Below are 57,671 nucleotides of genomic sequence, written 5' to 3' on the forward strand. Positions count from 1 at the left end.
CAAAACTTTGTGATTCTCGCTCTTTTAGTGCGTTTGACTATGGTAAAATCCGTAAAAATCTTTGGCAAAGACGTCCTATCTTGAATTCTGTTATGTCACTTCGTTTAGACGAGCTATCTCGTGCTGAGCGTCCATTTCACGCACGTGGTAGCAAGGTGATTCGCTGTGATGCGTGTTTGCTTCCAACGCAAAACTGTATTTGTGAATTTAAGCCTGAAGCTGGCACAGACGTGGCGGTTTTGTTCTTAATGTACAAAGGCGAATACTATAAACCTACCAATACAGGCCGTTTGATAGCGGATGTGGTTAAAGACAACCACGCGTTTTTATGGAAACGAACGGAACCTGATGAAGCGTTACTGAAACTTCTAAGCGACGACAAATACTTTCCCATTGTGGTATTTCCACACGAATATGCTGCAGCTGAACGCTGTATTGACGCACCACCATTGAATACTGGTAAAACGTTACTATTTATTTTCTTGGATGGAACCTGGCGTGAAGCAAAGAAGATGTTTGTAAAAAGTCCTTATTTGCATCATTTCCCTGTGCTGGGCGTTAGCATGGAAGTGGCTTCAGACTATCTATTAAGAGAGTCTACCCATGATTTCCAACATTGCACCGCAGAAGTAGGTATTAGCGTTTTGGCACTAGCTGAGCAGCAGCAAGGGGCACAAACGTTAGCGCACTATTTTAGCGTGTTTAGGCGGGAATACTTAAAAGGTAAGCCCCATTTACAGCATAAGCTCGCGTTTGCAGAGTCGCAGGTTAAAGATAACATCTAAAAAGTGTCACTTTTATTTGCGAAAGTATTGTTTTACATCCACTATTTTATATTAATGAAAAACGGAGAAAGCGAATGGCATCAGTTACTTTTCAAGGCAACACAGTTACAACTAAGGGCCAGTTACCAGAAGTAGGTACAGCGGCACCAGACTTTACCTTAGTAAAGGCGGATTTGGGCGAAGTAACGCTGTCAGAACTTGCAGGTAAAAACGTTGTATTGAATATCTTTCCTTCAATCGACACAGGAACTTGCGCAATGTCAGTGCGTAAATTTAACGAAGAAGCTGCAAAATTAGATAATACAACTGTTATTTGTGTGTCAGCCGACCTGCCGTTTGCTGCGGGCCGTTTCTGTGGCGCAGAAGGCATCGAAAATGTACTTACAGGTTCTACTTTCCGTTCAAGCTTTGGCGATGATTACGGTGTAACCTTCGAATCAGCACCGCTGACGGGTTTGTTATCGCGCTCGGTTGTTGTTATCGATACTGAAGGAAAAGTGGTTTATACAGAGCAAGTAGCAGAAACTACTGAAGAACCAAATTATGAGTCTGCTATTGCTTCATTAAGCTAAGAAGCTTACTTAAGTAATAAGTGAAGTAGTACATAGTTAATGTGAATCAATACCAACCGATTCGTTTTTATCGCGGTATTACAAGGCGCTCACTCATGTGAGCGCTTTCCAGGAGGATGTAATGGCATCAGTATTGCTGTCAGTCGGCGAGTTAGCCAATGCAATGCAACAAAAACCGGTTACGCTTGTAAGAGCGTTGATGGATGATCCTGTGTCAAAAACGCCGGATACACGAACGGCAATGGTATTGCCTGCTTCAGTGGATTTTGATCTAGATAGCGAAGGCAGCGATCACACTACAGGTTTACCGCACAGTATGCCCTCAGCTGATGACCTTGCTATTTATCTTGGCAATCAAGGTATCACAGCAAATACTCCCATAGCGGTTTACGACACCCGAGGTATGTATTCTGCGCCTAGAGTGTGGTGGATGCTAAAGGCACTAGGGCATAAAGATGTATATATATTAAATGGTGGCCAACCTGCGTGGGAGGGGGCTGGGCTTCCCATTTCAGAACAACAGCAGTATGGAAAATTAACCTACCAAGCAACGCCTCGACCTGGGTGGTTTGCAAACTCTAGTGCAGTGCTGCAGGCTATAAATACCGAAGCGCAACTGCTTGATGCGCGAAGTAGTCCGCGATTTAACGGCGAAGTTTCAGAGCCCCGTGAAGGCGTGCGCTCAGGGCATATGCCTGGCGCATTCAATGTTCCTTTCGATACACTAATAAAAGACGGCCATTTCTTACCTGTAGATGAACTTAACGCTGTTTTTGCACAAGCAAAAGTCGATTTGCGTAAACCTATTATCTGCACCTGCGGTTCAGGCGTTACCGCTTGTATCATTGGTGTTGCAGCTCTTATGTGTGGTGCTACGCAAGTTTCGGTATATGATGGTTCATGGTCTGAGTGGGGCGCTAATACCCAGTATCCGGTAGTCAAAGGCGTGTAAAAGCATAAAAGCCGTGAAATACTAAAATCATTTATGTGCGATGTATGCCTAAGCACGATATTACCGCGAGCTTCATAGGAAAACCGAATAACTCGCTTTATAGCAACAGAGTAAGTACAACCCAATGTCAGCTAATCAATCCTTACCCAATATTGTTATTCTCACCGGTGCGGGTATTTCCGCTGAATCTGGGCTAAAAACCTTTCGTGATAATGACGGCCTCTGGGAAAATCACAGCGTTGAAGAAGTCGCTACACCCGAAGCGTTCGAGCAAAACCCTAGCTTGGTTTATCGCTTTTATAATGCGCGCCGGGCACAGCTTCAACAGAATGATATTTTGCCCAACGCAGCGCACATGGCGCTCGCTAAACTCGAGAAAGCCTTCGGTCATAAGCTAACGTTGGTGACGCAAAACGTTGATGATTTACATGAGCGTGGTGGCAGCGAATCGGTTTATCATATGCATGGTAAGCTATTGTCTGCGCGCTGTGCTATTAGCCAGCAAACTTTTGATTGGCGTGAGAGTTTTGATCACACCACTAAATGTCCGTGCTGTAAAAGAGTAACCCTTCGACCGGATATTGTGTGGTTTGGCGAAATGCCTATGTATATGGAAGCAATTTACGAGGCGCTTTCACAGGCCGATGTATTTATAGCTATTGGTACATCGGGTAATGTGTATCCCGCTGCTGGCTTTGTTCAGATTGCTAAAGAAAATGGGGCACACACAATAGAAGCGAATTTAGAACCAGGTGTATCCAATGCCTTGTTCGACGAATCACTTACAGGTCCTGCCTCGCGCATAGTTCCGCAGTGGGTTGATGAATTGATTTCAAAATATGCGCTGTAGGAGGCGCAAAACATGCAGTATATGAATGAATTTCTTACCATTGCATTGGTACATCTTGTGGCTGTTGCCAGCCCAGGCCCTGACTTTGCGGTGGTGGTTCGAAACAGCGTGGCTTATGGCAGGCGTATCGCTATATACACTAGTATCGGTATTGGGCTAGCAATCTTATTGCATGTTGCTTACTCGCTAGTAGGGCTAAGTGTGGTAATTGCGACTACGCCCTGGCTATTTACCACTTTTAGCTACGCTGCCGCTGCCTATTTACTTTATCTTGCTTTCGGAGCGCTTAGAAGCGGCCCTGTTAAGCAGGAGCAACACGTAAATGCGGAAAAAAAGATGTCACAAATCTCGGCAAAACGTGCCGTTTGGATGGGTTTTCTGACAAACGGCCTTAACCCAAAAGCGACACTTTTTTTCCTCTCGTTATTTACTGCAATCATCAGCATTGATACGCCATTTAGCATAAAGCTTGGTTACGGTATCTACTTAGCGTTTGCCACGGGGTTATGGTTTTGTTTCCTTTCCTACCTTTTAAGTACCAGTAAAGTTGCTGAACTTATTGGCAAAAAGGGCTATTGGTTGGATAGGGCTATGGGCGTGCTTTTAGTCGGGTTAGCCGCTAAGTTGGTGTTGGGGTAATTTTTGTTTAATACACAAACAGGCAATTATTTTCGTGAATTGATATAATCGCGCCGATTTTTCTAAAAATATAAGAGAGTTGTGTGAAAGACGTAAACCCAGACCGCCTCAACAGTACGTTGTCCAAACAGTATCAATTCGATACTAAGGGTCTCTTGCGCCGTGCTGCCGGTTTAACCAAAGCTAATTTTTCATCATTACTGCAAGCTAGTCTGGTTCTATTTTTGACCTTTGTGGTGTTAGGGGTATTCGCGCAACAGTATATAACCATTAATGAAGACGGTAGCTATGTTTTCGAGCACCAGTCTATTATCGAGATTGTGGCAATCTGTATCGTTGCTCCGTTACTGACTGGTTTATATATGATGGGGGTTTTTGTAGCGCGTGGTGTAAAAACATCGGTATTTACAGTATTTCAGTTTTTCCCCTTAATATTTTTGGTAGCGTTAACCCAGCTAGTCAACAGTATCCTTGTGCAGTTAGGCATGATGCTGCTCATCATTCCAGGTGTGTACTTCTATTTAGCGTCTTCTTTTTCTCTAATGTTAGTGGCCGACAGAAAGTTAACGCCAATAAGCGCAATTATTCTTTCCTGCCGAGTATTTAATGCGTACTGGGCTCAAATAGCCAGTATTTTCGGCGTTCTCTTCTTATTGTTCGTGTCGGTACCGCTGACGTTCGGGGTTTCCCTAATTTGGGTGTTACCCTTTTATTTTAGTATGATGGGGTTGCTCTATCAGGAATTAATTGGCGAGCAAGGAGTAAGCACGGAAGCATCTGAAAACGATGTGAATGAGTCGAGCTTCGATGCATAAACGAGAAACCTTTAAAATTGTCCTTATAACGTTGGGTGTTCTGGCGGTTATCGTCATTAACGCCATTATTTTTACCGAGGACGAGCCTGATATTCTAGATATACCTCAAACGGTAATGGCGAAAAAGCCGGTGCCTGATTTCTCTGGTTATAGTGACGTAAAAGAGAAAAAAGAGGCGTTTTTTAATTATCTACGCCCCGAGGTAGAGAAACAAAACGCTTACCTGCTTACTCTAAGGCACTATATACAAACCCTTTACAGAAAGGCGTTAGCTAATGAGTCACTGTCTGAAGACGACATGACTAGGCTTGAGTGGCTTGAAGAGGAATATCGGGTAAAACCCACACAGCCTTTAAAGACTAAACTATTAGCCTTACTGCAGAAAATTGATGTTTTACCTGAAGAACTGGTACTTGTGCAGGCTGCGAATGAATCTGCATGGGGAACAAGCCGATTTGCAAGGAAGGGCTACAACTTCTTCGGTTTGTGGTGTTTTTCAAAAGGGTGCGGTTTCGTTCCGAGTCGTCGAAACGACGGCGCATCTCATGAAGTGGCCAAGTTTGACAACTTGTCTCGAGCTACGTACACCTATATGCGTAACCTCAACAGACACGATGCCTATGCTGACTTAAGAGAGATCCGCAGCCGACTGAGAGCTAACCAATTACCCATCACAGGTGTTGCACTAGCTGAAGGGCTGATGAACTATTCCGAGCGAGGAGCCGCTTATGTTGAAGAGCTTCAAACAATGATCCTATTTAACGAGGAGTTTTTATCCGAATGATACGCGCTGCATTATTTCTTGCTTCATCTCTGTTTGTCGGTTTTGCTAGTACATCCGTATCTGCTGAAACGATAGATGTAGAGTACAGCCGTTTCTACAGCCATGTTAAAAAGCTAGATAACGAAGATACCCAAGCGCTTCAGTTTGCCTTTGGTTTTGTTCGTGTAGGTGAAGGGCGTTTATGCGAGGTTAACGGTGCATCTATCGTTACCGACAAGAAAACAATGCCACTAGACGTTACTGATGAAGGACGTTTTACCGTACCCACTGAAAAAGCACTAAAACTGGCTAATGCACTGGTACGTATCGACTTAAACGAACGTGCGAACGTTTGTGATATGTCGGTGCAGCTTGAAACCAAGCCCGAGTACCTAAAACAGTATTACAAAAAAGAAGAACTCACTTTCTTATACGAACAGTATGAAGCCTTTTTCAATGAAATGGGGAGCTTTTTGTCTTTTATGATGCCATCGGTGAAGGGCTTGATGATTCAGTTCGAAGACAAAAATTTAGATTTCGTTACGCCGCAGGGCGTACAAATTAACAATGGCGTTCTGCATTTAGAACAAGAGTGGATCAACGAAGCGAAAGGCTTAACGCTACCACACGCGCCGCTGCGTGTTACAGCTATGGCCTCAAGTTAATCTATCTTTTGAACAATTAGGTATCAGGTTAGTAACTGATACCTAATTTGCTCTGCAATTCGCGCGATGGTCTCTTCGCCTTTTGCGCACAGTTCTTCTGCCCTATGAAACTCCATGATACCTACATCAGTAAGCTGAGGTTCTATTAGTATATCTGGCGGGTCGCCGGCTAAACGAGACCGAGTAACACGAGCTTGAAGTATTTCAAGTGAGCTGCTCATTACGCTCATAATTCCTGGCGGGTTGCGCTTATTCACCTTTGCAGGCACTTCTGTAAGTTCTTCTTCTACTTTTTCAATAACATCAGAAGCAATACCTTCTTCAGTTTTAACCTCGTCAGTGTCAGTTAAAACCTTGTCAGCGTCAGACAAAACTTCGTCTTTATCGTCATTTCTATCTAACGCTTTGTCTTCTTTACTATCAGGCGAAAACCATTGACGTAAGACATTTTGGCTTTTAGTAAAAAAGTCTTCGGTTTTACGTTGGTTTTCTTCGTGGTCTTGCCTTAACTTTTCCAACCTAAGCGGACGAAAGTCTGCGTTGAGATTAACCGCAATAACAAAGTCTGCGCCTAACTGTCGACACAAGTTAACCGGTACAGGGTTAACAACCGCACCATCTACCAGCCAGCGATCACCATGTGCCACGGGCGCAAAGAGCGCTGGAATAGCGCACGATGCTTGAATAGTGTCACCGATAGGACCTGAATTAAATACCACTTCACGGCCGGTATAGAGGTCAGTTGCCACCGTCGCAAAGGGCTTCAGCATTTCTTCATAGGAGGAGACACAAAACTCGCTGGCAAGTTTGTCGAAAACCTTTTGACCGCTGGCAATACCGCCACGTCTTAATCCAACACCCATAAGAGCGAGTACCTGCCAGTCGCTAAGTGAACAGGCCCATTCTTTTAAACCTTCTAGCTTGCCACTTGCGTAGGCAGCACCAACATAAGCACCAATGGAGCAACCAGCAACAACGTCGATTTTAACGCCAAGTTTTTCCAAAGCTTCAATTATACCAATGTGTGTCCAGCCCCTTGCGGCACCGGCACCTAATGCAAGTCCAATCTTCATCTACTTTGGTTCCATAATATTTACTACTTCGATAGCGTTGTCTTCATCACTGGGATCTGCGCTATTTTCTGTAGCAAAAGAAGGTTCATCAAATCCTATATCACCATCAGCAACGGGGCCGTCTTGGGTGACGATAGATTTAAAATCATAAAGGTTACTGTCTACAAGATGTGAAGGGGCCACGTTTTGAAGCGCGCGGAACATTGATTCAATACGACCTGGGAAACGGCGGTTCCAGTCTTGAAGCATTGCTTTTATGTTCTGGCGCTGTAGATTTTCCTGTGAACCACAAAGGTTGCAAGGAATAATCGGGAACTCAGCAGCTTGAGAGTATTTTTCAATGTCTTTTTCTGTGCAGTAAGCCAAAGGACGAATTACTATATGTTCGCCGTTATCGCTAACCAGTTTTGGCGGCATAGATTTAAGCTTGCCCCCGTGAAACATATTTAGGAAAAACGTTTCAAGCATATCGTCGCGGTGGTGACCTAATGCAATTTTAGTGGCGCCTAATTCTTTCGCAGTGCGGTATAAAATACCACGACGCAAACGAGAGCAAAGCGAACAAGTCGTTTTTCCTTCAGGAATTTTGTCTTTAACAATAGAGTAGGTGTCTTCTTCTACAATCTTGTAGTCAACGCCAATGCTGTCTAAGTACTCGGGCAAAATATGTTCAGGAAAACCAGGTTGCTTCTGGTCAAGATTTACCGCAATAATATCAAAATGAATAGGCGCAATCTTCTTTAAAAACAATAAAATATCAAGCATGGTATAGCTGTCTTTACCGCCCGATAAACACACCATAACCTTGTCGTTGTTTTCAATCATACCGAAATCGCCAATGGCCTTACCCACGTTGCGACGAAGTCGTTTCTGAAGTTTGTTGAAGTTGTACTTTTGCTTACTTTGCGCGGCGTTTAACGTCGGCGCATCAGCACTGCTTGTGCCTAAACTCATAATTAACTAGCTTGGTTTGTGATAAAGGTGCCATTATACATTAAAGCGCCTTTTCGAGACTATGGCTGTGTTGTTAAATTTATCGAGAAGCGTTAAGTACTGATTTAAGCGTGTATGATTAACTCTCGGAATAAACCGCTAAATGCGCAGGTTTTTTTTAACGCCCATCGCCGATTCGCCATTTGTCGCCACCAAGTGTCTTGGTATTTAAGCGCAATTAAGTCGTTAACTACACGGTTATCGGTGATTCAAACCCATCTGGCTTAATCGCAAGTACGTCACAATTTAGTTCATCAATAACGTGCTCGGCAGTATTGCCAATAAGCGCCGCCGAAATACCAACCCGTCCCACGGTGCCTATTACAACTAACTCGGCATCGAGTGTTTTAGCCACTTGCGGGATAACTTTTTCAGGCAAGCCTTCTTTCACCACACATTTATTTTCTGGAATACCATATTTCAGCGCGTGACTACGCATTTCTTTCATATGATGATTTTTTACCGCATCGTGATACGTATCAGGGTCAAACTCTGGCACTTCAATGGCAATGTTAAGTGGAGTTGTAGGGTAGCTATTCACTAAATTAACGTTACCTTTCAACAAAGAAGCATAATCGTTAGCGATGATCGTAAGCTTGTCGTTTAACGCAGCATGCTCGTCATCTTCGCTGCCTACGTTTACTGCAGCTATAATTTCACCGCCTTCTGGCCAGTCGTGTTCTTTAACGAGCAGTACAGGGCGTGGGCACTTGCGCATTAGATGCCAGTCTGTAGGGGTAAAGATCACTGAGGCAAGGTCGTCATGTTTTTTAGTGGCTTTTACCACTAAGTCAATTTGGTTATTAAGGGCGTAATAAATAATCGACTCATAAGTACGGTTGTTCCACTCAACCACAATATCGGTCTCTGAAAAGCCTTGTTCTTTTAGCTGGGCAGATAACCATTTGGCGTGCTCTTTTGTAACGGCATCGCGCATTGATTCACGTTCGTCGGGGCTAAGCATGGTTGTCATATCGTAAGACAAATCATATACCACCATCATAGCGGTAACCGTGGCGCCGGTTTTTGACGCAAGTTCATAGGCACGGCTTAGGGCAGGCTGGTTGTCACGTTCCGCGTCCACCACGGCAAGAATTCGTTTACACTCAATCATAACGTCTCCTCAACTACAAAGCTTTGTATGGCTGTCGACATCGATATTGTTTCAAAACCGTTTACATTAACTATAAACGACATTTAGAAAAACGTGAGTTGTTTTCGATCAAGGATTAAATAATTCGTTGATAAAAAAAGGGCCAATTCGAATGTTACGGGAGCTTTAACGCACAATGGATGGATATCGTGTAACCCAGTGAGGGAATACAGTGAAACTTTAAAGGTTAAAACTAAAAAGCGCGCATGTAGCGCGCTAAAGATACCAGAAGAATAAATTAACCGTTACAGACTACGCTAGGGCCATTTAACGCCTCTAACTTGGTATTTAACCGATCAAAATCCAAAATAGAGATCAATTTACCGTCAACCTTGATAATGTTTTCCTTCTGAAAACGGCTCAGTAAACGGCTAATGGTTTCTATCGTTAAGCCTAAATAGTTTCCAATTTCGTTGCGCGTCATGGTTAAGTGGAATTCTCTATGGGAAAAGCCGCGTTCCTCAAAGCGCTGAGAAAGATGTGAGATAAAATATAATAAACGCTCTTCTGCAGTACGCTTGTTTAAAAGCATGATCATGTCGTGATCTTGTTTTATTTCAGCGCTCATGAAGCTCATGATCTGGTGGCGCAGCTTTGGAAATTGCACTGACATTTCGTCGAGAGTCTCGTAGGGAAGCTCACACACCATGGCTGTTTCTAGCGCAGAGGTGTAGCTTTGGTGTTTGTTCTCTCTTAATGCATCGAAACCGATAATGTCACCAGGAAAGTGGAAACCGGTAATCTGTTCTTCACCTTCGGTATTAGTCACAAATGATTTGAATGAACCGGTTCTCACTGCAAATAGAGAACGGAATTTATCACCAGTTTGAATCAGCGTGTCACCTTTATGAAGCGGCTTCTTGCGTTCAATAATATCGTCAAGAGATTCGATTTCTGTTTTGTTTAACGCCACCGGTAAACACAGGTGACTGAAACTACAGTTTTGACAGTGAATAGAAAATTGGCTTCCTTTGCTCATAATGCACGCTCTGTAAAAGAATACCCGACAATAATACACCCATTTTTAAACGATTGCGCTATGAATAAGATAAGCGGCATATATGGCCATTATTCCTGCAATAATTTGTCTAACATGGTTATGTTGAAAACATCGAACTATATACTGGCTACCAGCGCTTGCGGCGAGCAAGGTGGGTAATGTACCTAAACCGAAGAAGAACATAATAGCAGCGCCTTCTAGCGCATTCCCCGCCGCGAGAGACCAGGTAAGTGTGGAATACACCAACCCGCAAGGAAGCCAACCCCAAATAAAACCATAGGGAATAGCGCTAAAAGGGGTTTTAAAAGGTAAAAAACGCTTAGATAATGGCTGCAGTTTGGAAAATAAACCTTTTCCTGCGTTTTCCAACACCGTTAAACCCGTCCACCATTTGCCTAAATAACAGGCCAGCAACAACAGCATAAGGCCGCTTAGCAAGGATAGGGCATAGTTGGCAAGGGGCACGTAGTCGGCGGCTATTTTGCCAAGCGCCCCGGTTATTGCTCCGGCGATGGTGTAGCTCACTATACGTCCCATGTTATAGGCAAGGGTATAGGGTAGTGCTGAAGCGCCTTTAGGCGATACCATCCTTAGCGCAGCGACAATTCCACCGCACATTCCCACACAGTGAACTCCGCCGGCTAAGCCGATAAGAAAGGCAGAGAAGTAGTTAATCCCTTCCATTTGGCGCTTGGCTTTTGTCTACTTTATTGTCTTGAAGTTGCTTGCGTTGCTCAGCTAGCTTTTTTTCTTCTGGCGGAAGGTCATCGTCAAATAGAATACTGTACCCCTGACGGTCTAGATCCTCGAATTGATTAGTTTTCACCGCCCAAAAGAATATCACGATAGCGACAGCGACTATGATAATGGCGATTGGAATTAATACGTAAATAATACTCATGCTATTTGCTCAAAAGTCGCGTTGAGTTTGTGACTACAATAATACTGCTTAACGACATACCAACAACAGCCATCCACGGTGAAAGTAGGCCAGACACGGCGAAAGGCAGAATCAAAACGTTGTAACCTACCGACCATCCTATATTTTGTCTAATTTTTTGCTTCACTTGGTGAGCGGTTTTAATCAGTTCAGGTACAGAAAGTAGCTGATCGCCAAGTAATATGACATCAGCAGCAGTTTTAGCCACGTCTGTGGCATTACCCACTGCAATTGCCACATCTGCACTGGCGAGCACAGGTGCATCATTAATACCATCACCCATCATCATTACTTTCGCGCCAGATTGCTGCATAGCCTGTACAGCATCGTATTTCTGCTCTGGTGTGAGCCCACCTTTAGCTGTTGATATTGGCAAGGAAGCGGTAAGAGCGTCCACGTTTTGTTGTGTATCGCCACTTAATACTGCAAGGGTGTGACTTTTTGCCAGAATATTTAAGGTTTCTTGAGTATCCTCTCGCAACGTGTCGCTTACCTCAAACGCCGCCATAATACGGCCCTTCAAGGTGACAAACACATTGGCTGACGGATAATCCTTAAGAAGCTTTTGTTGTGATTCGTGGACACAAAATTGGGCAGAGCCCATTGAAAACAAGGTGTCGTTAATTTCACCGCTGATGCCGCCTCCTGGCGTCACGGTAAAATTAACCACATTGTGGATAGTTTGTCTGCTGGAGGCATTATCCGTACCATGGACGTTACTATCGCCAAGGGCTTTATTGGCGCTAAAGGCTTTAGCAATTGGGTGTTCAGAGCGAGATTCTAGCGCGCGGGCGATTGATAGCGCACTTTGGCTGTCTACGCCGTCAGCATACCAGGCGTTTGATATAGTGAACTTACCTTGTGTCAGCGTACCGGTTTTGTCGAGTGCGATAGTGTCAATGCCAGTGATTTGCTCAAGCGCATCGGCGCGTTTTAGTAAAATACCTTGTCGGTTTAACTTTGCCATAGCGCAGGTTAACGCTGATGGTGTAGCCAACCCTAATGCGCAAGGACAGGTTGCTACCAACACGGAAATGGTGATCCAAAACGCATCATCACTGCCGTTATAGGCCCAAAAGCCATAAGTTAAGGCAGAAACCAGCAAGACAGCTGTCACAAAATATCGAGAAAAGTTATCAGCTATTTGTGCCGCTTTAGGCTTATTCGCCATAGCACTTGCTTGCAGCCTTACAATTTGATTTACCAGTGCATTTTTGAGAGTTTGTGTCACTTTAATGGTAAGGCTGCCGTCTTGACACACAGTACCACCATATACGGTGCTACTGTTTGACTTGCGCACCGGGTTAAACTCACCGGTAAGCATAGATTCGTCAACCGCTGCGTTACCTTCGGTCACCACCCCATCAATGGGGATCGTTTCACCAGGCTTAACCAGCACCACATCGTCAATTTTTAACTGCTTTGCCAGACACTCGGTTAGGCTGCCATCTGGCAGTAATTTGGTGGCTGAAACGGGTACATACTGCATCATATTGGCAGAAATCTGTGCGGCGCGATGACGGCTACGATGTTCTAAAAAGCGGCTAAGTAATAGCAGGAAAATGAACATACAAATAGATTCAAAATACACATCGCCTTGCTCTAATACTGTAGAGCGAATTCCGGCTATGTAGGTACCGAATACGGCGAGCGTAACGGGCACATCCATATTAACCGTTCTGGCGCTTAGCGCTTTGGCGGCGCCCACATAAAAAGTGCTGCCTGAGTACAGTACTACAGGTGTAGTAAGCGTAAGGGCGACCCAGTAAAAATACTGTCGGGTTTCTAATTCAATAGCGCCAAACCAGTCAAAATACAGCCCCGTCATCAGCATCATCACCTGCATGGTCATAATGCCTGCAAGGCCAAGCTTCTTCAGAAAGGTCTTTTGTTCGCGTTTATAACTGGCTTCGTGTTCATCGGGGTGAAATGGCGACCCAATATAACCAATGCGTTTTAGTGTAGAAAGAATTTGGCTAAGCTTAATTTGAAACGGTGACCAAGTAACTAAAGCGCGACGCTCTTGAACATTTACAGCTACTTGCTTGATGCCTTCAACTTTTGATAATTGCTTTTCAATTAGCCATCCACACGCAGCGCACGTGATACCTTCAAGGGTTAATTGAATCTGCTTATCTTGCCCCTCATCAAAAACGAATTCTTCTTGAAGAGCAGGGTCGTCATACACTTTGAGTTTGTCGAGTGTCTCTAGAATGCCATCGTCAGATTTTTGCGCCGGTTCGGTTCTAAACTGGTAATAGTCTTCAAGACCATTGGTTACAATGGCTTCGGCCACGGCTAAACATCCAGGACAACACATGTCGCGTTGCTGCCCTAATATGACGGTAGTAAATTTTCCATCGTCGGAGCCCGCAATAGGCAAGCCGCAATGGTAACAGTCGTGCTCGGCCATTATGGATTGAATTTCATCTTGCCAGAGTGGGGCAGATAGATGGTATTTTGAATTTTCCAGCTATCATCAATAGGGGTTAGCGATACGCGCCATTTACCATCAAGATCTTCTTCGACAAAACCGCGATAAATACCCTTAGCATCGCGGCTTAATAAAACGCTGACATCACGCTCTTCAAGCGTTACGTGATAAAAGCTTAGTTTAACCGCATTACCTTCTTGTGGAATACCTGAATGAAACTCTAGCGCTATGCTGCCATCTTCAATGGTTAAATCGGTAGTGATATTCATGCGACGGGCTACGGCTTCTTTATCCAATCGCGCATTAATTGCTTTTCCTTCCTTGTAGTAGTCGTCCACCACTAGGCTATCTTCAGTACTAATAGCAAGCTTTAATAATACGCCGCCCATAATGAGCGTGATAATAGGAACGGCAATTAAAAACCAGGGCCAGAACTCTTTATACCAGGGTCTATTCATTGAAATCTTTTCTCGTGTTTACTTCGCTAACAACATATTTATTTTTACTGCCCCAACTACATGTTTAGCCGGGAAATAAGAATAAATATAATGTTTGCGAGACATACTAAATGTGAACAAAGATTGTTCGTACAGCACTCCCTATATCGCTGTATTTTCTCATAAAAAAAGCCCCGTAGTAACGAGGCTTTTTAAGATATTTAATGATTTAAATCATTAATCATTTGAAAGGCTGTAAACATACGCTGCAACAACGTGAATTTTGTCATCACCCAAGGTTTTCTTGAATGAAGGCATTACACCGTTACGACCGTAAGTAAGCGTTTCTGTTACCGCTCTGTGGCTGCCGCCGTATAGCCAGATATTGTCAGTAAGGTTTGGTGCACCAAGTGCTTGGTTACCTTTACCGTCCATACCGTGACAAGCCGCACACGCTGCGAAACGTGCTTTACCTGCTTCTGCAAGCTGAGGGTCCACATCGCGACCGCTTAAACTAAGTACGTAGTTAACCGCTTCTTCGATACCGTCTTCACCCATAGCATCTAGCCATGCTGGCATAGCTGCTTTACGACCAAGCGTAAGAGTTTCAACGATTTTCGCACCTGAACCACCGTACAACCAGTCGTTGTCCGTTAGGTTAGGGAAGCCGCCATTTTGACCACGAGCATCAGAACCGTGACACTGAGAGCAATTTTGTAGGAACAAACGCTGACCTACTTTGTTTGCTTCTGGGTCTTTAGCCAGTTCTTCAACAGGAACTTGTGCATACGCTTCGAAGATCGGGTCGAACTTCTCAGCAGCAAAATCAAGTTCACGGTCATATTCTACTAGATAGCCTTGCTCTTTTGCGTCAATACGCGCTTGAGCAGACTCTTCTAGCGACTGGATATTTTGGTTAGAACTCTTCCAACCCCAAATACCTTCATACGCACCTAGGCCAGGATAAAGCGCTAGGTATATAAAGCCCCAAACGATGGTCATGTAGAACATAATTGTCCACCAGCGAGGTAGTTGGTTATTTAACTCCTCAATACCATCAAATTCGTGACCCATTGACTCACCTTCAGCGACGCCAGTCTTGTTAGACAGGCACCAGCGAAGAAGGAAGTAGCAACCAATGATCAACCCTAGGGTTATCACGGAAATCCAAATTGTCCAAAACATACTCATGAGTTCGAGACTCCTGCTAATCTTCTTTTGATTTTTCTTTTTCTTCGTCTGCAAACGGTAAGTTTGCTGCTTCATCGAATTTCTTCTTGTTGCGGCCGCTAAACGCCCACCACACGACGCCGATGAAGCTTACAAAGACGATGACAGTAAAAATGCTGCCTACAATTCCCTGGTCCATATTATTTCAAATGTGTGCCAAGAGACTGTAGATAAGCAATAAGGGCCTGCATTTCCGTTTTACCCTGTACTGCCGCTTTCGCACCCGCAATATCTTCGTCGGTATACGGAACACCAAATCCACGGAATACTTCCATTTTTTCAGCTGTTAACTCGCCATTAAGCGTGTTTTCCGCAAGCCAAGGGAAACCTGGCATGTTCGACTCTGGTACTACGTTACGAGGATTAAGCAGGTGAACTCGGTGCCATTCGTCGCTGTAACGACCACCAACACGTGCTAGGTCAGGACCAGTACGCTTAGAACCCCAAAGGAAAGGGTGCTCCCATACTGACTCACCGGCAACGCTGTAGTGACCATAACGCTCTGTTTCTGCGCGGAATGGACGGATCATCTGGCTGTGACACCCTACACAACCTTCACGGATGTAGATGTCACGACCTTCAAGCTCAAGCGCTGTATATGGACGTAGGCCTGTTACTGGTTCCATTACTTGCTGTTGAAACATCAACGGCGTAATTTGAACCATGGCACCGAAGCTGATAGCGATAAGGATTAATACCGTTAACAGACCGACGTTCTTTTCAATTAACTCATGTGCGTTTTTCATTATTCGTCTCCTTTACTACGCTGGCTGAGTCGCTGGATCTGCAGCGATACTGCCTTTAGGTGCACGAACGGTTTTCCATGTGTTGTATGCCATAACAAGCATACCTGCTACCACGAAACAACCACCAATGAAACGAACCACATAGAAAGGCTTAGATGCTTCTAATGACTCAACAAAGCTATAGGTTAACGTACCGTCAGCATTTACTGCACGCCACATTAGACCCTGTAGTACACCAGACATCCACATTGCTACGATGTATAGAACAACACCGATAGTTGCGAACCAGAAGTGTACGTTAACTAGCTTGGTGCTATACATAGCGCGCTGACCGAATAGCACTGGAATTAAGTGGTAAATTGAACCAATTGAAACCATTGCAACCCAACCTAGAGCACCAGAGTGTACGTGACCAATTGTCCAGTCAGTGTAGTGTGATAGTGCATTAACGGTCTTGATTGCCATCATTGGGCCTTCGAAGGTAGACATACCGTAGAAAGACAATGAAACAATAAGGAAACGCAATACTGGGTCGGTGCGAAGTTTATGCCACGCGCCAGATAGCGTCATAATACCGTTAATCATACCACCCCAAGATGGAACGAATAGGATAATAGACATCACCATACCTAATGACTGAGTCCAGTCTGGTAGGGCAGTGTAGTGAAGGTGGTGAGGACCAGCCCAGATATACAGAGAGATAAGTGCCCAGAAGTGAACAATTGAAAGTCTGTATGAATAAACCGGGCGACCAGCTTGCTTAGGTACGAAGTAGTACATCATACCAAGGAAGCCCGCAGTTAGGAAAAAGCCTACCGCGTTATGGCCGTACCACCACTGCATCATAGCGTCTACTGCGCCTGCATACAGTGAATACGATTTAGTGAAAGATACCGGAATAGCCATGCTGTTACCAATATGGAGAATTGCAACAGTTAACATGAACGCGCCTAAGAACCAGTTTGCAACATAGATGTGCGAAACTTTACGGATTACTAGGGTTCCGAAGAAGTTAATGATATAAGCGACCCAAACCAGTGCCAAAAGGATATCAATTGGCCATTCTAGTTCAGCGTATTCTTTTGAGCTGGTTAAACCCATAGGCAGGGTAATAACAGCTAAAACGATAACGGCTTGCCAACCCCAAAAGGTAAATGCGGCAAGTTTGTCACTGAACAGTCTTACCTGGCAGGTACGCTGAACGATGTAGTACGACGTTGCAAATAGCGCACAGCCGCCGAAGGCAAAAATAACGGCGTTAGTGTGCAACGGACGCAAACGTGAGAATGTTAGCCATGGTGTGTCAAAGTTAAGCATAGGTGCAAATAACTGCGCGGCAATAAATACCCCTAGGCCCATACCAATGATACCCCAGACTATGGTCATGATGGTAAATTGCCTAACTACTTTATAATTGTAGTCAGGTTGTGCTTGGCTTATTTCACTCATTTTAATGAATCTTCCACTTCAAATGAACTATGGTCTCCAACTGCCGGAATAGTACGGTCGAGACGTGTATCAGCTAAGGAATAACGCTTCACACCGAGCTCGGAAAGAGTAATAATTATTGTCTCCAAGCCAGTTGGTACGCGGATGATAAGGTTTTTAATTACAAAAAGATACCATAAACTACCTAAGCTTGATCTCCGTCAATGAAGAAATACACAAAATTTAAGAAATGCTAAATAACGATAACAATAAACGATCAAAATTTTTACATTCCCAGCTTCCGCTAGTGGCCATTATCGTCGTAGCCGTATGCGTGTACCTTGCTCATAAATTCCAATCATCGGCATTAAAAGATACAAATGTAATTAATGGAATAGGAAATAGCTGCAACTTTGTCAATGAAACTTGCGAATTCTTAATTGATGACAAGTTGGCCATTGCCACTTTTTCAACCATGCCTGAAGCCGAAGAGTCAGTAACGGTTAAGCTCTTAGTTCCTGAGGGAGAGGAAATAGAAAGTGCATGGATTGAAGGGGTAAACATGTATATGGGCAAAATTCCCGTGCTGTTAGATAACGACGGGGAAGGTAAATGGTCAGGTTGGTTTATGTTAGGTAGCTGTAGTGAGCCAGTGATGAAATGGCAGTTGCGTCTAAATATTAAAGATATAGAAAGCCCCAGCTATTTGTATTTTGTTACGCAGCAGTAACTGTTTTCAAAGCAATAAGACTCTCCCTACAGAAGGGGGAGTAAACAAGCAAAAAAAGGCCGCTCTTTATTTAAAGAGCGGCCTTTTTATTAATTACCTGTAAATTGTAGCGTGAACGCTATTTTTTACATTTGCGACTGCAAATAGTTTTGAAGCCCTAAACGCTTAATAAGGCCAAGCTGCTGCTCTAGCCAGTGTGCGTGATCCATCTCTGTATCGTCTAGCAGTACAATAAGCATGTCACGGGTCACGTAGTCTTTCTCGGTTTCACATAGCGCTATCACTTCACGTAACTTTGCATCAACTTCATATTCAACACGTAAATCGCTTTCTAGCATCTCAGGTACATCTTTACCCACTTTGAAGCCTGTGCGCTTCGTCATGTCAGGTGTACCTTCTAAAAACAGCATGCGTTCAATTAGCTTAGTTGCATGTCCACGCTCGTCATCAAATTCATGATCGATGCGTTCGTAAAGCTTATTCAAACCCCAGTCAAGATACATCTGAGAGTGAATGAAATACTGATCCATGGCGGCTAACTCATAAGAGAGTAGTTCGTTTAAGCCATTGATGATTGCTTGGTTACCTTTCATTAGTCATCTCCCATTACTTGCGCTTGTAGGTAGTTCTCTATACCCATAGCATCAATTTGGTATTCTTGCGTTTCAATCCAGTCTAGGTGCTCTTCTTCATATTCAAGAAGGTCTTCAAGCAAATCTCGAGACACATAATCCTGCTTTTCTTCACACAGCGCGATAGCTTCACGAAGTAGTGGAAGCTGTTCCTTTTGAAAACGCGCATCACATGACAGCATTTCAACGGTATCTTCACCGATATAAAGCTTGCCTAACGCTTGAAGATTAGGAAGGCCCTCAAGGAATAAAATGCGCTCGATAAGATCGTCCGCTTGCTTCATGTCCTTGATAGACTTTTTATAATTCTTTTCGTTAAGTTCAGAAAAACCCCAGTTTTTGAACATACGAGCGTGCAGAAAGTATTGATTTATCGAAGTAAGTTCACTTGTCAGTACTTCGTTCAATTTTGCAACAACTTGTTTATCACCTTGCATTGTGTAAACCCTATTAACGTATTTGCGTGAAGTTTAGTCTAAATTTGACCGCATGTCAAAAAAGTCTTTGTAAAACAGTTGTTTACAAACGATAACGTTTCTCAATTCATCCATTGTTCGCATTTAGAACAGCATTACTGTTGTGCACGCGCATAAGCAAGACTTTCTTCAGCAAAACCAAGCCCTGCTTCGGTAAAGAAGTTGAAGACTTTATCTACACCGTTTTCTAATAGATGTGATACTTCATCTTCATAGCGTGCAATGGCTGCAACTTTTCCAACATAGCCTGCGTTTTTAAGCTGACGTGTGATGTTTATTGAGTCCTGTATAGAAGGCAGAGCAAGCAAAACAAGCTGAATCTGTTTGATATCTAAATTATCCCACAAATCGACGTCTTCACCGTCGCCGCATATTACGTTTAAACCTTCGTCTGATAACTCTTTTACTTTTACTCGGTCGGCGTCCATTCCCCATACGCTCACATCACTTAATTTAGATAATGCATTGAAGGCACCGCGACCAACTCGTCCCATCCCCAACACTAAAAACTCCGCGTTGTGGAGAGTAGGATAAATATCTTCTTTTAAGCGCTCGTTTTTCTCAAAACGTTTAATGGTGTGTTTATGATTGTGATATTGAGAATGAGAATTGCGATAGAGCACGCTGGTAATAACGAATGAAATAGAGACGGCTAAAGCAATGACCACTAACCAAGAGTTTGCCAATAAACCTAATGAAACGGCTAGTGCGCCAACAATAAGCCCAAATTCACTGTAATTTGAAAGCACCAAGCTGCTCAAGTAAGCCGTGCGACCGCGAAGGCGAAGTGACGTGAATAAGCCGAAAAAGAGTGCTGCTTTTAATGGTATAAATAAGCAGAACACGATAGCAAGGACAATCATACTGAGATCGGGAAGGGCGGTAAGACCGATAGTAAGGAAGAAGCCGATTAAGAAGAGATCCTTAAAACTAAGCAGTGACTTCGCTAGCTCCGAAGCCTTTTCATGTTGCGCTAACATGATTCCAAAGATTAGTGCCCCAAGATCGCCTTTAATGTTTACCAGCTCAAACAAGTGATAGCCACCCAAGGCGAGGATAAAGCCAGTAAGCGGAAGCAGTTCACCGTGACCCGACTTATTAATCATTTTGTTTATGATTGGCATTGCTGGGAATAAGGCCAACAACGCAAGCGCCCACACAGAGGGGAGCTTTCCAGTTGCTGCAACAAGAAAGATAACAGCAAAAACGTCCTGCATAACTAAAATGCCTATAGCAAGGCGGCCGTGGCGGGTTTTACTTTCACCGCTTTCTTCTAACACCTTAACTACACACACGGTACTGCTGAAACTAAGTGCAAATGCGATAAGCGTAGCGCTTTTCCAAGTAAGGCCGTCAACGAAATTGGCGGCAACCGCACTTATTGCATAAACACAACAAGTAATAACGCCCACCCATATTAAGGTGTGTGAAACACTTCCCGCCCAAACTTCTCGACGACTCAAATCGCGAATATTAAGTTTCAAGCCAATGGTAAAGAGCATAATAGTAATACCCAAATTGGCTATCTGGGTTAAGTCTTCAGTAAGTGTGTAACCTGCAAAGTTTAATAAAAAGCCAGCTACCAAATAGCCGACAAGAGGAGGGATGCCAATTAGTTTTACTGATAAGCCGCATATAAATGCGAAAAGAAGAAATGCATACTCCATGAATTACCTTTCAAAAATGTTGAACGTAAAATCCGTTGCCCTTTACAGGTCACATCATTTCTAACCCAATATAATAAACACTGGATGAATCTAATATTCTAATGCTTTTAGATTAGCATGTAATAGCTTGTTTTCGCAGCTAAAAAAGTATCAATAAGTCATGAATTGGTAACGCGTAACCTCTATTTTGTAAAATCAGGCTAAGTGGTTTTAGATGTAAAATCAGTTGTTTATCGCTAAAGTGAACCTAGTTCCCGATTTCAGGTGTATTGAACAGGGTTATAGGCATATTATCTGATTTTGATATGGCCGAAATTAAGAAGGACTTTGAATGCGTTTAACAATTTTAAGCATACTCATCTTGCTGGTCGCCCTTAATGTGGTGATTGGCATGTTGTGGTCGCCAGTGTGGTGGTTTTTACTTTTATCAGTCACGCTACTCATTTTTGGTCTATATGATGCCTTCCAAACCAAGCATGCCATTTTACGGAACTTTCCATTAATTGGCAGAGTGAGGTGGACCGTCGAGGGACTAAGGCCCTACATCCAGCAATACATCATAGAAACCGATACTGGCGGAGCACCTATTTCCCGCATGTTTCGTTCGATTGTTTATCAACGTGCGAAAAACAGTAGAGAAACAGTCCCTTTCGGTACACAACTTGATACTTATAAAGATGGCTATGAGTGGATTGGCCATTCTTTATCTGCTCGCGAAGTGGAAGACATGGATGAAGATCCCCGAGTGACGGTAGGTGGTCCTCACTGCAAAAAGCCGTATCGTGCTAGCATACTTAACATAAGCGCAATGAGTTTTGGAAGCTTGTCAAAAAATGCCATTTTGGCGCTAAATAAAGGTGCTGCAAAAGGCGGGTTTTACCATAACACAGGTGAGGGGGGGTTAACCCCATATCACCTCGAAAACGGTGGCGATATAGTTTGGCAAATTGGTACGGGATACTTTGGTTGTAGAAGTAAAGATGGCGGTTTCGATCCTGTTCTTTTTGAAGAAAAAGCCAAACTCGACAATGTAAAAATGATAGAAATAAAGCTAAGCCAAGGAGCTAAGCCAGGGCACGGCGGTATTCTACCTGCGTATAAAAATACGCCTGAAATAGCTAAAATAAGAGGTGTTGAGCCTGGAACTCAAGTTGATTCTCCCCCTAGACATAAAGCGTTTGCAACGCCTTTAGAAATGGTTGATTTTATTAATCAGTTACGCAAGTTAAGTGGCTATAAACCAGTGGGTATTAAGCTGGCGCTGGGTAGAAAAAGTGAGTTCATTGCCATGTGCAAAGCCATGGTAGAGAAGGACGTAACGCCAGATTTTATAACGGTAGACGGGGGCGAAGGAGGTACCGGCGCCGCACCGCTTGAGTACACAAACTCTATAGGATTTCCTCTGCGTGAAGCCTTGGCGTTTGTTGACGATTGTCTCACTGGTTTTGGTATTCGTGATAAAATTAAAATTATTGCTTCTGGAAAAATCATTACCGCTTTTCAGTTAGCGAAAAATCTAAGTTTAGGCGCTGATTTATGTAACAGTGCCCGAGGAATGATGTTGGCACTTGGATGTGTTCAGTCGCTGTCATGCAATACGAATAAATGTCCTACCGGTGTAGCAACGCAAGACCCTAAGCTTGCCAAGGGCTTAAACGTTGAAGACAAGTACGAGCGCGTGTACCGCTTTCACAAAAAAACTATTCATGCGCTGATGGATATCTTGTCTTCTACAGGACATGTGAGAACTAGCGAACTAAATCGTACCCATATATTTAGGCGGGTAGATCAGTGTCATATAGCGCGTTACGACGAAATTTTCCCGTTAGTTAAAACAGGAAGTTTCTTAACCGACGACGTTCCCGATAGATTTAAATTACACTTAAAAGAAGCAAATGCTGAAAGCTTTATGCCTTGTAGTTTATTGGCAGAAATAGAGAAAGAAACGAAAGCGGTATCTTAAAAAAGCTAAGCCATGACTCCTAATCAAATACCGATTGTGGAGTCACGCTTAACGATTATTAATACCTAAAACTGCGAGTTAATCTTTAGATTGCTCGCTTGGAATACGCAGTTGATAGAGGCGGTAATCACTAGTCCTGTAGGGTGTTACTTTATATTTAGGCTGAAGATACGCCACTAAATCTATTAATTCAGAAACCGTTAGCTCGTCGTTTATAACTCGCATTAATGACACACCGTCTTCGCTGGTGAAACTGGCAGGCTGTCGAGGAGTAAGTTTGTGTGATGGGTTAATAATACTTGTCACCAACTCTGCATAAGTTTTAATTCTTCCACTGCTGCCTCCCAACGGAATAGGCTTCGCGACTAGGTATTGCGCATTGTCGGACTCTTTTTCTTCCGCGATTCTGTGACAGTCTTGGCACTGATACTTCTTAAATACCAAATAGCCTTTTTCCATATTGCCTTCGGGCAAACTAAAGCCGCGAGGTGACTGCGCGCCCTGGTCACAGGCGAAAAGGAGAAGCGTTGCTATAACAACTATTGCCGTTTTCATACTCATTTCCCTCTTTGTTTTACGATAAAGATACGTAACGTTCGCTAGAACTAATGTGTATACACTGATTATGAATGAGGCTGCAGACTAATCATTGACCTAGCTCAAAGAATAATTATTTGTATAGCACTACTATTTAATGGAATTAGTAAACGTTATGGTAGAAAAGCACTGCTACCTAACAAAAATTGAGGCCAGCCACAATGCAAGGTTACGAGACAATTTTAGTACCTATAGATATTTATTCTGACTACGAATTAGTGGTGGAGAAAGCCATTGCAATAGCGGGCAATAGTCACAAAATTCACCTCCTGTATGTTGCTTATCCACAAACCAATGTAGAGCCTTACGGATTATTCCTAGAACGAGATTTTTCAGAAGAAGTAAGAGAGCAGGCATTAAGGCAATTAAAAGACGTTGCCGCAAAACATGATATACCTTACAGCCACATCAATGTTGAAATAGGCTCGCCTGCGGATAAGATTCACCATATGGCCGAAAAGATTAATGCAGATCTCATTGTTGTCGGCACCCATGGCCAGAGCGGTCTTCGTTTGCTACTTGGGTCAACGGCCAATGCAGTACTACATGGTGTTAAAACAGACGTGCTAGCTGTGAAAGTATAAATCAATGCGGCGATTAGCGTCGAAAATGCTTTAAATATTCATGATAAATACCTTCGCCGTCATGTAGATGTAACGAAGGTCAGTTAGGTTTTGTAAGGCTGTAACTAATCTTAAAATTACTTATCATGATAACGAAACGGACAGGTATTTTACGCGTACTCTATGCCACTTACTATTCACTTAAGGGCCTTCGAGCAGCCTTTTTAAGTGAAGCTGCAGTAAGACAAGAAGTTTTCGCAATATTGATAATGACACCTGTAGCGTTTTTCATCGATGTCACGCATGTAGAACGTATATTGCTGGTGATATCTTTACTCATAGTGCTTATCACCGAGCTACTCAACACCGCTATTGAGAAACTCTGTGATCATGTCAGCACAGACATCCATTTATTAATAGGGCGTGCTAAAGATATCGGCTCGGCAGCAGTGTTCATTAGCTTAATGATGGCCGGCTATACGTGGATTAGCATTCTTTGGTAATGCAATTTGCGATTTATAGGCGTAAAGAAAGCCCTAATTTATAGGGCTCTGATTTTCTGGTTACAACATTCTGATACTAAGGTTCTGATTGTGCTATCTAAATTTTTAATGTGCGAATAATGCAATGAAGTTTCACCACCGTTACTGATATCTTTTATCGTAAAAACAACATCATCGCCTCGTGAAGTTACGCAGATTCTCACGTAATCATCAGATTGAGCTAATGGCACGAGGAGATATAACGGCTCATTGTTTGAGTTTAAATAATCTAATGCTGCTTCTTGTGACTTGAAAGGGTCTTGCTTCTCGGGTTGGACATTCCATGACGACGAGGGAACCACCATTTCCGCGAGTAGTTTTCCATGCTTTGTATCAATACCGCTACTCATATATCACTCCTTTTACTTGAATGTTTGCCAACTTAGAAAATCTATTCATTAATATAGGTTTAGGGCAAATTTACCTTTTGATACGCGAGTAATACAGTTTCAGATTGGTAAAAGAATGAAGAGAGTAGGTGAGTTAGACATTGTTATTGATGTCGTTGGTTATGCGTAACCATGAGCTAATTAAGTTGCTGTATTTAATAAGCTTTATCTTTTCCGTTTTGCCGACAATTTTGCCATTCCACCACGCTTTACGTTAGCCTGTTTTGTATAATGCCCAGGCATTTCTGGTGATTGCCAACCTCCAGCCAGTTGAAGCTCGGGTAAAGATGCACCATCTTCGGCTAGAGAAACTGCACCACCAACACGACCGCTATGAGGGGTAATGTTTTCGCTAATACCTGCGCGTTGAGCAATGCGTTGCCAAATCCTGTAGACACTCGAATAGTTAAGTACATTTGCCTTATGGCTGGGAATGTTCTCATCGAATGGCAAAAGTGCTGTTTTATGGTTTGTTAGTCGTCTAAACAAAACCCCTTTGTGCAGGCCGCGTAAATCTGAAGAAAGGCGAGTTGCTTTAGTTTTTGGGTCAAGATTAGCTTCGTTAATATACTCTTGAACCATAGATATAGTGCTGCAAGAAACATAGCGATATTGACCTTGACCAGACTGGTCGCTTTTCGAAGAAACAACCAACAGCGTGTTATTACGCGCAGATATATCCTCGATGCAAACTCGAACTAATTCATCAGCGCGAAGCAATGCATCAAACATCAGGTTAATGATTGCAAGGTCGCGGAGCTCCAATAAAGAATCAGGAATAATTGCATTGTTTATTTGTTCAAGCATATCTATGGTAAGCGGAACCGCTTGTTTGTGAGACAAGCGAAATTTTCTATTCTCTATAAGCGATAAACGGATGAAGTCTCTTAGATACGCAGATCTAATAATTGGGTTTGGCAATTTAGCCACGCCTAAAAATTTACTAAGGGCAGATAACCGACGCTTAATGGTTCTATAGGCTAGGGGAGAACGACACAAGGCTTCAACATATTGTTTAATGCAGACCTCATTATGTTCGAAGTCATTCTTAAAGCCACTTAATCCAGCTTGCTTACAAAAAATTGCGAACTCATTGTAGTCACTAATGTATGCCCGTTGTGTGTTGTATGGAAGCTTGGTAAAAATATCTTGATAATAGCTCTCAACGTTTTTTTCAGAAGATGAAAATTGACTTGTTGTTAGATCGTCAGAACCTGACGTGTGCTGCTTACCACGAGAGTGCAAGATACCAAAAGCTGGAACTTTGGCGCTACTTGAGTTTTGTGGCTGTGAGCTGCCAGCACTGTTGCTGTTAACTAATTGAGTTGTGAGCAAGTATGAGCTATTAGTTTTTGAGGGCATTGAGCAACCTGGTGAAGACATTAATGTAACTATTATGCTAGATTTAACAGAAATTGATAAGCTATTGATATACAACAATATTCACGCATGATAACTGTAATTATCATGCGTGAAGCTACGCACTAATCCATTCATCATTCCACAAACCGCTTTGCTATTATAACCTCAAGTACATTGCTACTCTACCATATTACTGTATATATAAACAGTTTAGGTGTTTCAATGCCGTCCATTGTTGGCCTATCTCGTAATTATTCAAAACCATATCGCTCGATAAGGCTTGTGGCCTGCTGAGATAGTGCTTTTTTTATGTAATTTAAATCGTGCGCTACGTGAAATCTGCAAGGTAACACCCCGAATGCGCGCTCAGATTTCACGTAGAGGCGCCTAAAAAATAAGCTGAAAAGTGGTGAAAAAACACCCTAAGAGCTTATTTATAAAAGAAGTACCTCACATGATTTACTTCCAACATGTTTGCTGGTTAATCGCACATTTTTCAAAACCAAACGAGTTAAAAATAAACGTTACAAAAGCGGAATAGGCGATAACCTAGTAGTTATTACCTTTGCTTTTTATATGCTTTTCATAGAGCGCCTATCTAATGGCGTCTACGGTACCTTGCCGAATAAACGACGTCTACGCAGATATGAATTCAATAAACATCGCGTCGATAATTATTAATTCTACGTGCTATCCACGCCACCCAACTTTAAAACAACGAACGGTCTCCATGCACGATGTTTAATTTAATAAAAAGTATAGATAATTGGTGATATTTAAAATAAAGAACAATCAATATATGAGTTTTACTGGCAGTAATTATTACATGTAACGCTAAATGTAAGAAAAACCTAAACCTTACAGCTAGTCGTCTTATTTTAGAAATTATATTTAATTTATCAGCGTAAAGCCCTTGGCTGACTTTGTTAATAATTAATATTACTGGCTGTGCATTCATTATTTAAAGTAAAGAAGACTAAAGCCTGATGCATATTTATAGGAGCATGATTAAGTTTATTGTTTGTCTGTATTAATTGTCGTTAAACCTTACGAATACCTAATTATTAGGGGAAGGATAGCGCAGTGCTCCTTGCAAAACTCTATCTGGCTCATTCACCATCAACTTTAATACTCTATTTAACATAATATACATTATACGAAATAGTATATATGGATGATTAGGGCGATGATGCCGCTCTTTTTGGTTGGTTTGTTGGCTGTGATTACTTACAGACTTTTATGCGTGGCTGCTGTGTTGGCACTGTGTTTTGTTTTGGGCTTGTGCGTGAACGTCTAACTTACGTCGATGTTTTTAATTTAAAACTGCTCAGATGATTTGATTTAGGCGTGATAAATTGAATCGTGTGCTACGTGAAATCTGCAGCATGACAGCCCTGATTTTTTTATTTCATTCACATAGCGCACGATTCTATATTTAACCGTTTTGAACTGGTTAGCCTTTAAATTGATGTGTATTAAAAGAGGTTTTTACTTGAATCGTTAGGCTTTAAATATCGGGTGTATTTTTCCTAAGTATTAATTAGAGCTAATTTTAGTGACATTATTGCAGGAATATTAAATGAGTTAGTAATTGAATTGGTCAATCATTCAACATGTGTCGTACTCAATAGCCCTTTTTTTTATCTAGGCTCATGCGATATATTTGAGGCACATTCAGGAAACAGTTTAAAGGATACGGTTATAAAGAAACTACTATAATGAGTAGCACATAAGAGCCGAATAAAGGTTTAGTTACTCGGCACCTTGTCATGAATTTACCCTAGAAGTTGACCGATATAGTGGCGAACTGATTCTGTCGTAACACAGCTATTAGGTATAGATGTGCTCTTATACCCATCACCTAAAAATGCGCGATCGACTTCAATCAGTACGCCAGTTTCATTGCCATTATCAACGAACGTAACTTCTAGTTCTCGAGCGCCAAATAAGCTACGTGATTCTGGCTTGAATTCGTACTCTTGATAACAAGGTAAATGTGATACAAATTCACGAGCGCGAACTCCACCAGATTCTATATCAGATTTGAATAATCGGTATCCGCTGTCAGAAATGAATTTCAGCACCGCTAATTGCGTTTTAGACGGCTCTATCGTTAGGCCATCCTTGTCGCTAGCATCTATTCCAGATTTAATATCTAGTCCTGTTTGCAACCATACTTTACCAATTTGATGACCAAATAGATAAGTTGCCGGTACTTCTGGATGCAAATCTAACGTGAACTGTTTAGTTACGGTTTCACCTGGCTGTATCAACAAGCTGAACGATTGTTGCCAGCTTTGCAGGACGACGCTCTTATTGTATTCGATTTCATTGTCGCCTAAATCTGCCTCTGTCTTCGCGCTAGCCATAACAGCAAACTCTAACCCTTGAAGTTGTTGTTCAACGTCGCCGCCTCGTATAACAACTTCGATATCAAATGTTTGTCCCGCTTGTAATTTATCCGAAAGCAGCAGAGTGTCGACCTTAGCCTTACCAATACCCACACTTGCCAAAAGTTTCTTAAACATATGAATCTCCTCGTTTTTTAATACCAGGTAAACATATTGGCATCGCATTTACAACACAAGTATCTGTTTGTAAGCATTCGTTAATCTGAACTTTGATTGAAACATTTGCTAAGCCTCTCGATATCATCAGAAAACGTTAAATCCTGCTCACTTCTTTTAAAACTTTGTTTCGCGAAATGTGTGGCTGTCTCTTTAAATCCGCTGTTGTTATCAAAACAATTAATAATAGCGTTGAGTGACTTTTGAATGTGAATAGCGACTTCTATATTAGCAGCACCGTCACGGCTAATACTGGTATAAGCGTCGTCAAACAGGTCATGAATAGTTAATTCTGGTACCGAAATTCGGTCGTATTGATAATTCTTATCCTGACGTTCTTGCTCATCCGCTGTGGTATGTTCTGATGTTTGCCACAACAGCAGCAGTCTAGTCACACTGCTAATAATGCTAATGGCTGTTCCGTGATCATTGATTGCGGGTGAAAGTGCTCGGGAAGCGATTTCTGCTAATACAACAAAACCAAAACGTGGATCCGCTTCAAATGAACGCTCCTCAGATATCGTATATGCCTGTTCAATAGCGTCCAAATCATCTTTTTTATTAACATAGGCAAGTACTTTATCTGGCGTAACAAATTCCCCTGGAAGCATATTTACATTAATGAACGCGTCGTTTTCACAGGCCCACCGCTGAATTCGCGCTATATCGATAAGTTGAATGTACCCTACTCGCTGACTAAAAACTGGCTGAGCGCCCTGCTCTTTTATCTTACTTTGAGATATCGCTTTTAAGGGAACAGCCCCTAAACATGGCGTTTTAATTCGATGTTCAATTGCTCTTTGAGTAGCTTTTTCTACTTTTAATATGGTAGAACCCACGCGGCCTAACCGAGCAACGCTGTCTACCCATCGAATAAAGGTTAAAATTACTATCGCAAATGCACAGCACGTTAAACAAAATAATAAGAAGAGCCCTGCTTCATCAAAAAAAGCTTGGGTCATTGCTGTAAGTGCAACAGCACTGTAAATAAATGCCCCAATAAAAACGGACAATGCATTTTGCGATACATCGTCAGAAATAATAAGGCTTAACGATCGCGGCGTTGATGACTGGCTAGCTGAAGCATATGCATTGACCATGGTACCCGCAGAGAATGTGGCAATTACCATCATACTTGATGCCATTATCGAAAGCAGCGTTTCAACTGATTCAGGTTTTATTTCAGGAATATGCTCAGCCAACGATGTTCCGTCTGCCACTTTGGCTAGAAAGACAACTAAAATAGAAAGAAGGCAGAACCCCAATGGTTTTACCCATAATTTCTCTTTAGCATTGAAGATAAGAAAACGCAGTCGATCTACGGTTATTGGTGCTTCCATAACACACTCCTTGTATGGCTCTTCTAATGTATACGAGATGATCGGTGCGAATGTTTAATCGGACATTCCTTGAGTAAGCATAACGAGCGCCAGGCATGTTAAAACTCTGACTTCTCGTATATAGAATGTCGCCGCATACAGCTATATCAGCGGGTCGAACGTTTGTTTTTATTCCCGGCACAGCGCTTAGAGCAATACCGTACGTTTTCCCAGTTTTTCTCCCATTTCTTGCGCCATGTAAACGGTCTTTCACAGACTGGGCACATCTTGGTGGGTAAGTCAGACTTCTTCATTTTTAGTTAGCTTTAATAGAAATATGGTCGCGTCCTGTTTCATGGTTGCTATATTTTCTTCTTTCATCCGCCCATAGGTCTTATAAATCATAGCCATACGGTGATTGTTACTTAACTTTTCTTTGTGCTTATCTATAAAATGCCAATATAGGTAGTTAAAGGGACAAGCTTTTGGTCCCGTTTTCTTTGAAACCTGATAGCCACAGTTCTTGCAGTAGTTACTCATTTTATTGATATAGCTACCGCTAGCGACATAGGGTTTACTTGCTAAGTTTCCACCGTCGCTGTACAAGATCATTCCCGCTACATTGGGCAGCTCAACCCATTCATAAGCATCGGCATAAACAAGCAAATACCACGCTTGTACCTCTTCAGGGCTCAGTTCGGTTAACAGGCTGAAGTTACCAATCACCATCAGCCGCTGTATGTGGTGCGCATATGCGTTTTGTTGGGTCTCTTTTATACATTGGCGCATACAGTTCATGTTGGTCTGTGCATCCCAAAAGAACGAAGGCAACGCGCGGCTGTTGTTAAAGTAGTTATCTGTTTTTAGATTCGGCATAAAATGCCAATAAAAACCTCTCACGTATTCACGCCAGCCTAATATCTGTCGAATAAACCCTTCGGCAGAATTAAGAGGTACTTGCCCAGCATGGTACGCTTGCTCGGCGGCTTGAATGGCTTCTTTGGGGGTTAATAACCCGCAGTTTAGGTAGAACGCGATGTGAGAATGATAAAGCCAAGGCTTGCCCTCGACCATGGCGTCTTGATACTGACCGAAATTTGGTAGCCTTTGTTCTATGAAGGTGTTTAAAACGGTAAGGGCATCTTCCCGCGTGACCGCAAAGTGAAAGTTATCAATATCGCCAAAATGATCGCTGAATTCGTTTTTTACTAGTTCAATTACATTTGAAGTTATGCCGTCAATGTCGAATGTGGTGTGCTTAGGCACTTTGTGAGTTTCTGGCATAGATTCACGATTTTGGGCATCGTAATTCCACTTTCCACCAATGGGGTTTTTCCCCTCCATAAGTACGTTGTGTTTGCGACGCATTTCACGGTAAAAAAACTCCATGCGAAGCTGTTTTTTACCTTCCGCCCACTCTGAAAATTCTTGTGGTGTGGATAAGAAACGATTGTCTTCACAAATAGTAACGGGTTTACCAAGCACGCTTTCCCATTGCTCCATGCTTTTAAGCAAGCGGTGCTCACCAGGCATGGTCACTTTTACTTCATCAAAATCCTTTTCGCTTAATGCGTGCTTCACTTGTGCAAGTAAGTCGCCTTTGTTAGTGCTATCAGTATAGTGAACATAGTTAACATTAAAATTTTCATCACGTAAACGTTTAGCAAAATGGCGCATTGCGCTAAACAAGAACGCTATTTTCTTTTTGTGATGCTTTACATAGGTCGCTTCTTCACGCACTTCCGCCATTAGAATGGTATCTTTGCTTTTCACTGCATCGCTAATTGCCGGTAAGGTCTCGGTGAGCTGATCGCCTAAAACTAAAATAAGTGCCGCCATACCCTACTCTTTTATCTGCTGAAACGCGTCCAGAGCGCGCTGACGTGATGCTTTAAGATCAACAAGTGGCTTCGGGTAATCCTTACCAAGTTCAATCCCTGCATCTTTTAGTATTGCACTAGGTGCTTCCCATGGCTTGTGTATGTACTTATCCGGTAGCTTGTTCAATTCTGGGCAATACTTGCACACATAGTTGCCCTTTTTATCAAACTTCTCTCCTTGTAATATTGGGTTGAAGATCCTGAAGTAAGGTGCAGCGTCTGCACCAGAACCCGCAACCCACTGCCAACTAGCACTGTTACTCGCAAGGTCAGCATCCAGCAGTGTATCCCAAAACCATCTTTCTCCTTCATGCCAGCTTAGCAATAAGTTTTTAACCAGAAACGAGCCAACAATCATGCGCACGCGATTATGCATGTAGCCTGTTTGCCATAGTTCTCGCATACCGGCGTCAACAATAGGAATCCCCGTTTTCCCTGTTTGCCACGCTTCAAGTGCTTTCGCATCTGTACGCCAGGGAAATTTATCGAACTTATCGTTGAAGTTTTTATTTGGAAGCGTTGGAAAATGAAATAGCAAGTAATAGCTAAACTCACGCCACCCTAACTCGCTCAAATAGGTTTCAATGCTTTTGTCTTCATTATTGCCAAATTTATCTTTTATCGCATACCACACTTGGTTGGGTGAAACCTCGCCAAAATGCAGGTGGGGTGATAAGCGCGATGTGCCGCGAGCTGAAGGGATGTCTCGTCCGTCTTTATATTTACGCGCAGAATTTTCAATAAAATCTGCAAGATTATCAGCAGCTCCGTCTTCGCCTGGCGACCATTCTTTCGAAATAGTCTCGTCCCAGTTGATAGTAGGCAGTAAGTTTAGCGACGCTAATTCAATACCTTCATTTTCTACGTCTGCATAAGTTATCCGTGCTGGTGGTGCTTTGGGATATCGCGGCTCTTCTACTTGTAAACAACCTTTCTTGTAATAAGGAGTAAATACGCGATAAGGCGTGCCGTCCTTTTTGAGCACTTTCATTGGCTCCCATAAAAGACTTCCATTGCAGCTGTGCGCTTCGTAATCACTATCAATGAGAAATTGCTTTATCTCTTTGTCGCGGTTTATCTGCCATGGTTCATAGCACCGGTTCCAAAAGATAGCTTTTGCGTCAAAAGATTTCATTAATGTTGAAATTATATCCTTTGGATTGCCTTTAAAAATTTGTAGGTGGCCATTAAGGCGCTGATTCAGAGAAGCCAAAGAATGATGAAGCCACCATTTACTGGCTCCTCCAGGTACTCTTCCGTCAGGGGTTGTATCATCATAAATATAGATGGGGACTATTTTACCCATATCACAAGCTGCATTTAATGCCGGGTTGTCTTTTACGCGTAGGTCTTGTCTGAACCACATGATACTAACGGGAACGGTCACTTTTTTTCCTCAGGCGTTGCGCCAAATTTAAATATTCTTCGTATCTAATGTCTTACGTAGTAAAGCGGATTCGAGATCCGTCTAAATATCAAAAATAACGCTTAAAATTAGTATGATAAATCAACATTCTAACGATAAAACTAAATTTACTGATAATCGAGGCCTATTTTGGTTCAGGCATGACCTGAGACTGCACGATAATGCGGCCATTACAGCGTTGTGTGAACAGGTGAGCCAAGTTACGTTCGTCTATATATTAGATGATAAGAACTTTACGCTCAACGCGTTTGGGCTTAATCCAATGGGCGAGCACAGACACACCTTCTTACTGCAGACATTAGTAGATTTAAAGCAACAGCTAGCAAAGCTTGGGCACGATTTACTTATTGTAAAAGGTAGCACTGCAGAGTGTTTAGTTGAGCTGTTAAGGTCGGGGCAGTACACCCACCTTGGAGTGAGTCAGTACTGTGGTTATGACGAAACAGCAGCGCTAAACACAGTAAAACGTTTTTTTAATTCATTAGCCGTTATCGAAACCTCCACATTTGGTTTATTTGATGAGCAAGCACTACCGTTTGACATAGAAGAGATGCCCGACGTTTTCAGTCCGTTTCGACGCAAAGTAGAGAAACATTGTAAACCATTAGCGGTCCACGCTACCCCAGAGCGCTTACCTCCGCCCTTTAAACCAACGCTAGACGAATCTTTTCTATTAACTCTCGCCCACGATTTACCGGAACCGTCTGAATTATCTTTTGTCGGTGGTGAAACTGCGGCGCTCTCGCATTTAAACAGGTATCTATTTGACTGGCATGCTGCGGCATCCTACAAGGAAACACGTAATGCACTAGATACATGGAAAGATAGTACGAAGTTATCTGCTTGGTTAGCTAATGGTTCTCTTTCTGCACGAGAAGTGATGAGGCAAGTTCATCACTTTGAAGAGACTGTTGAAAAAAATGACTCCACATATTGGATTTATTTCGAGCTGTTGTGGCGAGAATTCTTTCACTGGTTACAGTGTAAATATGGCGCTAAATGGTTTCGCTTTAGCGGCATTCAAGGTAACACTCCTTCCACTTCACATTGCCCTGAGACCTTTGCGCAGTGGTGTGAAGGCTATACTGGATACCCTATTGTAGACGCGTGTATGCGACAACTTGCAGAGACAGGCTATATGTCGAACCGCGGCAGGCAGCTTGTCGCTAGCTGCTTTGTGCATGAGCTGCGACAAGACTGGCGATACGGTGCAGCGTGGTTTGAACATCAATTAGTAGATTTTGATGTAGGAAGTAACTGGGGAAACTGGCTTTACCTAGCTGGTGTGGGGAGTGATCCTCGTGGACACAGGCAATTCAACCTGCAAAAGCAGACTGAGATTTACGACCCAAAAAGCGAATTTCGTAATAAATGGCTGTAGTTACTTAACAGTATGGTGCCAGATAAATTAAAAAAGGCTAACTCAAAAGAAAAAGTCACGGTTATTTGGTTAAAGCGCGATCTTCGCTTACGTGATCACGAACCTTTTTATCGCGCTGTAGAAAAGGGTGAAAAGTTACTCCCACTATTTTGTTGGGAACCTTCGGTTATTGCCGACCCGCATATGGACATTCGTCATTGGCGATTTATGCAGCAGAGTATAGATGACATTAACAGCCAATTACCCGCTCATGCACGTGTTTTGACCTTGCACTGTGAAGTAATAGATGCACTTGAACTCATTGCTCAAAATTACAACATTGGTGCGGTTAGGAGTTACCAAGAAATCGGCCTTTCGGTTACGCATAACCGTGACTTGGCGGTCGCTAGGCATCTGAAAAATAAAACCATTTCATTTTCTGAATCTCAGTATGGTGCAGTAATACGTGGGTTGCCACATCGAACACAATGGCAGCAAAACTGGGAGCATCATTTCGCAACTGCCACCTATGATTTTGATATAGAAGCAGCAAAATGGGTTAATTGGCGCGAGCATTCTAGTCTTAAAAAAGCGTCTAAATCTATTGAGGAAATAGCTGAATTAAAATCCTTTCCATCCGACCGTCCTAAAGACTATTCTGACGGAGTTGAATGTAACGTATACAAGTCTGAGTACACCAAAAATGAAGTGGCATCCGATATAGCTAGAATGCAGCCTGGCGGTGAAAAACGTGCTTGGCAGGTGTTAAAAGACTTCTTCAGCCATCGTGGGCAGTACTATCACCAGCATATCTCAAAGCCTGAATATGCACGTCGAGCATGTTCGCGATTGAGCCCTTATCTCGCATGGGGCAATATCTCAATAAAGCAGGTTTATCAAAGCGTTCAGCTAGAAAAGCAAGCTAAGAAAGCTTTATCAACACCACAGCGCAAACAGTGGAGTCGCGCCCTATCTGCCTTAACATCGAGGCTGCACTGGCACTGTCACTTTATTCAAAAATTTGAAAGCGAAGCTAGTATCGAGTGGCGACCTATGAATAGCGCATACGAAAAATTTCCTTTCATAGATGGACCTGAATCTGAACGACGCTTTTATCGCTGGTCGACTGGCCGCACTGGATACCCGTTGGTAGACGCATGCATGCGAGCACTAAAACATACTGGTTATATTAATTTTCGGATGCGAGCAATGGTAACCAGTTTTTTGTGCCACCACTTAAATGTGCATTGGTTAAAAGCGGCTCACTATCTAGCCTCTCAATTTTTAGATTTTGAGCCCGGTATCCATTATCCACAAATACAAATGCAGGCAAGCGTGACTGGTATTCACACTGTGCGCCTTTATAACCCTGCTACACAGTCACAAAAGCTAGACCCCGAGGGTGTCTTTATAAAGAAGTGGGTACCTGAGTTGGCGAGTCTACCTAATGAAGCGGTTCATGCTCCCTATTTGTTACCGCCATTAGAAGCGCAGATGTTAGGCTTTAATATTGACCGTGATTATATCGCACCAATTATAGATATCGCTCAAAATAACCGTATGACTGCGAAAAGGTTGTGGGACTTTCGTGAGCGCGATGATGTCATTGAAGAAGCGCAGCGTATTGTTAGGCGTCATACCATGCAAAATAGTCCAAGCCGCGCGTGGTTAAACAACAAAGTTAATAAAAAAACTTAACGGTTATTTTTTCTAAGCCATTCATTTAGAAGCTTAATTTGGCCACATTTGTAGGCAGCATACATAAGTCGCATAGCATTAGACATAGCTTCGCTGTCGGTCCAGCCTGTTTTATCTCGGATTTCGTCATAGCATACTTTTGCTTCTGGGCTAACATAACCTCTCACTAACTTTTTTCCTGCGTCTTTTTGTCTCTCTCTAAAGCGTTTTTGTTTATCAGCGTTTGCTTTTGCTCTATCTACAGGGCTTTTTTTACTGGTTCTTTTTGTTGTTTGTTCTGTCATAGTTTTCACACATAGATACGATATTGTGAAGCGTAGTTTAATCGCTGTTTATAAATTGAACTTGTAGGGCGATATCCGTACGGGTTAAATTAACGTTAAGTATCTTAGCACGCGTTTTTCTTCAGAAAAATGACTGTTCAGAGTTGTTTGGCGTACAAGTGTTCGCTAAATTAACACCGTCACTTTAATAACAACAATGAGTTGGGAATGTCAGAGAAGAAAAGTAGTTTTAACAAAGAAGATTTATTGGCGTGTAGCCGCGGTGAAATGTTTGGTCCGGGCAACAGTCAACTACCAGCCCCTAATATGCTGATGATGGACCGCGTAGTTTCAATTACTGACGATGGCGGCGAACATGGGAAAGGCGAAATTGTTGCTGAATTAGATATTACGCCAGATTTATGGTTTTTTGACTGCCACTTTCCAGGTGACCCTGTTATGCCGGGCTGTCTCGGCCTAGATGCAATGTGGCAGCTTGTGGGCTTTTTCCTTGGTTGGAGTGGCGGCCCTGGAAAAGGTCGTGCGCTTGGTGTTGGTGAAGTTAAGTTTACCGGCCAAATACTCCCTACAGCCAAAAAGGTCACTTACAAGATTACGATGAAGCGTGTGATTAAGCGTAAACTTTTTATGGGTATGGCTGATGGCTCCGTTGAAGTCGACGGTCGCGAAATCTATGTCGCGAAAGATTTGAAAGTAGGCTTGTTCCAAGATACATCGAATTTTTAATCGCTGTTTAATCGACATTGAATAACAAGCGATAGAATAAAAAAAAGCCCCTTTTCAGGGGCTTTCCTTTTTGCATAATCAGTTCATAAAAGAGAAGTGTTATTTAACACTTAAACCTAAGTGTCTATCTTCTACTGCCTCACGCCATCCACCTAACCACTGTGAACGTGCATCGTTTTGCTGAAATGGACAATTTTCCTTTGAACGACCGCTGATACCAGCTTGATAGCCTTTAGAATGGGCGCGAGTCATTTTATCTCTTTTTTGTCTTTTCATTGATTAGCCTCTTTTGTTTGTTGAATGTACAACAAATCATTTTCACGAGCGCTCTACATCATATCGGTTGATAGTGCCGGAAAATTAATTGCGTACACTACTTTGATAGTGCAATTAATAAAATGGTTCAAGAAAAATATAAAATTAAAACGCTTGACAAACTTTAAACAAATGAAGTTTCGATGAAATTTATGTTACATTTTTTATGCATAAATATGTCTGTTTTTTCATTTTTTTGGCATAAAAAAAGCCACACGAATGTGGCTTTCCAAGGCGGCCTAAAAACCGACTATAGCGTTCTATTGTTTCCTAAAACGTCTACGTACAAAGGCGGCAGCAAATAAACCGAAAAATGCGAGCCAACCCGTCGATGCACCGCTGCGCTCAAACGGTTGTTCATCTTCAGGCACTTCACAATCATCGACAGAGCCATTAGCCAAAGGCGTAAGCTTAACCGCTACAATAGAGTCAACTAATTGTGATTCTCCGTTTGAGTTAATAATGTCAACGCCAGTTACGTATTTACTGTTTGTTTTAATACGCGCATTGGCGATAATTTCGTTATCATCATTGATATCAACGGCTTCAATCAATTCATAAGTATTGTCACAAGACACTAGATCATTGAGGTCTAAGAACTCTTCTGTATCGATGTTGTACATAAACGCTGCAGTTTCGCGTAGGGTGTCGCTTGTTGCATCAACATCCGCCTTGCCCACCACAATATTGTTATTGTTGATAGCGTTTGCAGTCACACCTGCACTGACGAAGAACCCATCGGGATATTTCTGTTCTTGGGTATCTAGGTTGTAAACAAAGAGGCGTGAACGCGCAATATCGCTTTGCGAACGAAGCACTGCACCTGTTACCCAGTTTTCATCATTAATAGCAATGGCTTGGCTGATAATATTTTCCTCTCGAGGGAGGAGTTCAATAGTTTCGCCGTCTCTAAATACTGTGGCAACACGCTCGCTTTCTGTTAATCCAGACTGGTTAGGGCGAGTAATCGTAATACGATCACCTGTTAGACCCTCTCCAACGGCAATACCCTGACTATTGATGTCATATGCGTAGGTGAAATAGTGTGCTGAGTCATCTTCATCTGGCTCAAATAACAGCGGATACGTATCTGTACTAATCACATCACCATTGACGTCAATTTGCCAAATCGTGGCATTAACCTCAGACAATAAAACGAAGCCGGGCAAATAGTTTGTGGATGTATTCAAGTAGTAGCTAGAGATGCGCGGTACCGAAAAGTCACCATTATAAACGGTAAAAAGACAACGTCCTTCAGATTGGTCTCCACGAAGCTCTGCGTCGGCACAGGTTTCAATTGCCTCATCGACATCATCTTGGAAACTTACTGTACTGAAGCCCGCAACTTGCAGGTTCGAGTTGATTGCCCGGGCTGACGAGAAACCGCCCGCTGTCGTGTCTACTGCTGGCAGCGCTTTAGTCGCACCGGAGGTCTGAACAAAGCCCTGCTGCGCTGATTCAGGGTAGGTATAATTGATGGTATCACCATCTTCATTCTCATAAGGGTCTAACACCACCAACCCAGATGAATCACCTACTATGAAGTTGCCATTCAGACTATCTCTGCCTATCGCTTCTACAGAACGCGTATAATCATCGAACTTTTCAGTAACTTCGTCTAAGCCCGGAACCAAAGAAATATCTTGGGTGTCGGTGATATAAGTTCTAAACGGTGCAAGCTTTTGACCAGTGACTGCATTGGTGCTAGAAAGCAGATAGTTAACAATTGTTGAGTAATCTGCATCAGTGAATACACCTTGACGTGCATCATCTTCGTTTTCTAAATCTTCACCGTTAACATCGAAGAAAGTGGTATCTTCTTCTAACTGCTCCACATCTATAGGTGGGTTATATTCAAGTTGCACTACAGACAACATTTTGCCTGAATTATCAATTGAACGAGCAAAATTGTTTCTAGCGGTATCCTGCAAAGGAAGAGGTGTCACTGAATAGGTCGCGGCAAATGCCGAAACACTTCCTGTTGCCAACAGAACGGCGGCGGCAAGCTGAGTTCGTTTCATTTAAAATCCTATTTACTGCTGATTATCTTCCAGCATACTTTCTAGTTCATCCCAGCGCGCATATTTCTGGGAAAGTAATTCTTCTTTATCTGCCAATTCGGCTAATGCCTTGGCAGTAGTGTCACTGTCTTGTTTGAAAAAGTCTGGATCGTTAACTTTCTCTTGCATAGCCTCAAGTTCTTCCTCAAGTGTTTCTAGCTCTTTCGGTAAGGACTCAAGTTCACGCTGGTCTTTGTATGATAACTTTTTCGTCTTACGGGGAGAAGACTTAGCACTAGGACTGTCTGAAGCTGAATTAGTTTCATTCTTTACCTTGGCTTTCTCTTCCTTTTCGATTTGCTGACGTTTTTCCTGTTGCTCTTTATACCAGTTTTCTACGTCAGTGAAACCCCCAATAAATTCGCGAAGCAGGCCATTACCTTCAAAAACTACGCTGCTGTTGGCAACGTTATCAACGAATTCCCTGTCGTGGCTCACTAAAAGCACGGTGCCAGTATACTCGTTGAGTAAGGTCTCAAGCATTTCTAATGTTTCAACGTCTAAGTCATTGGTTGGCTCATCGAGAACCAAAACGTTGCTTGGTTTTAGCATGAGCTTGGCAAGCATTAAGCGGTTTTTTTCACCACCTGATAGTGACTTCACAGGCGCATTAACGCGTTCAGGCGTAAATAGATAGTCTTGCAGGTAACTGATAACGTGGCGCGGGTGGCCGTTCACCATAAGGTCGCGTTTACCATCGCCAACCGCATCAATAACGGTCTTTTCTAAATCTAATCCGTGTCGATGTTGATCGAAATAAGCGACTTCTAAATTAGTGCCTTGTTTGCAATTCCCGCTGTCCGGCTGCAGCTCTCCTAAAAGAAGCTTGATAAGCGTACTTTTACCACTACCGTTAGGGCCAATAAGTGCAAGCTTGTCGCCTCGCAATACATTTAGGTTCAAGCCTTTAACGATTGGCTTACCTTCAATGCTATAGCTTAAATCTTTTACCTCAAACACCATTTTGCCAGAGCGCGCGCCTTGGTGTTGGTTAACCACAGCATTGCCCTGCACTGCGCGACGTGCTTTGCGCTCTTCCCGTAGTTTTTTCAGCGCTCTTACTCGTCCCTCGTTACGGGTGCGACGAGCTTTGATACCTTGTCGAATCCATACCTCTTCTTGTGCTAGCTTTTTATCGAATTCAGCATTTTGCGACGCTTCAACTTCTAAATCGTGCTGCTTTTTCTCAAGATAGGTTTCGTAATTACCTGGATAGCTGGTAACAGAACCGCGGTCTAGATCAATGATACGTGTTGCCATGGCGCGAATGAAAGCACGGTCGTGGCTTACAAATACAATTGCTCCTTGATAGTTGCTTAAGCTTGACTCAAGCCAGCGGATCATCTCAATATCGAGGTGGTTAGTAGGTTCATCTAACAACAATAAATCTGGTTGACGTACTAACGCACGCGCAAGAGCGGCTTTTCTTCGCCAGCCCCCTGATAATGTTGATAACGATATCTCAGGGTCAAGCTTAAGCATGGTAAGCGTTTGCTCAATCTGCTGTTCGAACTGCCACGCGTCTCTGGCCTCTAACTGTTCTTGTAACCGTTGAAGCTTATTTAAGTTAGCTTCACTAGGGTCTTCACCCACAATGCGCGTTTGATGGAAATAGGCTTTTAGCGTTTCACCTACATCAGATAAGCCTTCTGCAACGTAATCAAACAGTGTTACATCTGTGGTTTGCGGTGGGTCCTGCTCTAAACGCGCGATTACAGTATTGTTCTCAATGATACGCTGGCCATCGTCGGCAATAATATCGCCTGCGATAACTTTCATAAGGGTGGATTTACCGCTTCCGTTGCGACCAACCAAGCATACGCGCTCTTTAGGCTGAACGACCAGCTCAACGCCGTCTAAAAGCGGCGGATTTCCATAAATAACAGTGATGTTTTTTAACTGCAAAATGCTCACTGAAGAAACTCCTCTAAATCGGCGGCACTAAAGGGCCATCCAATTTCTTTTTCATTATCGGCTCGCTTCAAAACTGGAATACGAGCGCCATACAAGTGATAAAGCTCGGTACTTGTACGAATGTTAACTTTTTCAATAATAAGCGATGAAAACATAGACGTTTGCTGCAGTTCAACATCGGCTAAATCACAGAGGCTGCATTGCGGGCCCGTGTAGAAGATTATTTTCATGAACGTAGAATCCAGCACTGGTGTATTTTACCCTTACGGGCAAAATCTTCGGGTATGGTTTCGTGGGTGATATTTTCAATGTTCAAGCCAAGGTCATTGATGGCTGACTCGTCTAACTTAAAACCACGTTTATTGTTAGAGAAGATTATAGTCCCCTGCTCTTTTAAGCAGGCTTTTGCGTCGGTAAGCATTTTTACATGGTCGCGCTGTACGTCCCACGTATTCTGCATACGTTTCGAATTTGAAAACGACGGTGGGTCGATGAAAATTAGGTCATATTTACCTTTGTGCGTCCCTAACCATGTGGTGCAGTCGGCTTGAATAAAGGCGTGAGGGCCTGTTAGTTTATTCAGTGCTACGTTTTTCTTTGCCCATTCTAAATAGGTGTTAGACATATCCACGGTGGTAACAGATTTCGCACCGCCCATAGCAGCGAAGACAGACACACTTCCTGTATATGAAAACAAATTCAACACGTCTTTGTCTTTTGACAAGGTTTTTACTTTTTGACGGGTATTACGGTGGTCTAAGAAAAGACCCGTGTCCAAGTAATCAGTCAGGTTTACCAAAAAGCGAGCGTCGTTTTCGAACACTTCCATCATTTCGCCAGACTGGTTAATTTTTTCGTATTGCTTAGTCCCTTTTTGCTGGCTACGCACTTTAAGCGCAATGTGCTTAGGTGAGACTCCAGTAACTGCTGGTAAGTGTAGTAACACCTCTTGCAGGCGTTTACGGGCTTTATCTTCTGACACGGTTTTTGGTGGCGCGTACTCTTGAACGACCAGCCAATCGCCATACCTATCTACCGCTACGTTGTAATCGGGTAAATCAGCGTCGTAAATACGGTAGCAGTTCGTGTTTGCACTTTTGATCCAGCCTTTCATACGCTTGAGGTTTTTTTTCAAACGATTAGCAAACTCATGATTGCCGGCGTCTTCACTAAATTGAACCGTGTTTTGTTCATCAAGCACATAGTTAGCTAAACGGCACTCTAATTTACCATTGTTCATGGCGTAGTCTTTGGTAGCGCGAAGCTTTAGTACACGTAGTAAATCGCGGTTACTGCTTAGTAGCGACACGTGCCAGCCTTTCCATGCTTCTTTGAAGCGCTTACCCCAATCACTAAATAGTGGGATTAACGAAGTCAGTTCACCTAAACGCTCTCCGTATGGCGGGTTAGACACAACATAGCCTGGCGTGCCGACTGGCGGCGATGACTTGGTAGCATCTTGCTGAGAAAACGAAATATCGTTAAATACACCAGCAAAATCAGCGTTGGCTTTGGCAATGGCTACCATTTTACGACTGAAGTCACCTGCGTAAATACCGCCGCAACTTGGCTTTTGAACGGAAATGGCATGCTCTACCAAATCATCCCAAACCTTAGCTTCATGGCCAAGCCATTTAGTAAAGCCCCAGTATGAACGCTTTATACCAGGCGCAATATTTCGAGCAATATAGGCAGCTTCAATTGCAATAGTGCCTGAACCACACATTAAATCTACCAATGGCGCTTCGGTATTCTCTGCCCAACCACTGCGCATAAGCATTGCGCTGGCGATATGCTCTTTTAGGGGGGCGTCACCGGTTTCTTGTCGATACGCACGCTGGTGTAAACTTGCTCCAGCTAGGTCTATACCCAAAATTACATTGTCGCGGTGCAGTCTGGCATACACAGAGATATCAGGGCTTTTGCGCTCGACTGACGGGCGAGGTAAACCTTGCTCTACGAATGAATCTACGATGGCGTCCTTAACACGAACTGCGCCAAACTGGGTGTTCTTGATAGCAAAGTTAGTTCCGATAAACTGTACAGATAATGTATGACGTGAATCCATCTGCATTTGCCAGTCAATGCCCATCGCCGTGTTGTAAAGCGCATCTGCATCGCCTGCTTTACCGGATGCTAGCACCCAAATTACGCGATTAGCCAAGCGTGACCATAGGCAAAGTTTATAAGCGTCTTCTTTTGACCCTTCAAACTGAATAGTACCAGGCCCCTGTTTAATTTGTGCATCAGGGCAAAGGCTTAGTACTTCTTGTTTCAATAGTTCGTCAAGACCGCGACTGGTCGTAACCAGAATAGTATTCATTCATGTACCTGTTTTTGATGTACGCGCTTAACGTAAAGCGCGTACACGAGAGATTGGTTTCGGGTGTACTTTGTTTCGGCTGTATTATAACGCGTTTACGATGCGTTTAACGAGAGATGGGCCTTGATAAATAAAGGCCGAGTAGACTTGCACTAATGATGCGCCTGCATCTAAGCGCGCTTGCGCCGCTTTAGGAGAGTCGATGCCCCCTACGCCGATAATAGGTATAGCGCGGTCAAGTGCCTTATTTAATTTACGGGTTACTTCCAAACTCATATCGGTCATAACAGAACCGCTTAGCCCACCCATTTCATCAGCGTGCTCTAGTCCAGTAACCGAATCTCGTGAAAGCGTGGTATTGGTAGCAATCACGCCATCCATTTTGCTATTGATTAACGAAGCAGCAATACTTTCGATTTCCACATCACTTAAATCTGGTGCTATCTTAATAAATAGCGGCACGTACTTTCCGTGGGTTTGTGTGAGTGTTTCCTGCGCAGCTTTTAAGCCAACTAACAGTTTATCAAGTGCTTCACCGTACTGAAGGTTTCTAAGTCCTGGGGTGTTAGGCGATGAAATATTGATAGTGACATAGCTGGCGTAAGGGTAAACCTTATTTAAACAAATTAGATAATCGTCGAGTGCATTTGCTTCTTCGGTGTCTTTGTTTTTGCCAATGTTAATACCTATCGGCCCTTTAAACTGGGCTTTTTTTACTTGCTCGACAAGATGATCAACACCTTTGTTATTGAACCCCATGCGATTAATAATGGCGTGCTTTTCAGGGATTCTAAACAAGCGAGGCTTAGGATTTCCCGGCTGCGGACGCGGCGTAACTGTACCAATTTCCACGAAGCCAAAGCCCATGCTTGAAAACGCATCAATACAATCGCCGTTCTTATCGAGACCTGCCGCTAACCCTACCGGGTTATCAAACGTCATGCCGGCAACAGTGACGGGCTTTTTAAGCGTTGGCGTGCTGTACATCCATTTCAGCGGTGTATGTTGTGTCTTGTTTAACCAGTTAATGGTGAAATCGTGACTTTTTTCAGGTTCACACTGAAGTAAGAGTTTTTGCACTAGAGATTGCATGGTTGTATTTAACGCTCGCTTATTAAGGGTCTGTTGGTCGTTACTACGCCTCACGTTTACAGATCATCTGCTAACTAAAAACGCTGTAAAGCTAGTTAATAATAACCAATCGGCCAATAAAAAGCCCTGATAAACAGGGCTTAAATCATTAAGGTGCGTGTATTCTAATGGTTAGACTTCACGCTTAAAAGCATCAATTCGCGTAAAGCGACAGAAAATTTCGCAAATTCGTGCGTTGTGCTGGTCTTAAACTCTGACATCATGTGATACCAACGTTTAAGAAGCGCCTGATTACTTTCAATCCATTCATCTAAAATTTGGTCAGCGTTGCTCACATCTTCGCGAGAGGCTAACAGGTTTGCTGCGATTGAGCGCTGCTGCCAATCAAGTTCCTCACGATATGAAGCGCGAGCCAATGCCTGCCAATGGTTGCTCACTGCTTGATTGTTGATTTGGTCCAAGAACCAGTGAAGCTCTAAGCGATAACCTAATTGATAGTAAAGCTTAGCGACAACATCGGTATCGTGTTTGTCGGCTTCAACGATTTGTGCCAAGTCGAAGCTAGAGAACATGTTTGAGAAACTCGCAACTTGATATGCAATATCTTGAGGTACACCTTTATCGATATACTTCTGCGTTGCCGCTTCTAACTGCGCATATTCACTTTCAACCAAATAATGCTGTAAGTTTTTCGACAGTTTATCGAATGTACCGCGGTAGCTAGCAATGGCTTCTTCAATGGATTGCGCTTTATTGCCGTGGCGAATATACCAACGTGAAGCGCGACGCATAATTCGGCGTGCTTCATCCAACATTTTAAGCTGAAGCTTAGCTGGGATAACGTTGTCTAATTCCTCTATACGCTCCCACAGCGTATCCATGTTGAAGATGCCGTGCACAATCGCGTAGGCGTCAGCAATTTCGCTTACACTTGCACCGGTTTCTTCCTGCATTCTGAACACGAAGTTAAGGCCCATATCATTAACCATATTATTGGTTAATTTAGTGGCGATAATTTCGCTTCTAAGCGGGTGCTGCTGCATGTGTGCTGCAAATTTCTCGCGAAGTACCTTCGGGAACGCTTCAACTAACAGCTTACCATGGTAAGGATTGTCAGTGATTTCTGGAATATTGAGCGCATCTTTAAGCACCATTTTACCGTAGGCAATTAACACGCTAAGTTCAGGGCGAGTTAGTCCTTGGTCGGTTGCTACGCGATCGGAGATCTCATCATCGCTCGGTATGAACTCTAACTCACGATTTAATTGCCCTTCTCGTTCTAGGCCGTGAATAAAGCGAAGCTGCTCTTTAAGCTGTTTCACGCCCGCTAACTCAGTGATAGAGATAGACTGGGTTTGACGGTAACAGTCTTTCAAAACAATTTTGCTAACATCGTCAGTCATATCATAAAGAAGCTTATTGCGCTGCTTGAGCGTTAATTCACCATCATTGACCAAGCTGTTAAGCAAAATTTTAATGTTAACTTCGTTATCTGAGCAATCCACACCGCCTACGTTATCGATAAAGTCGGTGTTAACGCGTCCGCCATTAGAGGCATACTCGATACGGCCTAATTGGGTCAAACCTAGGTTGCCGCCCTCGCCCACAATTTTAGCCTGAACGTCTCGGCCATTAACGCGCAAGTCATCGTTCGCACGATCGCCCACTTCAGAGTGAGACTCTTTTTTACTCTTAATATAGGTACCGATACCGCCGTTCCAAAGTAGATCAACTGGCATTTTAAGAATGTTGTGAATAAGCTCGTTAGGCGTCATTGTTAATTGGCGCGTTCCTAACCACTTTTTCATTTCAGGTGTCAGCTTGATTGACTTAGAGGCACGGCTGAATACACCACCACCTTTAGAAATCAGTTTGCTATCGTAGTCTTCCCAGCTAAGGCTTGGGTTTTCAAATAAACGTTGGCGTTCTTTGTAACTTGCTGCCGCATCTGGACTTGGGTCGAAGAAAATATGTAAATGGTTAAACGCAGCGATTAGTCGCGTATGCTCTGATAACAACATACCGTTACCAAAAACATCACCAGCCATATCGCCAACACCCACAGCGGTGAAGTCAGTGGTCTGGCAGTCAATGCCTATCTCTCTAAAGTGACGCTTAACTGACTCCCAACCGCCGCGCGCAGTAATACCCATTTTCTTGTGGTCATAACCTATGCTGCCACCCGAGGCAAATGCGTCGCCCAACCAGAAGCCAAACTCTTCTGCAATACCGTTGGCAATATCTGAGAAGGTAGCTGTACCTTTATCTGCAGCGACAACCAAATATGGGTCGTCATCATCAAGGCGTACTACATCTTTAGGCGGTACTATTTCGCCGTTTACAATATTATCGGTTATATCCAATAAGCTTGTGATGAAAGTGCGATAACATGCTTGACCTTCAGCCTGTATAGCGGCACGGCCTTCTCCTACTGGCAAGTTTTTACAAACAAAGCCACCTTTCGCACCAACAGGGACAATAACTGTGTTTTTAACCTGCTGTGCTTTAACCAGACCTAAAACTTCGGTTCTGAAATCTTCTTGACGGTCAGACCAGCGAAGGCCACCACGGGCAACTTTACCGCCACGCAGATGCACACCTTCAACGCGAGGGCTGTACACAAAAATTTCAAACTTAGGCAACGGAAGCGGCATTTCTGGAATAAGCTCTGGCATCATCTTAAATGACACGTAAGACTTTTCGTTGCCTGCATCGTCTGGCTGATAGAAGTTGGTTCGTAGCGTTGCCGACATCATATCCAAATAACGGCGGATAATACGGTCGTCATCTAGATTACTTACGTTATCTAGCTGTGCCTTGATGGTCTCTAGTATCGCGTCTTCTTTCTTCTGATTACGCTTTTTCTTGGGGTCAAAACGTTGGTCAAAGAAGTCTACCAATAAACGGGCAATATCTGGGTAGTTAGAAAGGGTATTTGCAATATAGTCACGGCTAAATGAGCTACCAGTTTGGCGCATATATTTAGCGTAGGCACGCAGAACCGTCACCTTTCGACCCGTCATATTGGCACCCAGAATAAGGCGATTAAACGCGTCATCTTCAAGTGTTTTATACCACACCTTCGCGAAGGCTTCTTGGAATAGGGTTTGCGCCGCTTCCATATCGAAATGTTGGCCGCTTTTGTGCAACATGGTGAAGTCCATCACCCAGTTACGCTCACCTTCTGAACAGGTAATTTTATAAGGACTTTCGTCGATTACGCGTAACCCAAAGTTCTCGAGCATAGGTAACACGTCAGACAAATGAATAGGTTCTGCGCGGTGGAAAAGCTTCAGCTTAACAACTTGGCTGTCAGCATCCTCTTCTTGAGGGCGGTAGAACAACATGTCCAACGTATGGTTGTCGTCAAGCATCTCTAGCTTGCCGATATCAACTAGCGCGGCTGATGGAAGGTTATGCTCCATGTAGCTACGAGAAAACGCATTGTTGTACTTACGCTCAAGGGCTTTACCAGATGCTTCACCGTGCGCTGCTGAAATAGCTGACGCGAGTCTGTCATTCCAAGTTTTGGTCAACTCAATAATGTTTTGCTCTATTTCCTTCACATCGAATTCCGCGTTGTTGTCGTTGACTCTTGCAATGTAATGCGTACGGGCATATACAGACTCTGAAAAGAAAGTGGTAAATTCCACTTCTTCAGTTGCACCTAATGACGCTTTAAGCAGCGCTTGTGTTTCTTTGCGCAGTTGAGTGTTGTAGCGCTCTCTCGGTACAAACACCATACAAGAAAAGAAACGACCAAATGTATCTTTGCGAATAAACAAACGTGAAATACCGCGCTCTTGCATTTGAAAAATGCCCATCACAATTTGTGCGAGTTCTTCTGCTGGCGTTTGTAACAATTCGTCGCGTGGATAGGTTTCTATAATATTAGCGAACGCTTTATAGGCGTGTGTGCCAGGCTCAAAACCGGATAACTCACAGATACGCTTAATCTTTTCGCGCAAAATCGGCAGTTGAGTAACGCTATTGTTATAAAACGATGCTGAATACAAACCTAAGAAGCGATGCTCGCCAACAACTTGGCCGTCTTTATTGAAGACTTTTACACCGACATAATCCATATATGCTGGGCGATGCACGCGGGCACGAGAATTTGTTTTGGTCAGTATCAACGGGTTTTTGCTTAACGCTTCAGCTCTTGCAGATGCAGGCAATCTTGATAACAGACGTTCGCGGTCATTTATTGAATTTTTAAGAAGGCCTAAGCTGGTGTCGTTTTTCGGTATCCATCTATGGTCGCCTTCAATTGCTTTAACCTCATAATAGCGATATCCCATCATGGTAAAGTTATGGTCACCTAACCACTCAAGGTATGCCTTAGTCTGTTTTTTTGCATCTGCGGAGACAGGCCAATTGTATTTCGCGTTATTTTTAATAACGTCTTGTAAAGTGCTGGTCATGCCCTGCCAGTCTTCAACAGCTAAAGAGACTTCATCAACCACTGAATAAAGTTCTTTAGTTAATGCATCGATATCTTTTTTTGAAGTTTGTCTATCGATTTCGATGAAAATGACAGTCTCTTTTTTAGCGCCATCTAGGGTTTTTCCTGGCTCTGCAAAGGTTTCGACTTTGTTCGATTTGTCGCGTTTAACGCCGATAGGGCTATGAAGAAATAAATGTGCAGTAATGTTCAATCGGTTCAGTAGCATACGTACAGAGTCAACCAAGAACGGCATGTCCGACACTATTATTTCCACAATAGTGTGGCTTGAATGCCAGCCGTGTTTAGCTATTTCAGGGTTGAATACACGAATGAAAGGTGAAGAATATTCAAACTTTGCCAAACCATTCCATAAACTAAGTGTTGCACCATAAAGGTCGCTGTCGTTGCGATCTTCTAAATCATCGCTTGATATGTTTTTATACAACAGACGTCCGAATTGCTGCACAAGAGACTTCTGCTTTGTATCTACTTTCTTATCAATGAGTGCAAATACGTTGTCTAGCAGTACTGAGTGTCGCTGTGAGGTGACTGTCATTTGTTAACCTTTTTTGAATGTCGTAATACCAATTCAACTTGGTATAAGTGCCGAGTACCAAACTATTTTCTCTAATAAATGACGCTAATGAAAGCCCATTTTTAACCTTATATTAACAGCATAGATAACTATGCAGAAAACACATAAAAAAAAGGGCCTAAAGGCCCTTTTTTATGCGTAGCTATGCAAAAATAATTTATGCATCAGGGGCATTCTTATTCCACCACAGGAACCTAGCTAAGGCAGGCAGTACAATTATTGCCCCAAGCATGTTCACAACGAACATAAATGTTAGCAATATACCCATATCCATTTGGAACTTAAGTGAAGAGAATACCCAAGTGCTTACGCCTATAGCTAGCGTTATACCAGTAAACAGCACTGCACTTCCGCGTTCTTTCAAAGCAGCGAAATAAGCTTCTTGAACGGTAGCACCCTTCTTCAACATTAGGCTTTTGGTAGAAAGAATATAAATACCATAGTCCACGCCGATTCCCACGCCAAGTGCGATAACTGGCAATGTAGAAACGGTGAGGCCAATTTGAAGGTATGTCATTAGTGCTTGAGCCAAAACAGACACCACATATAGCGGTATTACAACGACTAACGTGGCACGAATAGAACGGAAGCTTATTAGACACAGCGCAATAACAGCGCCAAACACATAAACCATCATAGGATCTTGTGCTGCACTAACCGCTTCGTTGGTTGCAGCCATTACGCCAACAGGACCAGAAGCAAGGCTAAACTTCATATCATCGGTTTGATATTCATCGCGATAGGCTTTTACTGCATCAACTACACGAGATATGGTTTCCGCTTTATGGTCTTCCATAAAGAGGATGATTGGCATAACTGAACAATCACCGTTAAGTAAACCCGATGACGTAGGTACGCGAGAGATAGCCTGAACTAGCGTCTGTTGATTACGCGGGAGAACTTGCCATTTTACGTTTCCTTCGTTGTAACCGGCATTAACAATTTTGGCTACTGACGCAAGTGACACTGCAGACTGCACGCCTTGTACGTTTTCCATTTTCCACTGGAAGTCATCCATGGCTTTCATCACACTATGCGAAGTACAAGCTTCCGGGGTCGTCTCTACAAGTATAGAGATATAATCCACTGTAACTTCGTATTTGTCAGTGATTAAAAACGTGTCTTCATTGTAACGAGAAGTTTCATGTAGCGCTGGTGCGCCAGCGTGTAAGTCCCCTATTTTCATGTTCTGCGCTTGGAAATGACCGAGCACGAACAAAATCGCGGTGACAATTAAAATAAACGCGGCTGGCTTCTTACGTGAACACGCTGCAATTACTTCCCAGAATTTAGAATTTGCGTTTTCCTTACCCGCAAATTTTTCGACATACTTCTGGTCTAGTTTTAAAAAGCTCATTAGAACAGGAAGTAACAATAGATTGGTAAGTATAATAACAGCAACACCCATACTTGCTGTTATTGCTAGCTCGCGAATAATACCAATATCAATAACCAGTAAGGTCATGAAACCTACAGTATCAGACAGCAAGGCGATTCCGCCGGGTACTAGGAGGTTTCTAAATGCCGCCATTGAAGCCCGTTTCGCGCCAATGCCCGTCACTGCTTGCTTTTCTACCGCGTTAATCATTTGAACGCCGTGGCTTACACCGATAGCAAATACAAGGAACGGCACCAAAATTGACATAGGGTCCATGCCAAAGCCAATGGAAGTCAAAAGCCCAAGTTGCCAGATAACGGCAATAATTGAACATACCAATGGCAATAAGGTCAGCATGATGCTGCGTGAGAAGAAGTACACCATCACCGCAGTGATCGCGATTGCAATGGCAAAGAATAACAGTACGTCTTTAGCGCCATCGGCTACATCGCCAATCATCTTCGCAAAACCGATAATATGGATAGACGTGTTTTCGTTTTCATACTGACCGCGAAGCTGCTCTTCTAGCTCTGCAGCCAGAGCGAGTGTATTAAGCGGCTCGCCTGTTTGTGGGTCAATATCTAGCAACTGTGCTGTTACCATTGCGCAACTGTAGTCACTTGAAACCTGTCTACCAACGATGTTCGCTTTTTCCACGTTCGCAGCCACAAGCTCCAGAGCCTCTGGCTTTGATGAGTCGAAGTCTGCTGGTATGACCGGGCCGCCAGCGAAACCACCCTCCACTATTTCAGTAAAGCGTGTAGACGGAGAGAATAGTGAAATTACTAACGAACGGTTTACGCCATTGATGAAGAAAAGCTGGTCGTGAACGTTCTTTAACGTATCGAAGAAATTTTGGTTATAAATATTATCGTTTTTATCACATACTGAAACTAAGATGTTGTTGGCGCCACCAAAATCTTGGCGGTGCTCAATATACGTTTTCATGTACTCGTGATTAAGCGGAATATTTTTTTCGAAACCTGCGTCTAGACGCATTTGTGAGGCTTGGTAACCAAGAAAAACCGTTGCAATGGCAAACAGTGCCACCACAACTTTGCGGTTACCAAACACTAATTTTTCAAGAAAATGGGTCATTGTTTTTATACTGCCCTATTTTAAATTCAACGTTTTAATGCCATTTGCAGTAACAGCAATGCTGGTACCGTTAAACTCGGTGGCGTTTAAAATCGCCGCTTTATCTTTAATTTGTGACACGGAAATGCCGTCATCACTCTGACAATTGGATGGGTTAGCATAAGGATCACGCATACTGGTAGGAAGCGGACGTTGTGCACTTACCATCATGCCGTTGTTGCCTAAAGCGTAAACCTTCGATTCTGACTCAATTAAAATTGAATTAAGAGTGCTAGTTGAACAGGTTTGAACGTATTCCCATTCCCCTTGATCCCTGTTTACGAAAATATTCCCACGGAGACCTACGGCAAGCACCGTGTTTTCATCCAGCGGCTTAATGTCGAAGAAAGACCCTGTGTAGTCGACGTAATAACGTTCCCAAGATTCACCCATGTTGGTGCTTTTTGCTAACAAACCTGCTTCACCAGCCATGTACAGCGTATCACCATCAAGAGTTACACGATTTAAGTGAGGTAAAATAGACTCTAACTCTTGTTGATAAAAATCTTCGTCTTCCTTGCGAATTTCTTCGAGGTATTCTTGGTCCATTGGGTCAAGAAGACTGGCGTGGCGTTCTGCAGACCACGTCTTTCCACCGTCAAGCGTTCGATAAAACAGGCCATAGGCACCGGTGGCTATACCTTGCTGTTCGTCAAAAAATAATACATCTAAGAACGGGCGTTGAAGTTCGGGTTGATAATTTTGTATCTCCCATGTTTCGCCCCTATCTGAAGAATGAAGAATGACAGCGTCGTGACCAACTGCCCATATTTTTTCGCCTACAACCGTGGTTGCGGTAAGCGTTGATTGAGTTGGCACCGCTTTTTGATTGAAAGTTTTGCCATCTTCTGACACTAATACGTGACCGCGTTCACCGACAATAACGACAAATGAATCAGCGTCTATGTCCAAAAGAACCGATTGCTCAACCAAAGGTGCCATGAATGCTTCTTCGGCAAGTGCAGCTGGAGAGTAATTAGCTGCGAATGTGGCGGCAATGCACGCTGCAATGGTTTTTTTCATAATTAACCATTCCCCCTATTTATAATTGTCTGTATACAAAAACGGCTGGCAAATGCCAACCGTTTGTTGTGTAAGGTGATTAGCGCTTACCTTCTCGTCGTAACGCCTGTGGCGTGAATTCCACATCTCGAGGGCGTACGGTGAAGTCGTACATTTGCTCTTCATTGTCTAGGCCAATAGCCAAATAACGACGAGAGTTTAAGTCATAGTACGCATCAAGCGTCGACCATTGAGTAGGAACTTCATAGTAGTTAACACCATAAGCTACACCAACGCGGTACAGTTCGCCACGATTATCATACATATCAGCTACTTGAATTTGCCAGCTATCTTCATCAATGAAGAATACGCGTTTTTGATAAATGTGACGGAAACCTTCTTTCAACGTAGCTTCAACTACCCAAACACGGTGCTTTTCCCAACGTGTTAGGTCTGGATTAACGTGATTTGGCTTCAAGATATCATCATACGAAGCACTGTCTGAATGAAGCGCATAGTTATTGTAAGCAACAAACATTTCCTGCTTACCAACAAGTTTCCAGTCATAACGGTTTGGAGAACCGTTAAACATATCGAAGTCATCAGTCGTACGTAGGCCGTCAGCAGCTGTTCCCGGCGTATCGTAAGCGATGTTAGGTGCTAAGCGAACACGACGCTGACCCGTGTTATACGTCCATGCTTTACGTGGTTCTTTAACCTGATCTACGGTCTCGTGAACAAGTAACGCCGTTCCCGCTAGGCGGGCTGGCTTGGTTACTTTTTGCTTAAACATAAACAGAATATTTTCATCTGTTAGTTTTTCAGGTGTAGCACCTTCTTCTGCATATTTAATTAGTAACTGTTCATCAAAGCCGATTACGTTGTAATCACCACCGGTAGTAACCGCTGCTTGTCCACCGTTACGCTGAACCGCTGCTCCACGATAGCGAAGAATGTGGTTCCAAATTGCTTCAAGACCGTTTTGTGGTATTGGAAATGGGATACCCAAAACTGCACCTTTAAGACCATTACCGTCGTCGAGAAGCTCAGCGCTGGTAGCGTTTACCTTAGTCGCATCGTAAACAGCCTGTGGGTTTGACGCAGAACGTCGCGTTGGATAAACCGGCATACGAAAAGTTTCTGGGTAAGCCTCGAAAAGCTTTTTCTGGCCTTCAGATAAGAATTCCGCGTACTCTTTATAGTTCTGTGCTGTTATCTCGAACAACACCTTATCTTCTGGGTAAGGGTCTGGGTGATGGTCACCCACACTGTACCCAGCAGGTACAGACGTAATACCGCCAGTCCATGCGGGGATACTTCCATCAGCATTACCCGCTTTTTCTGCGCCAAGCGGCGTAAGTTCGTTACCCAATTTGTTTGCGTCTGCATCAGACACTTTAGCCATAGCGCTTGCACCAGATAAAGCCAGTGACAAAGCGGCAGCAATAATTCCTACTTTTCTAATCATAAAAACCACTCTTAGATTGCGTATTTGATGTTAAATGAAATGAAGTCTCTGTCAGATAGCGCATTAGTTGTACCAATGCCGCCCCAGAATGCACTGTAAGACGCCGTTGCAGACCATTTGCTTAAATAATCGAACGTGAAAGAAAGTGCAGCAGACTTAACATCTTCTGTGAAAAGGAATAATGGATCTGGCGTAGTACCCTCAACGTCATGCGAGAAAGTACCGCGAACTCGAAGGTTCATGCCAGCGAATATTGAGTTGTAGTCAGCAACCGCCAATAAGCGATAGCCCCACGCATCGTCAGTTGCAAACGGATTAGTCTCAGGTCCGTCTGAAAGGCCTTGGTGTAGACCTTCACGAGCGTTACCGTTAATTGGTTCAAGCGAAGGTGTACGAGCAGTACCTGGTGCATTTAAACGAATTACGTCTGGGTCTGGCATATCAACAACGTTTACATAACCTACTTCACCTAGAAGTACGAAGTTGTCAGAGCCAAATTTAGGGCCGAATACATGTGACGCGGTAAATTGCATTTGCCATGTATCAGAGAAAAGGAAACCTTCTGCGGTTTCACCTGGACCTACAGCACGGCCAATGTTGTTTAGCTGTGATATACCCGCTAAATCAGGGCGTAGGCCGGCATTAGCCAACTGCTCTGGCATACCCATGTAAAGCAGTTCAACATCGTCGATTTGTAATGGCTCATCTACACGGTATGCAAACTCACCAGCAAGGGCTGTAGTGCCGATGTTTGTATTGAAACTCATTCCGTAAAGCTTGATGTCTTCTGGGAAAAAGAATTCAGACTTTGTGAACGCGCCAAGCTCAGTGATGTTATCACGTGTAACTTCGTTTGCTGCTATAAATGCCAAGTCTGCGCCGATACCCGCTTGCGTAAAGTCAGAGGTAACGCCTGAAATCAATGGGCGCTGGCTGTGATAGTTGATGTGATAAAAACTAAACTCGGTTTCGTTGAGGTTTTCAGCAAACCAGGTTAAGCGAAGACCGTATTGACCTTGATCGTCTGCATCATTGCGCACTTCATCACTGAAACCGCGAATAGCCACTTTCGTTGGATATGCCAGATAGGCTTGAGAAATTGCAGCAGCATCAGCACCTGAGCGCAATAAATCACCATAACCATTCAAGGCAGTCAATAGGTGATCGAGATCGATGTCAGGGTTACCACTGAAACCTAACTGAATGTTGTTGCGCTGACCGCCCTCACCTGCGAAGTCATTACCAGCGAAGTAGCTTCCCGATACCGGTAACCAGCTCTCCTGCCATTCATATTGATAATAACCAGAGATACTGACTGTATCGGTCAAGCCCAAGGAAGCGTAGACCATACCTACCGGTAGGAACACCTCTTTAAGTTCGGCACCTGGTGCACGAGCGCGTGTTACATCGACAGGGTTGGTCGTGTTAATGCCATGCTGGATGAAAGTACTCTCCCCCCAACTGATTACTTGGCGGCCAACACGAAGAGTTAGTGGCTTGTCGCCAATCCACCAATCGCCATAGAAGAAAGCATCATATAAACGAACGTCTGTACATAAAAGGTCTTCCGCCTCTGGATCTTGACACAGGTCGTATTGGTTGCCAGTTATTGGGTTAGAGTAAGGACGGTCACCATCCATTTGCTCGAAATCATAGAACCAGAATCCCCGAGCGAAGAAACCATAGTCGCCAAAGTTGACGTCTAATTCATGTGAGCCTGAAACTTGCGTTGCGAACGCATCGCCTGGATCGTGAGCAAGGTTACCTAAGTCACCATTGGTTGAATATGCTCCGTCTGCTAACGCCCACACATCGCTGCTTGGGTATAAAGGATTGAAAGCTGCGTGATAACCACTCCAATCGAATTGAGGGTGGTTACTGTTACCAATAAGGTCGTAATCTCGTGCCTCTGTTCGAATACTTGTAGCCAATGTAAATGTTGAATCTAAAGAAATACTTACATCACCTACTTGCCAATTTGCAGCATGCACTGGTACTGCAGCAGCACCTAGCAGTGAGAGAACTCCCGCTGCTACCGGTGATATCTTAAAAGCGCTAGGCCCATTTTTCATATTTTTATACTCCCAAGTCGATGTGACTTAATGCGTGACATCATGACCAACCATAAAGATTAACAAAATCATTACATCATTTTGCCATAACCGCAAGAACTAATCCTACCAGTTAACAAAATTTACAACATTAGTCGTATCAAATAGTTATTGCTTTATTGTGAGTATAAAAGGCATTTATAAACTTGCAGGAAAATTGTACAAGTTTCAAG

At 43.2% G+C, this 57,671-nt stretch carries 50 protein-coding genes; 15 read left to right on the forward strand and 35 right to left on the reverse strand.

What is annotated here, in order from left to right; translation table 11 throughout:
• The first annotated feature begins 92 nt into the window (after window positions 1-92).
• The 8 genes from ACXAFM_RS17600 to ACXAFM_RS17635 all read left to right on the forward strand — a co-directional run bounded on the left by ACXAFM_RS17600 (window position 93) and on the right by ACXAFM_RS17635 (window position 6,041).
• On the forward strand, window positions 93-785 hold the full coding sequence (locus ACXAFM_RS17600; RefSeq protein WP_474835849.1) for a tRNA-uridine aminocarboxypropyltransferase: 693 nt from the start codon (window positions 93-95) through the stop codon (window positions 783-785).
• 74 nt (window positions 786-859) lie between these two features.
• Window positions 860-1,357, forward strand: coding sequence for a thiol peroxidase (gene tpx / locus ACXAFM_RS17605; protein ID WP_474835581.1), 498 nt, complete (start codon window positions 860-862; stop codon window positions 1,355-1,357).
• A 121-nt stretch (window positions 1,358-1,478) separates the two neighbouring features.
• Entirely contained in the window at window positions 1,479-2,309 is an 831-nt protein-coding gene (locus ACXAFM_RS17610; protein ID WP_474835582.1) for a sulfurtransferase, read from the forward strand.
• Between the two features lie 124 nt (window positions 2,310-2,433).
• On the forward strand, window positions 2,434-3,159 hold the full coding sequence (cobB, locus tag ACXAFM_RS17615; protein ID WP_474835583.1) for a Sir2 family NAD+-dependent deacetylase: 726 nt from the start codon (window positions 2,434-2,436) through the stop codon (window positions 3,157-3,159).
• Window positions 3,160-3,171: 12 nt separating this feature from the next.
• Window positions 3,172-3,798, forward strand: coding sequence for a LysE family translocator (locus tag ACXAFM_RS17620; RefSeq protein WP_474835584.1), 627 nt, complete (start codon window positions 3,172-3,174; stop codon window positions 3,796-3,798).
• An 83-nt stretch (window positions 3,799-3,881) separates the two neighbouring features.
• Window positions 3,882-4,613: a YciC family protein gene (locus tag ACXAFM_RS17625; RefSeq protein ID WP_334060432.1), complete on the forward strand. Its 732-nt coding sequence runs from the start codon at window positions 3,882-3,884 to the stop codon at window positions 4,611-4,613.
• Complete coding sequence (locus ACXAFM_RS17630) at window positions 4,606-5,397, forward strand: glucosaminidase domain-containing protein (protein WP_474835850.1); 792 nt, start codon at window positions 4,606-4,608, stop codon at window positions 5,395-5,397. Before ACXAFM_RS17625 ends, ACXAFM_RS17630 begins: the two co-directional genes overlap by 8 nt.
• On the forward strand, window positions 5,394-6,041 hold the full coding sequence (locus tag ACXAFM_RS17635) for a DUF2987 domain-containing protein (RefSeq protein WP_474835586.1): 648 nt from the start codon (window positions 5,394-5,396) through the stop codon (window positions 6,039-6,041). Before ACXAFM_RS17630 ends, ACXAFM_RS17635 begins: the two co-directional genes overlap by 4 nt.
• Before the next feature lie 23 nt (window positions 6,042-6,064).
• On the opposite strand, the gene ACXAFM_RS17640 is transcribed toward ACXAFM_RS17635, so the two are convergent.
• The 12 genes from ACXAFM_RS17640 to ccoN all read right to left on the reverse strand — a co-directional run bounded on the left by ACXAFM_RS17640 (window position 6,065) and on the right by ccoN (window position 17,496).
• Complete coding sequence (locus tag ACXAFM_RS17640; RefSeq protein WP_474835588.1) at window positions 6,065-7,114, reverse strand: patatin-like phospholipase family protein; 1,050 nt, start codon at window positions 7,112-7,114, stop codon at window positions 6,065-6,067.
• Window positions 7,115-8,068 carry a tRNA 2-thiocytidine(32) synthetase TtcA gene (gene ttcA, locus ACXAFM_RS17645; protein WP_474825721.1) on the reverse strand — a complete coding sequence of 318 codons (954 nt, stop codon included), beginning with the start codon at window positions 8,066-8,068 and terminating at the stop codon, window positions 7,115-7,117.
• A 229-nt stretch (window positions 8,069-8,297) separates the two neighbouring features.
• Window positions 8,298-9,221: a universal stress protein UspE gene (gene uspE, locus ACXAFM_RS17650; RefSeq protein ID WP_474835590.1), complete on the reverse strand. Its 924-nt coding sequence runs from the start codon at window positions 9,219-9,221 to the stop codon at window positions 8,298-8,300.
• Window positions 9,222-9,498: 277 nt separating this feature from the next.
• Window positions 9,499-10,239: a fumarate/nitrate reduction transcriptional regulator Fnr gene (gene fnr / locus ACXAFM_RS17655; RefSeq protein WP_474825717.1), complete on the reverse strand. Its 741-nt coding sequence runs from the start codon at window positions 10,237-10,239 to the stop codon at window positions 9,499-9,501.
• 45 nt (window positions 10,240-10,284) lie between these two features.
• Complete coding sequence (locus tag ACXAFM_RS17660) at window positions 10,285-10,944, reverse strand: sulfite exporter TauE/SafE family protein (RefSeq protein ID WP_474835591.1); 660 nt, start codon at window positions 10,942-10,944, stop codon at window positions 10,285-10,287.
• Complete coding sequence (ccoS, locus tag ACXAFM_RS17665; RefSeq protein WP_474825713.1) at window positions 10,931-11,161, reverse strand: cbb3-type cytochrome oxidase assembly protein CcoS; 231 nt, start codon at window positions 11,159-11,161, stop codon at window positions 10,931-10,933. The genes ACXAFM_RS17660 and ccoS overlap by 14 nt, the downstream gene beginning before the upstream one ends.
• Window position 11,162: 1 nt before the next feature.
• Window positions 11,163-13,613, reverse strand: coding sequence for a heavy metal translocating P-type ATPase (locus ACXAFM_RS17670; protein ID WP_474835592.1), 2,451 nt, complete (start codon window positions 13,611-13,613; stop codon window positions 11,163-11,165).
• A complete protein-coding gene (locus ACXAFM_RS17675) occupies window positions 13,613-14,092 on the reverse strand; it encodes a FixH family protein (protein WP_014998432.1) in 480 nt (159 codons plus the stop codon). The genes ACXAFM_RS17670 and ACXAFM_RS17675 overlap by 1 nt, the downstream gene beginning before the upstream one ends.
• A 216-nt stretch (window positions 14,093-14,308) precedes the next feature.
• Window positions 14,309-15,262, reverse strand: coding sequence for a cytochrome-c oxidase, cbb3-type subunit III (gene ccoP, locus ACXAFM_RS17680; RefSeq protein ID WP_474835593.1), 954 nt, complete (start codon window positions 15,260-15,262; stop codon window positions 14,309-14,311).
• Between the two features lie 16 nt (window positions 15,263-15,278).
• Window positions 15,279-15,440, reverse strand: a complete 162-nt coding sequence (locus ACXAFM_RS17685) for a cbb3-type cytochrome oxidase subunit 3 (RefSeq protein WP_012518547.1) — start codon at window positions 15,438-15,440, stop codon at window positions 15,279-15,281.
• Between the two features lies 1 nt (window position 15,441).
• Window positions 15,442-16,047 carry a cytochrome-c oxidase, cbb3-type subunit II gene (gene ccoO, locus ACXAFM_RS17690; protein WP_071951601.1) on the reverse strand — a complete coding sequence of 202 codons (606 nt, stop codon included), beginning with the start codon at window positions 16,045-16,047 and terminating at the stop codon, window positions 15,442-15,444.
• Window positions 16,048-16,062: 15 nt separating this feature from the next.
• Window positions 16,063-17,496, reverse strand: coding sequence for a cytochrome-c oxidase, cbb3-type subunit I (gene ccoN / locus ACXAFM_RS17695; RefSeq protein ID WP_014949589.1), 1,434 nt, complete (start codon window positions 17,494-17,496; stop codon window positions 16,063-16,065).
• A gap of 229 nt (window positions 17,497-17,725) precedes the next feature.
• Here ccoN and ACXAFM_RS17700 point away from each other — a divergent pair, with 229 nt between their 5' ends.
• A complete protein-coding gene (locus tag ACXAFM_RS17700; protein ID WP_474835595.1) occupies window positions 17,726-18,205 on the forward strand; it encodes a hypothetical protein in 480 nt (159 codons plus the stop codon).
• A 125-nt stretch (window positions 18,206-18,330) separates the two neighbouring features.
• On the opposite strand, the gene bfr (ACXAFM_RS17705) is transcribed toward ACXAFM_RS17700, so the two are convergent.
• The 3 genes from bfr (ACXAFM_RS17705) to ACXAFM_RS17715 form a co-directional block, all read right to left on the reverse strand.
• A complete protein-coding gene (gene bfr / locus ACXAFM_RS17705) occupies window positions 18,331-18,798 on the reverse strand; it encodes a bacterioferritin (RefSeq protein ID WP_014979359.1) in 468 nt (155 codons plus the stop codon).
• Complete coding sequence (bfr, locus tag ACXAFM_RS17710; protein ID WP_014949586.1) at window positions 18,798-19,274, reverse strand: bacterioferritin; 477 nt, start codon at window positions 19,272-19,274, stop codon at window positions 18,798-18,800. The genes bfr (ACXAFM_RS17705) and bfr (ACXAFM_RS17710) overlap by 1 nt, the downstream gene beginning before the upstream one ends.
• Before the next feature lie 134 nt (window positions 19,275-19,408).
• On the reverse strand, window positions 19,409-20,980 hold the full coding sequence (locus ACXAFM_RS17715; protein ID WP_474835597.1) for a cation:proton antiporter domain-containing protein: 1,572 nt from the start codon (window positions 20,978-20,980) through the stop codon (window positions 19,409-19,411).
• Between the two features lie 331 nt (window positions 20,981-21,311).
• On the opposite strand from ACXAFM_RS17715, the gene ACXAFM_RS17720 reads away from it, so the two are divergent.
• Window positions 21,312-22,943 (forward strand): FMN-binding glutamate synthase family protein, encoded by a 1,632-nt coding sequence (locus ACXAFM_RS17720; protein ID WP_474835599.1) that lies wholly within the window; start codon window positions 21,312-21,314, stop codon window positions 22,941-22,943.
• A 78-nt stretch (window positions 22,944-23,021) separates the two neighbouring features.
• Here the strand turns inward: ACXAFM_RS17720 and ACXAFM_RS17725 are convergent, their stop codons facing one another.
• A complete protein-coding gene (locus ACXAFM_RS17725) occupies window positions 23,022-23,498 on the reverse strand; it encodes a cytochrome C (protein ID WP_474835600.1) in 477 nt (158 codons plus the stop codon).
• A gap of 203 nt (window positions 23,499-23,701) precedes the next feature.
• Here ACXAFM_RS17725 and ACXAFM_RS17730 point away from each other — a divergent pair, with 203 nt between their 5' ends.
• Window positions 23,702-24,124 carry a universal stress protein gene (locus ACXAFM_RS17730; protein ID WP_474835601.1) on the forward strand — a complete coding sequence of 141 codons (423 nt, stop codon included), beginning with the start codon at window positions 23,702-23,704 and terminating at the stop codon, window positions 24,122-24,124.
• A 125-nt stretch (window positions 24,125-24,249) separates the two neighbouring features.
• Window positions 24,250-24,606, forward strand: a complete 357-nt coding sequence (locus ACXAFM_RS17735) for a diacylglycerol kinase (RefSeq protein ID WP_474835602.1) — start codon at window positions 24,250-24,252, stop codon at window positions 24,604-24,606.
• Window positions 24,607-24,644: 38 nt separating this feature from the next.
• Here ACXAFM_RS17735 and ACXAFM_RS17740 read toward each other — a convergent pair whose 3' ends face one another.
• From ACXAFM_RS17740 to ACXAFM_RS17770, 7 genes are all read right to left on the reverse strand, one after another.
• On the reverse strand, window positions 24,645-24,995 hold the full coding sequence (locus tag ACXAFM_RS17740; protein ID WP_474835603.1) for a hypothetical protein: 351 nt from the start codon (window positions 24,993-24,995) through the stop codon (window positions 24,645-24,647).
• 204 nt (window positions 24,996-25,199) lie between these two features.
• Window positions 25,200-26,396, reverse strand: a complete 1,197-nt coding sequence (locus tag ACXAFM_RS17745) for a tyrosine-type recombinase/integrase (protein ID WP_474835604.1) — start codon at window positions 26,394-26,396, stop codon at window positions 25,200-25,202.
• A 1,775-nt stretch (window positions 26,397-28,171) separates the two neighbouring features.
• Window positions 28,172-28,924, reverse strand: coding sequence for a sporulation protein (locus ACXAFM_RS17750; RefSeq protein ID WP_474835605.1), 753 nt, complete (start codon window positions 28,922-28,924; stop codon window positions 28,172-28,174).
• A gap of 80 nt (window positions 28,925-29,004) precedes the next feature.
• Window positions 29,005-30,303 (reverse strand): DUF2254 domain-containing protein, encoded by a 1,299-nt coding sequence (locus ACXAFM_RS17755; protein WP_474835607.1) that lies wholly within the window; start codon window positions 30,301-30,303, stop codon window positions 29,005-29,007.
• 146 nt (window positions 30,304-30,449) lie between these two features.
• A complete protein-coding gene (locus ACXAFM_RS17760) occupies window positions 30,450-30,596 on the reverse strand; it encodes a DUF2256 domain-containing protein (RefSeq protein WP_474835609.1) in 147 nt (48 codons plus the stop codon).
• Window positions 30,583-32,121: a cryptochrome/photolyase family protein gene (locus tag ACXAFM_RS17765; protein ID WP_474835610.1), complete on the reverse strand. Its 1,539-nt coding sequence runs from the start codon at window positions 32,119-32,121 to the stop codon at window positions 30,583-30,585. The genes ACXAFM_RS17760 and ACXAFM_RS17765 overlap by 14 nt, the downstream gene beginning before the upstream one ends.
• Window positions 32,122-32,124: 3 nt before the next feature.
• Complete coding sequence (locus ACXAFM_RS17770) at window positions 32,125-33,549, reverse strand: cryptochrome/photolyase family protein (protein WP_474835611.1); 1,425 nt, start codon at window positions 33,547-33,549, stop codon at window positions 32,125-32,127.
• A 112-nt stretch (window positions 33,550-33,661) separates the two neighbouring features.
• Here ACXAFM_RS17770 and ACXAFM_RS17775 point away from each other — a divergent pair, with 112 nt between their 5' ends.
• Window positions 33,662-34,969, forward strand: a complete 1,308-nt coding sequence (locus ACXAFM_RS17775; RefSeq protein WP_474835613.1) for a DASH family cryptochrome — start codon at window positions 33,662-33,664, stop codon at window positions 34,967-34,969.
• Between the two features lie 12 nt (window positions 34,970-34,981).
• Entirely contained in the window at window positions 34,982-36,646 is a 1,665-nt protein-coding gene (locus tag ACXAFM_RS17780) for a cryptochrome/deoxyribodipyrimidine photo-lyase family protein (RefSeq protein WP_474835615.1), read from the forward strand.
• On the opposite strand, the gene ACXAFM_RS17785 is transcribed toward ACXAFM_RS17780, so the two are convergent.
• Window positions 36,643-36,930 (reverse strand): hypothetical protein, encoded by a 288-nt coding sequence (locus ACXAFM_RS17785; protein ID WP_474825679.1) that lies wholly within the window; start codon window positions 36,928-36,930, stop codon window positions 36,643-36,645. The genes ACXAFM_RS17780 and ACXAFM_RS17785 overlap by 4 nt on opposite strands.
• Window positions 36,931-37,137: 207 nt before the next feature.
• On the opposite strand from ACXAFM_RS17785, the gene fabA reads away from it, so the two are divergent.
• On the forward strand, window positions 37,138-37,656 hold the full coding sequence (gene fabA / locus ACXAFM_RS17790) for a bifunctional 3-hydroxydecanoyl-ACP dehydratase/trans-2-decenoyl-ACP isomerase (RefSeq protein ID WP_474825677.1): 519 nt from the start codon (window positions 37,138-37,140) through the stop codon (window positions 37,654-37,656).
• A gap of 99 nt (window positions 37,657-37,755) precedes the next feature.
• On the opposite strand, the gene rmf is transcribed toward fabA, so the two are convergent.
• The 11 genes from rmf to ACXAFM_RS17845 all read right to left on the reverse strand — a co-directional run bounded on the left by rmf (window position 37,756) and on the right by ACXAFM_RS17845 (window position 57,459).
• A complete protein-coding gene (rmf, locus tag ACXAFM_RS17795) occupies window positions 37,756-37,932 on the reverse strand; it encodes a ribosome modulation factor (RefSeq protein ID WP_039220169.1) in 177 nt (58 codons plus the stop codon).
• Between the two features lie 299 nt (window positions 37,933-38,231).
• A complete protein-coding gene (locus ACXAFM_RS17800; protein ID WP_474835617.1) occupies window positions 38,232-39,992 on the reverse strand; it encodes a DUF3466 family protein in 1,761 nt (586 codons plus the stop codon).
• A gap of 12 nt (window positions 39,993-40,004) precedes the next feature.
• A complete protein-coding gene (gene uup / locus ACXAFM_RS17805; protein WP_474825672.1) occupies window positions 40,005-41,945 on the reverse strand; it encodes an ATP-binding cassette ATPase Uup in 1,941 nt (646 codons plus the stop codon).
• Window positions 41,942-42,175 carry a glutaredoxin family protein gene (locus ACXAFM_RS17810; protein ID WP_474825670.1) on the reverse strand — a complete coding sequence of 78 codons (234 nt, stop codon included), beginning with the start codon at window positions 42,173-42,175 and terminating at the stop codon, window positions 41,942-41,944. The genes uup and ACXAFM_RS17810 overlap by 4 nt, the downstream gene beginning before the upstream one ends.
• Entirely contained in the window at window positions 42,172-44,268 is a 2,097-nt protein-coding gene (rlmKL, locus tag ACXAFM_RS17815; RefSeq protein WP_474835619.1) for a bifunctional 23S rRNA (guanine(2069)-N(7))-methyltransferase RlmK/23S rRNA (guanine(2445)-N(2))-methyltransferase RlmL, read from the reverse strand. The genes ACXAFM_RS17810 and rlmKL overlap by 4 nt, the downstream gene beginning before the upstream one ends.
• A gap of 84 nt (window positions 44,269-44,352) precedes the next feature.
• Window positions 44,353-45,360, reverse strand: a complete 1,008-nt coding sequence (gene pyrD, locus ACXAFM_RS17820) for a quinone-dependent dihydroorotate dehydrogenase (RefSeq protein ID WP_474835851.1) — start codon at window positions 45,358-45,360, stop codon at window positions 44,353-44,355.
• Between the two features lie 164 nt (window positions 45,361-45,524).
• Entirely contained in the window at window positions 45,525-50,363 is a 4,839-nt protein-coding gene (locus tag ACXAFM_RS17825; RefSeq protein WP_474835620.1) for an NAD-glutamate dehydrogenase, read from the reverse strand.
• A gap of 196 nt (window positions 50,364-50,559) precedes the next feature.
• Window positions 50,560-52,878, reverse strand: a complete 2,319-nt coding sequence (locus ACXAFM_RS17830) for an efflux RND transporter permease subunit (protein WP_474835621.1) — start codon at window positions 52,876-52,878, stop codon at window positions 50,560-50,562.
• A gap of 15 nt (window positions 52,879-52,893) precedes the next feature.
• Window positions 52,894-53,940: a WD40/YVTN/BNR-like repeat-containing protein gene (locus ACXAFM_RS17835; protein ID WP_474825659.1), complete on the reverse strand. Its 1,047-nt coding sequence runs from the start codon at window positions 53,938-53,940 to the stop codon at window positions 52,894-52,896.
• Window positions 53,941-54,019: 79 nt separating this feature from the next.
• The gene (locus ACXAFM_RS17840; protein ID WP_474835623.1) at window positions 54,020-55,387 is read right to left on the reverse strand and encodes a DUF1329 domain-containing protein; all 1,368 of its coding nucleotides are present in this window, start codon (window positions 55,385-55,387) and stop codon (window positions 54,020-54,022) included.
• A gap of 11 nt (window positions 55,388-55,398) precedes the next feature.
• Complete coding sequence (locus ACXAFM_RS17845) at window positions 55,399-57,459, reverse strand: DUF1302 domain-containing protein (protein ID WP_474825655.1); 2,061 nt, start codon at window positions 57,457-57,459, stop codon at window positions 55,399-55,401.
• Window positions 57,460-57,671 lie beyond the last annotated feature (212 nt).

Source organism: Alteromonas sp. ABD4_190, from assembly GCF_056160105.1.

Excerpts from the sequence above, each read along its gene's own strand:
- ACXAFM_RS17600 (WP_474835849.1), top strand. The coding sequence starts at position 93 with ATGTCACTTCGTTTAGACGAGCTATCTCGTGCTGAGCGTCCATTTCAC.
- tpx (WP_474835581.1), top strand. The coding sequence starts at position 860 with ATGGCATCAGTTACTTTTCAAGGCAACACAGTTACAACTAAGGGCCAG.
- ACXAFM_RS17610 (WP_474835582.1), top strand. The coding sequence starts at position 1,479 with ATGGCATCAGTATTGCTGTCAGTCGGCGAGTTAGCCAATGCAATGCAA.
- cobB (WP_474835583.1), top strand. The coding sequence starts at position 2,434 with ATGTCAGCTAATCAATCCTTACCCAATATTGTTATTCTCACCGGTGCG.
- ACXAFM_RS17620 (WP_474835584.1), top strand. The coding sequence starts at position 3,172 with ATGCAGTATATGAATGAATTTCTTACCATTGCATTGGTACATCTTGTG.
- ACXAFM_RS17630 (WP_474835850.1), top strand. The coding sequence starts at position 4,606 with ATGCATAAACGAGAAACCTTTAAAATTGTCCTTATAACGTTGGGTGTT.
- ACXAFM_RS17635 (WP_474835586.1), top strand. The coding sequence starts at position 5,394 with ATGATACGCGCTGCATTATTTCTTGCTTCATCTCTGTTTGTCGGTTTT.
- ACXAFM_RS17640 (WP_474835588.1), bottom strand. The coding sequence starts at position 7,114 with ATGAAGATTGGACTTGCATTAGGTGCCGGTGCCGCAAGGGGCTGGACA.
- ttcA (WP_474825721.1), bottom strand. The coding sequence starts at position 8,068 with ATGAGTTTAGGCACAAGCAGTGCTGATGCGCCGACGTTAAACGCCGCG.
- uspE (WP_474835590.1), bottom strand. The coding sequence starts at position 9,221 with ATGATTGAGTGTAAACGAATTCTTGCCGTGGTGGACGCGGAACGTGAC.
- fnr (WP_474825717.1), bottom strand. The coding sequence starts at position 10,239 with ATGAGCAAAGGAAGCCAATTTTCTATTCACTGTCAAAACTGTAGTTTC.
- ACXAFM_RS17660 (WP_474835591.1), bottom strand. The coding sequence starts at position 10,944 with ATGGAAGGGATTAACTACTTCTCTGCCTTTCTTATCGGCTTAGCCGGC.
- ccoS (WP_474825713.1), bottom strand. The coding sequence starts at position 11,161 with ATGAGTATTATTTACGTATTAATTCCAATCGCCATTATCATAGTCGCT.
- ACXAFM_RS17670 (WP_474835592.1), bottom strand. The coding sequence starts at position 13,613 with ATGGCCGAGCACGACTGTTACCATTGCGGCTTGCCTATTGCGGGCTCC.
- ACXAFM_RS17675 (WP_014998432.1), bottom strand. The coding sequence starts at position 14,092 with ATGAATAGACCCTGGTATAAAGAGTTCTGGCCCTGGTTTTTAATTGCC.
- ccoP (WP_474835593.1), bottom strand. The coding sequence starts at position 15,262 with ATGAGTATGTTTTGGACAATTTGGATTTCCGTGATAACCCTAGGGTTG.
- ACXAFM_RS17685 (WP_012518547.1), bottom strand. The coding sequence starts at position 15,440 with ATGGACCAGGGAATTGTAGGCAGCATTTTTACTGTCATCGTCTTTGTA.
- ccoO (WP_071951601.1), bottom strand. The coding sequence starts at position 16,047 with ATGAAAAACGCACATGAGTTAATTGAAAAGAACGTCGGTCTGTTAACG.
- ccoN (WP_014949589.1), bottom strand. The coding sequence starts at position 17,496 with ATGAGTGAAATAAGCCAAGCACAACCTGACTACAATTATAAAGTAGTT.
- ACXAFM_RS17700 (WP_474835595.1), top strand. The coding sequence starts at position 17,726 with ATGCTAAATAACGATAACAATAAACGATCAAAATTTTTACATTCCCAG.
- bfr (WP_014979359.1), bottom strand. The coding sequence starts at position 18,798 with ATGAAAGGTAACCAAGCAATCATCAATGGCTTAAACGAACTACTCTCT.
- bfr (WP_014949586.1), bottom strand. The coding sequence starts at position 19,274 with ATGCAAGGTGATAAACAAGTTGTTGCAAAATTGAACGAAGTACTGACA.
- ACXAFM_RS17715 (WP_474835597.1), bottom strand. The coding sequence starts at position 20,980 with ATGGAGTATGCATTTCTTCTTTTCGCATTTATATGCGGCTTATCAGTA.
- ACXAFM_RS17720 (WP_474835599.1), top strand. The coding sequence starts at position 21,312 with ATGCGTTTAACAATTTTAAGCATACTCATCTTGCTGGTCGCCCTTAAT.
- ACXAFM_RS17725 (WP_474835600.1), bottom strand. The coding sequence starts at position 23,498 with ATGAAAACGGCAATAGTTGTTATAGCAACGCTTCTCCTTTTCGCCTGT.
- ACXAFM_RS17730 (WP_474835601.1), top strand. The coding sequence starts at position 23,702 with ATGCAAGGTTACGAGACAATTTTAGTACCTATAGATATTTATTCTGAC.
- ACXAFM_RS17735 (WP_474835602.1), top strand. The coding sequence starts at position 24,250 with ATGATAACGAAACGGACAGGTATTTTACGCGTACTCTATGCCACTTAC.
- ACXAFM_RS17740 (WP_474835603.1), bottom strand. The coding sequence starts at position 24,995 with ATGAGTAGCGGTATTGATACAAAGCATGGAAAACTACTCGCGGAAATG.
- ACXAFM_RS17745 (WP_474835604.1), bottom strand. The coding sequence starts at position 26,396 with ATGCCCTCAAAAACTAATAGCTCATACTTGCTCACAACTCAATTAGTT.
- ACXAFM_RS17750 (WP_474835605.1), bottom strand. The coding sequence starts at position 28,924 with ATGTTTAAGAAACTTTTGGCAAGTGTGGGTATTGGTAAGGCTAAGGTC.
- ACXAFM_RS17755 (WP_474835607.1), bottom strand. The coding sequence starts at position 30,303 with ATGGAAGCACCAATAACCGTAGATCGACTGCGTTTTCTTATCTTCAAT.
- ACXAFM_RS17760 (WP_474835609.1), bottom strand. The coding sequence starts at position 30,596 with ATGAAGAAGTCTGACTTACCCACCAAGATGTGCCCAGTCTGTGAAAGA.
- ACXAFM_RS17765 (WP_474835610.1), bottom strand. The coding sequence starts at position 32,121 with ATGGCGGCACTTATTTTAGTTTTAGGCGATCAGCTCACCGAGACCTTA.
- ACXAFM_RS17775 (WP_474835613.1), top strand. The coding sequence starts at position 33,662 with ATGATAAATCAACATTCTAACGATAAAACTAAATTTACTGATAATCGA.
- ACXAFM_RS17780 (WP_474835615.1), top strand. The coding sequence starts at position 34,982 with ATGGTGCCAGATAAATTAAAAAAGGCTAACTCAAAAGAAAAAGTCACG.
- ACXAFM_RS17785 (WP_474825679.1), bottom strand. The coding sequence starts at position 36,930 with ATGACAGAACAAACAACAAAAAGAACCAGTAAAAAAAGCCCTGTAGAT.
- fabA (WP_474825677.1), top strand. The coding sequence starts at position 37,138 with ATGTCAGAGAAGAAAAGTAGTTTTAACAAAGAAGATTTATTGGCGTGT.
- rmf (WP_039220169.1), bottom strand. The coding sequence starts at position 37,932 with ATGAAAAGACAAAAAAGAGATAAAATGACTCGCGCCCATTCTAAAGGC.
- ACXAFM_RS17800 (WP_474835617.1), bottom strand. The coding sequence starts at position 39,992 with ATGAAACGAACTCAGCTTGCCGCCGCCGTTCTGTTGGCAACAGGAAGT.
- ACXAFM_RS17810 (WP_474825670.1), bottom strand. The coding sequence starts at position 42,175 with ATGAAAATAATCTTCTACACGGGCCCGCAATGCAGCCTCTGTGATTTA.
- rlmKL (WP_474835619.1), bottom strand. The coding sequence starts at position 44,268 with ATGAATACTATTCTGGTTACGACCAGTCGCGGTCTTGACGAACTATTG.
- pyrD (WP_474835851.1), bottom strand. The coding sequence starts at position 45,360 with ATGCAATCTCTAGTGCAAAAACTCTTACTTCAGTGTGAACCTGAAAAA.
- ACXAFM_RS17825 (WP_474835620.1), bottom strand. The coding sequence starts at position 50,363 with ATGACAGTCACCTCACAGCGACACTCAGTACTGCTAGACAACGTATTT.
- ACXAFM_RS17830 (WP_474835621.1), bottom strand. The coding sequence starts at position 52,878 with ATGACCCATTTTCTTGAAAAATTAGTGTTTGGTAACCGCAAAGTTGTG.
- ACXAFM_RS17835 (WP_474825659.1), bottom strand. The coding sequence starts at position 53,940 with ATGAAAAAAACCATTGCAGCGTGCATTGCCGCCACATTCGCAGCTAAT.
- ACXAFM_RS17840 (WP_474835623.1), bottom strand. The coding sequence starts at position 55,387 with ATGATTAGAAAAGTAGGAATTATTGCTGCCGCTTTGTCACTGGCTTTA.
- ACXAFM_RS17845 (WP_474825655.1), bottom strand. The coding sequence starts at position 57,459 with ATGAAAAATGGGCCTAGCGCTTTTAAGATATCACCGGTAGCAGCGGGA.